We start from the raw sequence: 55531 nt of genomic DNA, 5'->3' as shown, positions 1-55531 counted from the left end.
GGATGCGCTGGATCGGCAGGTTCTGCTTGCGCATGGCCCGCGCGATGGCGTCCTTGCCCTGTTCGATGGCCTCGTCGCGGCGCTCCTTGGAGAACCACGCGCGGATCTTGTTCCTGGCCCGCGGCGACTTGACGAACCCCAGCCAGTCCCGCGAGGGACCTGCCCCGGTCGCCTTGGAGGTGAAGACCTCCACGAGGTCGCCGTTGTCGAGCGTCGATTCGAGCGGTACGAGCCGTCCGTTGACCCGCGCCCCTATGGTGCGGTGGCCGACCTCGGTGTGGACGGCGTACGCGAAGTCGACGGGGGTGGCCCCGGCCGGCAGCGCTATGACATCGCCCTTGGGTGTGAAGACGAAGACCTCGTTGCGGGACAGGTCGAAGCGGAGCGACTCCAGGAATTCGCTGGGGTCCTCGGTCTCCTTCTGCCAGTCCAGCAGCTGGCGCAGCCACGCCATGTCATTGACGGTGTCCTGGCCGGCGCCCTTGCCCACGTTCTTCGGCACATCGGTACGCACCTTGGAGGCGCCCGCCACGGCCTCCTGCTTGTACTTCCAGTGCGCGGCGATGCCGTACTCGGCGCGGCGGTGCATGTCGAACGTACGGATCTGCAGCTCGACGGGCTTGCCGTTGGGCCCGATGACCGTCGTGTGCAGCGACTGGTACATGTTGAACTTGGGCATCGCGATGTAGTCCTTGAACCGTCCGGGGACCGGATTCCACCGGGCGTGGACGGTGCCGAGCGCCGCGTAACAGTCACGGACGGTGTCGACGAGGACACGGATACCCACCAGGTCGTAGATCTCCGCGAAGTCACGGCCGCGGACGATCATCTTCTGGTAGACGCTGTAGTAGTGCTTCGGCCGGCCGGTGACGGTGGCCTTGATCCGGGCGGCGCGCAGATCCGACTGGACCTCGTCGGTCACTATGGCCAGATATTCGTCGCGCTTGGGAGCCCGCTCGGCGACGAGGCGGACGATCTCGTCGTACATCTTCGGGTAGAGGATCGCGAAGGCGAGGTCCTCCAGCTCCCACTTGATGGTGTTCATGCCCAGCCGGTGGGCCAGGGGCGCGTAGATCTCCAGCGTCTCGCGGGCCTTCTTCTCCTGCTTCTCCCGCTTGAGATAGCGCATGGTGCGCATGTTGTGCAGCCGGTCGGCGAGCTTGATGACCAGGACGCGTGGGTCCTTGGCCATGGCGACGACCATTTTGCGTACGGTCTCGGCCTGCGCGGCCTCGCCGAACTTGACCTTGTCCAGCTTGGTGACGCCGTCGACGAGCAGCGCGACCTGGTCGCCGAAGTCGCGGCGCAGGGTGTCCAGGCCGTATTCGGTGTCCTCGACGGTGTCGTGCAGCAGGCCCGCCATCAGGGTGGCCGGGTCCATACCCAGCTCGGCGAGGATCGTGGTCACCGCGAGGGGGTGGGTGATGTACGGATCGCCGCTCTTGCGCTTCTGGCCACGGTGCCAGCGTTCGGCCACCTGGTAGGCGCTCTCGATCTGGCGGAGCGTCGAGCTCTCGATCTTCGGGTCGTTGCCGCGCACGGTCCGCAGAAGCGGCTCCAGGACCGGGTTGTACGGCGAGGAGCGCTGCACACCGAGCCGGGCGAGGCGGGCCCTTACCCGGTTGGAGGAGCCGCCGGAACGGGACGGGGTGGCGGGTCCGGGCTTGGGTGCGGTGACCGGCGTCGGGGGGCGCTCGGACGCGGGCTTCGCCGGGGGCTGTGCGGCGGGAGTCTGCGCGGGCCGTGCGTCAGAGGTCTCCGATGGCGTCCGCGCAGACTTCTCCGCGGCCGCGACCGCGGCCTTGTCCTGCGGTGTGGCCGGCGCCGCCGCGGCCTGGTCGGCGTGGTGATCGGGCGTTGCGGCGGCCAGTGGCTGGACCTCTTCTGGCAAGGGCGCTCCTCGTGCGGATCCAGGTCCCCCGGTCAGGCCCGGAGGTTCCATGGTATCGACCCCGGGCGTCCCTCTCGCCCCGGGACCGTGGGCACCGCACAACGCGGGACGGGCACCCGGTTGTTCCCGGGTGCCCGTCCGCGCGTATCGAAAGGCCGCTCAGAGCGTGATCAGGGCCTCCAGCGGGGCCCCGCGCAGCGCCGGTTCCAGCCGGGCCCGGCCGCCCAGGAAGCCGAGCTCCATCAGGACCGCGACGCCCACGACCTCGGCTCCGGCTCGCCGGACGAGCTCCAGCGACGCCTCGGCCGTACCGCCGGTGGCGAGGACATCGTCGATGACGATGACGCGGTCGCCCTGGTCCAGGTCCTCGGCATGGACCTCGATCTCGGCGGAGCCGTACTCCAGCTCGTACGCCTGCGACAGCGTCGCGCCGGGCAGCTTGCCCGCCTTGCGTACGGGGATGAAGCCGAGCCCCGCCCTGATCGCCACGGGGGCGGCCAGGATGAAGCCCCGCGCCTCCAGGCCGACGACCTTCGTCGCGCCGAGCCGGGTAGTGAGCTCGGCGAGCGCGTCGGTCAGCGCCGTGAATGCCTTCGGGTCCGCGAGCAGCGGAGTGATGTCCTTGAAGACCACACCGGGCTTGGGATGGTCGGCGACATCACGGATGCGGCTGAGCAGCAGCTCGCGGGTGCTGGCGTCCGTCATCGGCGCCTGCTCGACGGGCGGCCGCGGCCACCGCGGCCACGCGGGCCGGCGACAGCGGCGGCGGGCGCCGCGTCATCGACGAGTCCGTCCTCCGGGCCGTCCTCGAAGCCGGCATCGCTGTCGGTGTCGAAGTCGGCCGCTTCACCCTTGGCGGCAGCGGCGGCCCGCTTGGCGAGTACCCGCTTCTTCAGCGCCTTGATCTGCGGGTCGCGTTCCTTGAGGTCGGCGACGAGCGGGGTGGCGATGAAGATCGAGGAGTACGCGCCGGCGGCGAGGCCGACGAAGAGCGAGAGCGAGATGTCGTTCAGCATGCCGGCGCCGAGGAAACCGCCGCCGATGAAGAGCAGACCGGCGACCGGCAGCAGCGCGACCACGGTGGTGTTGATGGAGCGCACCAAGGTCCCGTTGATGGAGCGGTTGGCGATCTCGCTGTAGGTCCAGCGGGTCTGTTTCGTGATGCCCGCCGACCCCTCCTTGAGACTGTCGAAGACGACGACGGTGTCGTAGAGGGAGTAACCGAGGATGGTGAGCAGACCGATCACCGTGCCCGGGGTGACCTCGAAGCCGACGAGTGCGTACACACCGACGGTGATCGTGAGGTCGTGGATCAGGGCGATCAGCGCCGCGACCGCCATACGCCATTCGAAGGCGATGGCGAGATAGATCACCACCAGGATCATGAAGATCGCGAGACCGGTCCAGGCCTTGTTGGCGATCGTCTCGCCCCAGCTCGGCCCGACCAGGTCGGCGTTGATCTTCTCCTCGTCGACCTTCAGGTCCTGGGCGAGCTCGGTCTTCACGACGCCGGCCTGCTTGGTGCCCAGTTCGGTGACCTGGATCCGCAGCCCGCCGTTGCCGAGCTTCTGGACGATCGCGTCGTGTCCCGACGCTTCCTGGGCGGCCGTCCTGGCCTGGGTCACGGAGACGCTCGTGCTCGGGGTGGTGAAGACCGCACCGCCCTTGAACTCGATGCCCATGTTGAGGCCGCGCACCGCCAGGCCGACGATGGCCGTGATGGTGATCAGGATCGAGATCGCGTACCAGAACTTGCGCTTCCCGACGAAGTCGTAGCCGACTTCGCCGCGGTAGAGCCGGGCGCCGAGTGCGCCGAGTCGCGACATCTCACGCCTCCTTCGGGTCGGTGGGGGCGCTGACACGGCGGGTGCGGCGCAGCGGCGGCTTGGCGCCGAGCCGCTTCGGGTCCAGTCCGGACCAGGGGTGACCGCTGGAGAAGAACTTCTTGCGGGCCAGGATCGTCATCACCGGCTTGGTGAAGAAGAACACCACGACCACATCGAGGAGCGTGGTGAGGCCGAGGGTGAAGGCGAAGCCCTGGACCTTGCCGACCGTGACGACGAAGAGCACCGCGGCGGCGAGGAACGACACGAAGTCGGAGACCAGGATGGTGCGCCGGGCGCGCGGCCAGGCCCGCTCGACGGCCGGGCGGAGCGTACGGCCCTCGCGGATCTCGTCCCGGATCCGTTCGAAGTAGACGATGAACGAGTCCGCGGTGATACCGATGGCGACGATCGCGCCACAGACCGCGGGCAGGTTCAGCGCGAAGCCGATACCGGGTCCGAGCAGGGACATGATCGTGTACGTCATGACCGCCGAGGCGCCGAGGCTGAGGATCGCGATCAGCGAGAGGCCGCGGTAGTACGACACCAGGTAGATGATCACCAGGGCGAGGCCGATGGCGCCGGCGATCAGGCCCGCGTCGAGCTGCTCACCGCCGAGCGCGGCGGTGACCGTGGTGACGCTCTGCTCCTCGAAGCTGAGGGGCAGCGCACCGTAGGACAGGATGTTGGCCAGGTCCTGGGCCGACTGCTGGGTGAAGCTGCCGGAGATCTCGGCGCTGCCGCCGAGGGTCTGGCTCACCGAGGGCGCCGAGACGACGTTGCCGTCGAGCACGATGGCGAACTGGTTCATCGGCGCCTGCTGCTGCGACAGCTTGCCGGTGATGGACTGGAACTTCTTCGTGCCACCGCCGGTGAAGTCCATCGTGACGATCCACATGCCGCGCTGCGGGTCGAGAACGCCCTTGGCCTCGTCGACGTCCGTGCCCTGCAGCTCGGAGGGGCCGAGGACGTACTTCTCCCACTGGCCGCCGGAGTTCTTGCCGCAGGCCACGATCGTGTCCTTGGGCGTCGAGTCCTGGTTGACCGTGGTGCGCTGGCCCTGCTTCGTGCAGTCCAGATCGGTGAACTTCTTCTCCAGGGCGGCGGCGGCCGGGTCGCTGGAGGGGGTGCCCGAGGGCTTGGGGCTCGGCGAGGTGCTGGGCTTGTCCGAACCGGAGGCGCTGGGAGTGGGTGTCGCGTCCTTCTTCAGAGCGTCCGTGACGGCCCGGCCCTGGGTGGTCGCGCTCGCGGAGGGCGTCGTCGACGCGGCCGGCTTGTCGGCCGTGTCCGGCGAGGCGCTCGACGAGGGACTGGGAGAGCCGCTCGGTGAACCACTCGGGGGAGGCGGGGCGGTCGGGCCGCCTGCCGCGACCGTCAGCACGGGCCGGAAGTACAGCTGCGCGGTCGTACCGACCTGGTCGCGCGCCTGCTTCTCGTTCGTGCCCCGGGGGATGTTGACGATGATGTTCTCGGCGCCCTGGGTCTGAACCTCGGCCTCCGAGACACCAAGACCGTTGACACGGCGGTCGATGATGCTGACCGCGGTGTCCATGTTGGTCTTGTTGATCGCGTTCGGCTTGCCCGGCGTGTTCTTCGCCTGGAGCGTGATGCTCGTGCCGCCCGCCAGGTCGATCCCCAGACGTGGCGTGACATGACCGGACCAGAACATCCCGCCGGTGAGGGCGACCATGGCAATCAGGAACAGTGCCAGGGTGCGCCCCGGCCTGCCTGGGGACCCCGCTTGCCTTCGGCCCTTATTAGGTGCTGCCACCTTCTCGTTTCTCCCTGTCCAACCGCCCCACGCCGGGTGTGCGCCGGAGCGGCCACGAAGTGTTGTGGGGACCTGCCCCCGCAGAAATCAGCACCGGCCGTAGCCGCGGAGGGCCGCTGGGCGGCCCTCCGTCACGGTCGTGACTACTTCGCGCCGGCCTCGCCGTCAGCCTTGCCGTCCTTGGGCTCGGCCTCCTCGGCCTCGGGCTTCTTGCCCAGGTCGATCTTGGCCGTGTCCGGGGTGTCGTCGGTCTCGGTCAGTGAGGAAGCGTCGTCCGGCACGACCGCGTCGTCGGTCTTGAAGGCGTCGTCGTCGCCGTGCACGATCCGGTTGTACTCGTCGTCGTCCAGCACCGCACCAATGGCGTTCTTGGCGTAGACGGCGTGGATGCCGGGAGCGACCTCCAGGAGGACCATGTCGTCGTGCACCTCCTTGACGGTGGCGTACATGCCGCCGATCGTCCGGACGCCGGTGCCCGGCTGCATGTCGTTGCGCATCTGCGCAGCCGCCTGCTGCTTCTTCTTGGCGGACCGGGTCATCAGGAACATGGCCCCGATGAGCACGATGAAGGGGAGGAGGGTGACGAGACTCACGGGAGGGAACTTCCTTCACACGACCGCGCTGTCGAGCGGCCTGATATACGGGGGTGGGCATGCCGACCTGGAAGGGCGGCATCGGCGGAGTCTAAGCGAGTCCGCATCGTTGGAACAACGCCCAGCATCGCACCGGGGTTCCTGAGTGCACCCGTGTCCTTGCCGTCACGTCCCGAACAGGCCCTGTTGTCCGCTTGTGCCGGGGCCCTGCTGCGGGGGGACGAGTCCGAGGTGTGCCCAGGCCGCGGGGGTGGCGACCCGGCCGCGCGGCGTGCGGGCGAGCAGTCCCTCCCGTACGAGGAAGGGCTCCGCGACCTCCTCGACCGTCTCGCGCTCCTCCCCCACGGCCACCGCCAGGGTCGACAGGCCCACGGGCCCGCCGCCGAAGAGCTTGAGCAGCGCCCGGAGCACGGCCCGGTCGAGCCGGTCGAGTCCGCGGGCGTCAACCTCGTACACCCCGAGGGCCACCTCGGCCACCGCACGGGTGATGTGTCCGTCCGCCTTGACCTGGGCGTAGTCGCGTACGCGCCGCAGCAGGCGGTTGGCGATCCGGGGCGTGCCACGGGAGCGGCCGGCGATCTCGGCAGCGCCGTCGGCGTCGATCTCCAGATCGAGGAGCTGCGCGGAGCGGTGGATCACGCGCTCCAGCTCGGCGCTCTCGTAGAACTCCATATGGCCGGTGAACCCGAAGCGGTCGCGCAGCGGGGGCGGCAGCAGTCCGGCCCGGGTGGTGGCCCCCACCAGCGTGAACGGCGGCAACTCCAGGGGGATCGCGGTGGCGCCGGGGCCCTTGCCGACGATCACGTCGACCCGGAAGTCCTCCATCGCCATGTACAGCATCTCCTCGGCGGGCCGGGACATCCGGTGGATCTCGTCGAGGAAGAGGACCTCCCCCTCCTGGAGGGAGGAGAGAATCGCGGCGAGATCGCCCGCGTGCTGGATGGCGGGGCCCGAGGTGATGCGGATCGGGGCGTTCATCTCGGCCGCGATGATCATGGAGAGGGTGGTCTTGCCGAGTCCGGGCGCCCCGGAGAGCAGCACATGGTCGGCGGTGGCGCCGCGCGCCAGCGCCGCCTTGAGCACCAGGTCCAGCTGTTCACGGACGCGCTCCTGCCCCACGAACTCGTCCAGTGACTTGGGCCGCAGGGCCGCCTCGACGGCCTGGTCCTCGCCGTCCGCGGACGCGCCGACGAGCCGCTCGGCCGCGTCGGCCGCCGCCTCGGTCTCGCTGGTGGTGTCGTCCCAGTTCACTCTGTTTCACCTCGGGGAGTCGGCGCGTCCCAGGACGGCCCCATGGAGTACGGCACGGATGCCGGCCGGTGTCGGCTCAACGCGTTCTGTTCAGGCTCTGCAGCGCCGCGCGCAGCAGCCGCGGCACGGGGGGCTGATCCCCCGCGGCCACCGCGGCCTCGGCCTGGGGTGTGACCAGGGCGACCGCGTCGTCCGCCTCGCGGGTGGCGTAGCCGAGGCCGATCAGGGCGGCGTGCAGCTGATCGCTCCAGGAGGCGGCGGCCGCGGCGCCGATGCCCTGTCGTCCTGCGGCCGCGCCGACCGGCTCGCCGAGCCGGTCCTTCAACTCCAGCAGCAGCTTCTGGGCGCCCTTCTTGCCGATACCGGGGACAGCCGTCAGGGCCTTCTCATCCCCGGTGGCGACGGCGATACGCAGGGTGTCCGGGGCGTGCACGGCGAGCATCGCCTGAGCCAGCCGGGGCCCGACCCCGCTGGCGGTCTGCAACAGCTCGAACACCTGGCGTTCGTCGTCGTCCGCGAAGCCGTACAGGGTGAGCGAGTCCTCCCGTACGACGAGGGAGGTGGCGAGCTTGGCCTGCTGGCCGATCCGCAGCGCGGCGAGTGTGCCCGGGCTGCACTGGACGGCCATGCCGATGCCACCGACCTCGATCACGGCGGTGGTCGGGGCGAGGGCGGCGACCGGGCCGCTGACGAAGGCGATCATCGCGTGACCTTCCGGACGGGTGCGGTGGTGGGGATACGGGAGGGGCGGGCCGCCGCGTGTGCCTGCTGCAGGCGGTTCATGGCGGGGGCACGCCAGATGTGGCAGATGGCGAGCGCGAGGGCGTCCGCGGCGTCGGCCGGCTTGGGCGGGGCGGCCAGCCGCAGCAGCCGGGTCACCATCGCGCCGACCTGCGCCTTGTCCGCCCGGCCGCTGCCGGTGACGGCGGCCTTCACCTCACTGGGGGTGTGCAGGGCGACGGGGATCCCGCGGCGCGAGGCGCAGAGCATGGCGACCGCGCTGGCCTGGGCGGTGCCCATCACCGTACGGACATTGTGCTGGGCGAACACCCGCTCCACCGCGACGAGTTCGGGCCGGTGCTCGTCGAGCCAGGTCTCTATGCCCTGCTCGATGGCGACCAGACGCATGCCGATCTCCGCGTCCGGGGACGTGCGGACCACGCCGACGCCGAGCATCGTCAACGGACGACCCGCGACGCCCTCGACGACGCCCACACCGCACCGGGTCAGTCCGGGGTCAACACCCAGAACCCGCATCTCGCCACTCCCCCCACTCTTCGGCCCCGCTTCTCGGCCCCGCTTCTGGGCCCAGTCTTTCGGCCACGCGTTCTACTTATGCGGCAGAACCCCTGATCAGCAACGTCCGGTCAGCACAGTATCGGGCACCACTGACAACGCGACGGGCCGACGGAGGTGTGTCCCCGTCGGCCCGTCAGGTGAAGCCATGTCAGACGCGGCTCAGGCGTCGACCTTCTCCATCACTTCGTCCGAGACGTCGAAGTTGGCGAAGACGTTCTGCACGTCGTCGCTGTCCTCGAGCGCGTCGATCAGCTTGAAGATCCTGCGAGCGCCTTCCTCGTCCAGTTCGACCTGCATGGTCGGGACGAAGTTGGCGTCGGCGGAGTCGTAGTCGATGCCGGCCTCCTGGAGCGCACTGCGCACCGCGACCAGGTCGGTGGCCTCGCTGAGCACCTCGAAGGACTCACCGAGGTCGTTGACCTCCTCGGCGCCCGCGTCCAGGACGGCGCCCAGGACATCGTCCTCGCCCAGCTCACCCTTGGGGACGATCACGACGCCCTTGCGGTTGAAGAGGTACGAGACGGAGCCCGGGTCGGCCATCGAACCGCCGTTGCGGGTCATCGCGACGCGCACGTCCGAGGCCGCGCGGTTGCGGTTGTCGGTGAGGCACTCGATGAGCACCGCGACGCCGTTCGGACCGTAACCCTCGTACATGATCGTCTCGTAGTCGGCGCCACCGGCCTCCAGGCCGGCGCCGCGCTTGACGGCCGAGTCGATGTTCTTGTTCGGCACCGAGCTCTTCTTCGCCTTCTGGATGGCGTCGAAGAGGGTCGGGTTGCCTTCGACGTCGGCGCCGCCGGTACGGGCGGCGACCTCGACGTTCTTGATCAGCTTCGCGAAGAGCTTGCCGCGCTTGGCATCGATCACGGCCTTCTTGTGCTTCGTCGTAGCCCATTTAGAGTGGCCGGACATCTGCCTGTCTCCTTCGCGTAACCGGTTCTGCTCCGTTCGGCAGAGATCCTACCGGGACGGGGTCACCCCGCGGTGCGCACCATGTCGGTGAAGAACCGGTGCAGACGGTGGTCGCCGGTGAGCTCCGGGTGGAACGACGTCGCGAGGGCGTTGCCCTGGCGTACGGCGACGACATGGCCCCCGTACTCGGCGAGGACCCGCACTTCGGCGCCCACGGACTCGACCCAGGGGGCGCGGATGAAGACGCCCTCCACGGGGCCGCCCTCGATGCCCGCGACCTCCACGGCCGCCTCGAAGGACTCGTTCTGGCGGCCGAAGGCGTTCCGGCGGACGATCATGTCGATGCCGCCGATGGTCTCCTGGCCGGAACGGGGATCGAGGATCTTCTCGGCCAGCATGATCAGCCCGGCGCAGGTGCCGTACACCGGCATCCCGGCCCGTACGCGCGTACGCAGCGGCTCCAGCATCCCGAAGAGCGCGGCCAGCTTGGACATGGTGGTGGACTCGCCGCCCGGGATCACCAGCCCGTCGACCTCGGCGAGCTCCTCGGGGCGCCTGACGGTCCTGGCCACGGCGTCCGCCGCGGCCAGGGCGGCCAGATGCTCCCGGACGTCGCCCTGGAGGGCCAGGACTCCGATCACAGGGGTGCTCATGAGTCGTTACCAGCCACGGTTCGCGTAGCGCTCGGTCTCGGGGAGGGTGTCGCAGTTGATGCCGACCATCGCCTCGCCCAGGTTGCGGGACGCCTCCGCGATGATCTTCGGGTCGTCGTAGAAGGTGGTGGCCTTCACGATGGCGGCGGCGCGCTTGGCCGGGTCGCCCGACTTGAAGATGCCGGAGCCGACGAAGACGCCCTCGGCGCCGAGCTGGCGCATCAGCGCGGCGTCGGCCGGGGTGGCGACACCGCCGGCGGAGAACAGCACCACCGGCAGCTTGCCGAGCGCGGCGACCTCCTTGACGATCTCGTACGGGGCGCGCAGCTCCTTGGCCGCGGCGTACAGCTCGTTGTTGTCGAAGCCGCGGAGCTTGGCGATCTCGTTCTTGATCTGGCGCAGATGCCGGACCGCCTCGACGACATTGCCGGTGCCGGCCTCGCCCTTGGAGCGGATCATGGCCGCGCCCTCGGCGATCCGGCGCAGGGCCTCACCCAGGTTGGTGGCGCCACAGACGAAGGGCGTGGTGAAGGCCCACTTGTCGGCGTGGTTGACCTCGTCGGCCGGGGTCAGCACCTCGGACTCGTCGATGTAGTCGACGCCGAGGGACTGGAGGACCTGGGCCTCGACGAAGTGGCCGATCCTGGACTTGGCCATGACCGGGATCGAGACGGCGTCGATGATGCCCTCGATCATGTCCGGGTCGGACATCCGGGCGACGCCGCCGTCCTTGCGGATGTCGGCGGGGACCCGCTCCAGGGCCATCACGGCGACCGCGCCGGCGTCTTCGGCGATCTTCGCCTGCTCCGGCGTGACGACGTCCATGATCACGCCGCCCTTGAGCTGCTCGGCCATGCCGCGCTTGACGCGTGCGGTGCCGGTCGCGGAGTTCTCGGCGGGCTGGGGGGTGGTGGGGAGCGTGGTGGACACGGATCGACCTCACTGGCTGAAAGTGATGGAGTACGGCACCGCCAGAAAACGCCTCGGGAGCGGTCCACAGCAAGGGCCAATGGCAGGCCGGTGGATCGTTCTCTACGAACCGGGGCGGTCGGCCAGCGCCACGGGCGGCTCGTCGTCCATCTCGAAGGCGAGCGGAAACGGCGCGTGCCCGGCGAGCCGGAACCAGCGGACCTTGCGGTGCCGGCGCAGGGCGCGGGCCGCGCGTACGGCGTCGTTGTGGAACCGCCGGGCCATCGGTACGCGCCGTACGGAAGCGGCGAGTTCACCCGCGGCGTCCTCGCCCCCGGGAGCGGCCTGTACGGCCTCGACCTGCGCGGTCTCCCCGAACACGGCCCGCAGTGACTGGCTCAGCTCGCTCTCGGCGACCTCCCGCTGCTCCTCCTCGGCCTGCCGGGCGGCGTGCGCGGCCTGGTACAGCACGAGGGACGCGGCCGGATCGAGCACACCGGAGGTGGCCAGCTCCTGCGTGACCGAGGCGCGTCGCAGCAGCTGCGCGTCGAGAGCGGCGCGGGCGGCGTCGATACGGGTGTGCAGCCGGTCGAGCCGTCCGGCGGTCCAGCTGAGGTAGAGCCCGATCGCGAAGACGCCGACGACGATCCAGATAAGGGTTTCGGTCACGGACGGCAAGGCTACCGGGGCCGCCCACGAGATGCCCCCGCCACCGGCGCGCGGCCTCAGTCCCGCGCCAGGCGGACAGGACCTAGTCCCGTGCCAGGCCGAATCTCGCCCACAACCCGGACCGTTCGTCCGTCGCCACCGACGCCGCGCCGTCCGTCACCGTCTCGTACACCGCCAGGATGTCCGCGCCCACCGTCGACCAGTCGAAGCGCCGCACATGCGCGCTCCCCCGCTCGCGCAGTTCCGCGCGCCGCTCGCCGTCGCCCAGCAGCCGGACCGCCGCCCCCGCCAGCGCGTCCGCGTCCTCGTTCGTGAAGAGTTCGCCCGCCGCCCCGTGCGCCAGGACCTGCGCGAACGCGTCCAGGTCGCTCGCCAGCACCGCCGCGCCCGCCGACATCGCCTCCACGAGGATGATGCCGAAGCTCTCGCCGCCCGTGTTGGGCGCGACGTACAGGTCGACGCTGCGCAGCAGCCGTGCCTTGTCCTCGTCGCTCACCATCCCGAGGAACTCGACCCGGGCCCGCATCGCCTTCGGAAGGGTCTCGACCGCTTCCTTCTCGTCCCCCCGCCCCGCCACCAGCAGCCGGGTCTCCGGGTACGCGGCGAGGATCTTCGGCAGGGCCTTCATCAGCACCGGCAGCCCCTTGCGCGGCTCGTCGATCCGCCCGATGAAGCCGATCGTGCCGCCCTGCCACGCCGGATTGACCTCGGCCTTCGCGAAGAAGTCGACGTCGACCCCGTTCGGAATGACCACGGCGTCACCGCCCAGATGCTCCACGAGCGTCCGCCGCGCGTACTCGCTCACCGCGATCCGCGCGCTGATCTTCTCCAGCGCGGGCTGCAGGATCGGATAGGCCGCGATCATCGCCCGCGACCGCGGGTTCGAGGTGTGGAACGTCGCGACGATCGGCCCCTGCGCGGCCCAGCAGGCGAGCAGCCCCAGCGACGGTGAGGTCGGCTCATGGATGTGGATCACGTCGAACGTGCCGTCGTGCAGCCACCGCCGCACCCGCGCCGCCGACAGGAAGCCGAAGTTCAGCCGGGCGACCGACCCGTTGTACGGGACGGGCACGGCGCGGCCCGCCGAGACGACGTACGGCGGCAGCGGTGTCTCGTCGTCCGCCGGCGCCAGTACGGACACCTCGTGTCCCAGCCGGATCAGATGCTCCGCCAGGTCCCTGATGTGGAACTGGACGCCGCCCGGCACATCCCACGAGTACGGGCAGACGATGCCGATCTTCACTGAGGACTCCCGCCGGGGCTCGTCCGCCCACGTTCGCGCTCAGGTTCGAGATCCGCGAGCCAGAGCCGCTGCAGCATGTGCCAGTCCTCCGGGTGCTCCGCGATTCCGGTGGCGAAGACATCGGCCACCGCCTGTGCCATGACAGACGTCTTTTCGGCGCGGCTGCCTGTCTGCGGCACCTCGACGGGCGGATACACCCGCCCGCGCATCAGCGGCGCGTCCTCGTACCACAGCGTCACCGGCAGCAGCAGCGCCCCGGTCTGCTGGGCCAGCAGCGCAGGCCCTGCGGGCATCCGGGCCGTGGCCCCGAAGAAGTCGACCTCGACACCGGACGACGAGAGATCGCGGTCGGCGACCAGACAGACCAGCCCGCCCGCCCGCAGCCGCCGTGCCAGCGTGCCGAAGGCGGAACCGCCGGTGTGCGGCAGCACCTCCATGCCCAGGCTCTCGCGGTAGGCGACGAAACGGTCGTACAGCGTCTCCGGCTTCAGCCGCTCGGCGACCGTCGTGAACGGCACGCCGAGCGCCCGGGTGGCCCAGACCCCGGCCAGGTCCCAGTTGGCCAGATGCGGCAGCGCCAGCACGACGCCCCGCCCCGACGCGAGGCCGTTCTGCAGATGGTGGATGTCCTTGATCTCGACCGAGGCGCGCACGCGCTCCGCGCTCCAGGAGGGCAGCCGGAACGATTCCATCCAGTAGCGCATGTACGAGCGCATCCCGGCCCTGGACAGCGCGGCCAGCCGCTCGGGTCCGGCATCGGGCACGACGCGCGCCAGATTGGACTCCAGGCGCAGGACGCTCTTGCCCCGCCGCTTCCAGGTGGTGTCCGCGATGGTCCGGCCGAGGGCGGCGGCCACCGGCTCGGGGAGCGTCTTGACCGTGCTCCAGCCGAGCCCGTACAGCGCGTCGGTCACCCGCTCGCTCGCCCCGCTCATGACGTGGCCCCACTCCCCCGCCCGGCGTCCGCCCGCGCGTCGGCGGCGTCCGCCTCCGCGGATTCCCGCCGTACCGTGACGACCCGCTGGCCCAGCGTCACCACACTGCCCGCGGCCACGATCCACAGCGCGATCGGCAGCAGGATGTCGATCCCGGGGACTCCGAAGGCGTGCAGCCCGGCGAGACCGGCCGCGACGAGCGAGATGACCAGCCGCTCCGCGCGCTCGACCAGCCCGTTGACGGCCACCGGCAGCCCGATGGACTCGCCACGCGCCTTGGTGTACGAGACGACCTGGCCGCTGGCCAGACAGAAGATCGCGACGGCGCAGAGCCCATTGTTGTCGCCCGTGCCCGCGTACCAGAGCGCGAAGCCGGCGAAGATCGCGCCGTCCGCGACCCGGTCGAGGGTCGAGTCGAGGAAGGCGCCCCAGCGGCTGGAGATCCCCGCCTGCCGCGCCATATTGCCGTCGACGAGATCGGAGAAGACGAAGACCGTGATCACGATGGTGCCCCAGAAGAACTCCCCGCGAGGGAAGAAGACCAGCGCACCCGCCATCACTCCGGCCGTACCGATGAGCGTGACCGCATCCGGGCTGACTCCCCGCCGGAGCAGAAATGCGGCGAACGGTGTGAGGACACGCGTGAAGAATGCACGCGCGTACTTGTTCAGCATGGCCTTCCCGAGGTTCGGTTGGCCGAGCGGCCCCTACGGCCACCGGCTGGCCCATCGTAGTCACGACCTCCGCGCCGCACCGCCGGGCACCCGGACCAGGCCCTCGCGTACGACGTATGGACGCGCCGTGAGCGGAGTGCGAAGCTCGAAAGACCACCGCGGGCATCGCCGGAGCTGCCCCGCGGCTCCCCCGGCCCGCTCCTGACTCCTCTCCTCACCGTGAGATCGATCGGGAGGCATGAACCATGGGCGACAAAGCGCGTACCCACCCCGGGGCCGCCGGCAGGGCAGCGACGGCCGACCGGCCCGCGTCCGTACGGAACGTGGTGCTGGTCGGCCACAGCGGCTCGGGAAAGACCACCCTCGTCGAGGCTCTCGCGCTCACCGCGGGAGCCGTCAACCGGGCGGGCCGGGTCGAGGACGGCGGGACGGTCTCCGACTACGACGTGATCGAGCACCGCCAGCAGCGTTCCGTACAGCTCTCCCTCGTCCCCCTGGAATGGGGCGGATACAAGATCAATGTGCTGGACACCCCCGGCTATGCCGATTTCGTCGGGGAGCTGAGGGCCGGTCTGCGGGCAGCGGACGCGGCCCTCTTCGTTGTGTCGGCCGCCCAGGAGGCGGAGGCCGTGGCCGGCGCGACCCGCACGGTGTGGGACGAGTGCGCGGCGGTCGGCATGCCGCGCGCGATCGTCGTCACGCACCTGGACACGGCACGGACCGGTTTCGACGAGATGACCCGGGTCTGCGCGCGGATCTTCGGCGCGGACGACCCCGACGCCGTACTGCCGCTGTATCTGCCGGTGCACGGCCCGGAGGGCCCCGACGGGCACGCCCCGGCCACCGGTCTGGTCGGACTGCTCACCCAGAAGATCTTCGACTACTCCTCCGGGGAGCGCCGGGAGAATCCGCCCGACCCCGGCCAGCTGCCACTGATCGAGGAGGCCCGCAACCGGCTGATCGAGGGGATCATCTCCGAGAGCGAGGACGAGACCCTCATGGACCACTATCTCGGCGGCGGCGGGATCGAGCTCGAGACGCTGATCGAGGACCTGGAGAAGGCGGTCACGCGCGGCGTCTTCCATCCGGTGCTGGCGGCCGCGCCCGCGCCTCCCGGCGCCCGGCACGGCCTGGGGACCGTCGAGCTGCTCGACCTGATCATCCGCGGTTTCCCCAGCCCGCTGGAGCGCCCGGCCCCCGCGGTCACCACCCCGCAGGGCACCCCGCGCCCGGGAATCAGCTGTGATCCGCGGGGTCCGCTCGTCGCCGAGGTCGTCAAGACCGCCTCCGACCCCTATGTCGGAAGGATCTCTCTCGTACGGGTCTTCTCGGGCACGCTGCGACCGGACGAGACCGTGCATGTGTCGGGCCACGGCCTCACCGACCGTGGGCACGAGGACCACGACGTCGACGAACGGATCGGCTCGCTCTCCTCCCCCTTCGGCAAACAGCAGCGCGTCCTCGCGCACTGCATCGCCGGAGATCTCGCCTGCGTCGGGAAGCTGTCGCGCGCCGAGACCGGGGACACCCTGTCCGCCATGGACGATCCGCTCCTGATCGAGCCCTGGACCATGCCCGACCCGCTGCTGCCGCTCGCCGTCGAGGCGCACAGCAAGGCGGACGAGGACAAGCTGTCCCAGGGGCTCGCCCGGCTGGTGGCCGAGGATCCGACGATGCGTCTGGAACAGAATCCGGACACGCATCAGGTGGTGCTCTGGTGCCTGGGCGAGGCCCATATGGACGTCGCGCTGGACCGGCTGCGCAGCCGGTACGGCGTCCAGCTGGACGCCGTACCGTACCGGGTCGCCCTGCGGGAGACCTTCGGCGAGAGGTCGGCGGGGCGCGGCCGGCATGTGAAGCAGTCCGGCGGCCACGGCCAGTTCGCGATCTGCGAGATCGAGGTGGATCCGCTGCCGCCCGGGTCCGGTGTCGAGTTCGTCGACAAGGTGGTGGGCGGGGCGGTGCCACGCCAGTTCATCCCCTCCGTCGAGAAGGGCATACGGGCGCAAGCGGCGCGGGGGGTCGCGGCGGGCCATCCCCTCGTGGACATCAGGATCACCCTGCTCGACGGAAAGGCCCACTCGGTGGACTCCTCCGACGCGGCGTTCCAGACGGCGGGCGCCCTGGCGCTGCGGGAGGCGGCCGGCGAGGCACCCATCCATCTGCTGGAGCCGGTCGCGCAGGTGGAGGTCCTGGTCCCCGACGAGTACGTGGGGCCGGTGATGAGCGATCTGTCGGGACGGCGCGGCCGGGTGGTCGGCACCGAACAGGCGGGGCCTGGAAGGACCTTGGTCAGGGCCGAGGTGCCGGAGCTGGAGATCGGACGGTACGCGGTGGACCTGCGCTCGGTCTCGCACGGCACCGGGCGGTTCAGCCGCTCGTACGCCCGCCACGAGGCCATGCCACCGGGCCTGGCGGACAGGCTCCGCGAACAGGAGGGGGCCGGGGTCTAGTTGAGGGGGCGGGCCGCCCGGAGTCCTTGCTGCGGGCGGTTCTTGGGGACCATGCGGGCGGTTCTTGGCGATCACGCAGGCGTTCTCGGAAATCAATTGTCCGCGAGTGGCGAAAGAGCGCCAGGTCCCATGACGCGGACGGCGCACCCCGGTTACTCTGTGGTGCCCAGCCCAGCGAGTGTGCGGGGCCCGCGGAACGGGAACAGACCGCGGCAGCGGAACTTGCGGCGAGGGGGCGGCAGTGGCGAGCGACGGATTCGACTTCAGCCCGGGGGCACAGATCCCGCTCCAGGGTTCGGCCGGGCAGACCGCGGCGACGCAGGCCCTCGCCTCGGCGGCGTACCGGGACAGCCCGGTCGAGGAAATCCTCAAGGCCGACAACGACTGGCACAAGTCCCAAGTGAAGAAGGGCAGATTCTCGCTCTTCGAGCCGAATCTGGGCGAGGCATTCTCCCGCGCCGTGCAGCTCCGGACACTCGGTGGCGGCCGTGGCGCGCTCATCCAGTCCTTCGGCATGGAACCGCGGTCCGTGGTGGAGCACTGCCTCGCCGCGAATCACATCCGCAAGGAGCGGGACGTCAAGCTCACCGCGGTGACCGTGCTGTCCGGGCTGGTCTTCCTGCCCGGACTGCTGGTCTGGCTGGGCGTGTTCCAGCTGCGCCGCACCCTGGCGGGAGCGAAGGACCGGCGTACCGGCGCCATGGGCACCGCCCTGCTGCTCGCCGTGGCCGTCCTCGCCGTGATCTTCCTGATCCGGCTGCCGTTCAACGGCGTGCTGGGCTGGTATCTGCGCGGCATGATCATCGCCCCGGTCATCGGCTGGTGGCTGGCCAAGCGGATCTGCGAGTCGACCGCGAAGGATCTGCGCGGCCGCTGGGAGGGGATCCTGTCCGGCGGCGGCACCGGCGCCAAGATCCCCGAGGCGGTGCCCGGGAACCCCGGCGACGGCCCCCGGGAGGAGCTGCGCCACAACCTGGAGAAGCTCACCGCCGAGCAGCGGTCCAACGTCGTCTTCTACGCGGGGCCCAAGGGGATATTGGGCATGGGCACCCGCTGGGGCAGCTGGCAGCTCGCCGAGGAGCTGGTCCCCAAGGACTCGGCCAAGGAGATCCACCAGTTCCGCAGCTATGACGTCATACGCGCGATCCACGACCAGCTGAAGATGCTGGAGCGCGGCCCGCTCAACTCCGGTGGTTTCCCGACCCCTTCGGTCAAGCACTGGATCGTGTCGCCGGTCGGTGAGGGCGCCGGCTCGGTGTCCAGGCCCGACGGCCAGGACGTGGAAGCCTTCCAGGTCAAGAGTCACGAGATACAGCGGATCTGCAATCACCAGCAGTTCGGCAGCGGCAACCGCCACTATCTCGGGGTGCAGTTCACGCTCTGGGACGGCCAGTTGGTCATCACCATGATGATCACGGTCACCGTCCTCCATGAGACGCTGCGCATCGAGGTCTCCGGCTACGCGCTGGGTCCGGTGCACTCCCTCTTCTCCTCGAAGCCCTCGCCCAAGACCGTCACGGTCGCCAAGACGGTCCGGTTCTGGGAGACGACCAAGCGGAGCCTGCCCCTGGTCGAGCCGCGCGAGGCGGTCCGTCTCGCGGTGCGCGCCCCCTTCACCTGGTATCCGCCGATCCTCGACTACCTCGGCGGCAGTCTGGGCCTCCCGGAGCCCTTCGGTCTGCGGCACGCCTGGGCCGATCAGCCCTGGCGCCACCGCTTCATGGCCGACGACGCGATGCGGGCGGCCACCCCGGTCCTGCGGGTGGCGCACAACGCCGCGATGCGGGTCCTGGCCGAGCACGGCGTGGACACCGAGCGCTTCGGCAGCCGCTCGTCCTCCCTCATCGGCGCGGTGCAGGACCCGTCGCCCAAGAAGGTCGACGCGTACGACGCGTAACAGCCATGAGCCCCCGGGCGCCGTCACAGCGCCCGGGGGCTCGTAAAGCGTCTTACGACCTGGTGCACGATAGCCAGCGGGCTCCCGACGCCCTGCGACTCCGCCTCCGACGTTGTCGTCAGTCGACGACGCTCCGCGTCGCCTCCCTCCTCCGCCTTGGATGCGAAGCCGCATGACGCCGCTCGCTGATCCACTGGCTATCGTGCACCAGGTCGTTACGGCTGTATGGGCCAGGCGTCCGCGAGCATCGTGCGGGTGTCGGCGAGCAGCTGCGGGAGCACCTTCGTATGGCCGACGACCGGCATGAAGTTGGTGTCGCCGCCCCAGCGCGGCACCACATGCTGGTGCAGATGGGCGGCGATCCCGGCGCCGGCGGCCGCGCCCTGGTTCATCCCGATGTTGAAGCCGTGCGCACCGGAGGCCGTACGGAGCGCGGTCATCGCGCGCTTGGTGAACAGGCCCAGCTCGGCGGTCTCGGCCTCGTCCAGTTCCGTGTAGTCGGCGACATGCCGGAAGGGCACCACCATCAGATGGCCGCCGTTGTACGGGTAGAGGTTCAGCACCGCGTACACCCGCTCGCCGCGGGCGATGACCAGCCCGTCCTCGTCGGACTTGGCCGGGATGGAGCAGAAGGGACAGCCGTCGTCGGCGCCCGGTCCGGTGGGCTTGTTCTCACCCTGGATGTAGGCCATCCGATGGGGCGTCCACAGGCGCTGGAACGCGTCCTGGGTACCCACTCCGATCTGCTGCTCCGGCTCACTCGTCATGCTGTGCAGCATATGACTTCGGCCCCGCGAAGCGTGTCGCCGGGCTCGGCCGGGCAGCCCCCGGCGATGCTGGGACGATGCATGTCCGAAATGGGCCCGGCCGGCAGCGCGGCTGGGAGCGGCGCACGGAGTTGCCGCTGCTCCTGGCCTCGCCGCTGTTCCTGGCCTGCTACGCGGTACGCGTCCTGAACGGAAGCGCCGACCCGCTCTGGCGCGACCTCACCCTGGCCCTCGCCCTGCTGATCTGGGCGGTCTTCGTGGTGGACTACGCGGTGCGGCTGGTGCTCAGCGGCGAGGGCGTGCGGTTCGTGCGGACGCACTGGCTGGACACGGTGGTCCTGGTACTGCCTCTGCTGCGTCCGCTGCGGATCGTGAACACGTATTCGACGGTCCAGCGGCGGCGGGACCGCCCCCGGCTCAGTCTGTACGGCCGGGTGATGGCGTACGCCGCGCTGACCGCCGGCCTGCTCAGCTTCGCCGCCGCGCTCGCCGTCTACCAGCAGGAACACGGGGCGCCTGGGGCCACGATCGTGACCTTCGGCGACGCCGTGTGGTGGGCCTGCTCGGCGATCACCACCGTCGGCTACGGCGATGTCACACCGGTGACGCCGCTCGGCCGGCTGTTCGCGGTGTGCCTGATGGCCTGCGGGGTGGCCCTACTGGGCGCGGTGACCGGTTCGTTCTCCTCCTGGCTGATCCAGGTCTTCGCCCGGGAGGACAAGGAGAAGCCCCCGGGGAGCTGACGCCTCCCGGGGGCCGTCCCCGCTTGCGCGGGGAGCAGTCGTCATACAGGCGTCACACCTGTACGCGATACAGGCGTCACACCTGTACTCGACGCTCCACCACATCGACGAGCTTGGCCAGCGCCTCATCGCGCGGAACGCCGTTCTCCTGCGAACCGTCGCGGTAGCGGAACGACACCGTGCCCGCGTTCATGTCGTCGTCACCGACGATGATCATGAAAGGAACCTTGCTGCGCTGGGCATTGCGGATCTTCTTCTGCATGCGGTCGGACGACGAGTCCACCTCGACCCGCAGCCCCTTCTTCTTCGCCTCGGCGGCGAACTCCTGGAGGTACGGGATGTGTGCGTCGCCGATCGGGATACCCGTCGCCTGCACCGGCGCCAGCCAGGCCGGGAACGCGCCCGCGTAGTGCTCCAGGAGCACCGCGAAGAACCGTTCGATGCTCCCGAACAGCGCGCGGTGGATCATGACCGGCTGCTGCTTGGAGCCGTCCGGCGAGGTGTACTCGAGATCGAACCTGGCCGGCAGGTTGAAGTCCAGCTGGATGGTGGACATCTGCCACGTACGCCCGATGGCGTCCCGCGCCTGGACCGAGATCTTCGGGCCGTAGAACGCGGCGCCGCCCGGGTCGGGGGTCAGTGGCAGGCCCTGCTTCTCGGCAACCTTGCGCAGCGTCTCCGTCGCTTCTTCCCAGGCCTCGTCCGACCCCACGAACTTCTCGGGGTCCTTGGTGGAGAGCTCCAGATAGAAGTCGGTCAGACCGTAGTCGCGCAGCAGGTTCAGTACGAAGGTCAGCGTCGAGTCGAGCTCGTCCGCCATCTGCTCGCGGGTGCAGTAGATGTGCGCGTCGTCCTGGGTGAAGCCGCGGGCCCGGGTCAGGCCGTGCACGACGCCCGACTTCTCGTACCGGTACACGGTCCCGAACTCGAAGAGCCGCAGGGGCAGTTCACGGTAGGACCGGCCCCGCGCGTCGAAGATCAGGTTGTGCATCGGGCAGTTCATGGGCTTGAGGTAGTAGTCCACGCCCTCGTCGAGCTGCATGGGCGGGTACATGCCGTCCGCGTACCAGTCCAGGTGACCGGACTTCTCGAAGAGCTTCCCCTTGGTGGCGTGGGGCGTGTAGACGAACTCGTACCCCTCCTCCTCGTGCCGGCGGCGCGAGTAGTCCTCCATGGCGCGGCGGATGACGCCGCCCTTGGGGTGGAAGACCGCGAGCCCCGAGCCGACCTCGTCGGGGAAGGAGAAGAGGTCCAGCTCGCTGCCGAGCTTGCGGTGGTCGCGCTTCTCGGCCTCGGCCAGGAACTCCAGGTGCGCCTTCAGCTCTTCCTTCGACGGCCACGCGGTGCCGTAGATGCGCTGGAGCATCGGGTTCTTCTCGCTGCCCCGCCAGTACGCGGCGGCATTGCGCATCAGCTTGAACGCCGGGATGTTCCGGGTGGTGGGCAGATGCGGGCCGCGGCAGAGGTCGCGCCAGCACAGCTCGCCGGTCTTGGGGTCCAGGTTGTCGTAGATGGTCAGCTCGCCGCCGCCCACCTCGACATTCGCGCCGTCGTCGGTCGAGGCGGCGCCCTTGATGCCGATGAGCTCCAGCTTGTACGGCTCGGCGGCCAGCTCCTCGCGGGCGGCCTCGTCGGTGACCACACGGCGGGAGAAGCGCTGCCCCCGCTTCTGGATCTCCTGCATCTTCTTCTCGATGGCCTTGAGGTCATCGGGGGTGAACGGCTTCTCGACGTCGAAGTCGTAGTAGAAGCCGTCCTTGACCGGCGGGCCGATGCCGAGCTTGGCCTCGGGGTGCAGCTCCTGCACGGCCTGTGCCATGACATGCGCGGTGGAGTGGCGCAGGATGTTGAGGCCGTCCTCGGAGGAGATCTCGACGGGCTCGACGACCTCGCCCTCGCCCAGCTCGTAGCTGAGGTCCTTCAGCTCGCCGGCCACGCGCGCGGCGACGATGGTGCGCTCACCGGGGAAGAGCTCGGCAGCCGTAGTGCCCGTCGTCACCACGCGCTCTTCCCGCTCGGAATCGCGTTGGATGATCACACGGACGTCTGACACCGGTCTCTCCTGACTCACGGGGCGCGACAGCGGACGCTGCGCGCCTGAATCGTACCGAGCCCGGGGGGTCGGCCGCGAAACGCTTTACCCGGGCAGCGGTCCCCCGCCGCCGTCAGTCGCCCCCGCCGCACGCCTCTTCGAAGAAGTCCAGGTTCTCCTGGAGCGACTTCATCAGCCGGTCCCGCTCGGCCTCGTCGACCTGGACGGGCGCCACGCCGCTCGCGTCGGTGAGCCTGCGGAACCCGCCGCGGCTCTCCAGCCGGCCCGCCACCCGGATCGGCAGGCCGAGCAGATGCGCGTGTCCTGCGATGCGGTACGACTCCTCGTCGAGCGCCACCCGGATATGCGGGATCTCCGCCCCGGCCAGGACCCGCAGCCGTACGGAACCGTCGCCGCGCGGCCCCGCCCGGCGCATCCTGATCACCGCCCCGGTGATCCGTACCGGCACGGACGGCTCCTCCCGCAGATAGCGCTTGCCCGCCTCGCGCAGGGCGGGCAGATCGCCGGGCGAGAACTCCACCGGCTCAGGACGCGCCGCGCACCCTTCGGGGACGCCCGCGCCCGGCGCCCAGGCCAGGGCGATCCGGGCGCCTTCGGTGCCGCGTACGAGCGCCACGACCGCTTCCGTGAGCTCCCGGCTCACACCGGCCGCCACGGCCGCGTCGAACGCCTCCATGCCGCCGGTGGCCCGCCGGTAGTCGGTGGCCTCGCGGGCGGCGTACAGCGCGTGGTGGAGCCGCACCGCGACGGCCCGGCCCGAGGTCACCGGCAGGAAGGCGGTCAGCTCGCGTCCGCCGGGCGCGGGTCCTGTCAGCACCCCGTCCAGCGAGGCCAGGGCCTGTCTGCGGTGACGCGCTCCGTAGTACCCGGCCCGGCCTCGCTGCGCGAGCGCACCGGCGAGCAGCAGCTGCCTGGCCGCCGTGCGGAGCTGTTCCTGTACGGTCCAGGCCGCCGCGCCCGAGGGCCCCGGCGGTACGTCGCGCCACCAGCGGATCTCGTCGCTGGGCACGGCGAGCCCGATCAGTACCTCTCGCGCCGTCGGGGCCCCGCTGCGGGCGAGCGCGGTCAGGGCCTCGGCGAGCAGGTCCTCGCAGTCCGGGAAGGCGCGGCTCTCCGGGACGAGCAGGCTGGTCCCGCCGCCGGCCGGTCCCGGCGGTGTCCAGCGGGCGTAGCGCCCGGGGACTCCGCCGCGCCGCCGCCAGCCGTGCCGGGCGAGCAGCGCGCCGAGGACTGCGGGGTCGGTGCGGGCGGGATCGGGGTCCATTGCCGGTCCGCCGGTCCAGGGGGCGGGAAGGTCGATCGCCGGGTGGGGGCGGGCGCCTGACGGTGTGACGTCGTGGACGGGCTCGTCGGACGGCGGGTGCATCACGGTCTTCCTCCCGAGCCGACCCGGGTCATGATCTCGCAGAGCGCCCGGTCGTCGAAGATCCGCGCGGTAGGGATCCGCACGGTGGTCCTGTGCCGGCCGGTCACCGGATGCCCGGCCAGATTGATCCAGTAGCAGCAGTGTCTGAGGTCGAGCCGGTCGTGTCCGGCGCGCAGCCATTCGTCCTGGGTACGGGGCACCAGCATCACGACCAGGATCTTGTGCACCGAGACCGGGGTGCGGGCGAGTTTCACCAGATGCGCGTTGTCGAGGGTGAAGGAGAAGGCGGGGCCCGGCGGGTGCGGGGCGAGCTGATAGGTCGATTTGAGCTGCACCTTGATGGTGACTTCGTCGTCGACGACATGTCCTGGCGCGCTGTGACTGAGGTGCCAGTCGATGCCGTTGTCGGGAAAGGGCTGGCTGAGGGAGCAGCCCGCGGCGGCCGCTACGGCGTGGAGATAGCCCACCTGGAGTGTCTCCATGCAGGCGGTGGTGGCGAGTGCTCCGCGCAGCGGTGCTATCCGCTCCGGCAACAGCCCGCCCGGTTCGGGCTGCGCGAGCGCCATGGCTCTGGGTGCCTTCCGGGCCGTACCGATTCAGTTGCGGCGACGGGCCGTCAAGTTCCGTACCCGTCCCCTGTGTTGTCACCGTGCCGCGCCCGTCGTAAACGGCGCGTACCGCACGACCTGTCCGGGTATCACCGATTCGGGCAGTGGATGAGCGCCATCTGCCGCGTATGCGCGAGGAGTTCGGCAATGACGTGTTGGTACGAGGGTCCGCTGGCCGCATTCGACACCGAGACGACGGGGGTGGACGTCGAGGAGGACCGGATAGTCTCGGCCGCCCTGGTCGTCCAGGACGTGCCCGGTGGGCGGCCGCGGGTGACCAGGTGGCTGATAGATCCCGGGGTGCCGGTGCCCGCCGCCGCCACCGAGGTGCACGGTCTCACCGACGACTTCCTGCACCGCAACGGCCGCTGGCCGGCGCCGGCGGTGGAGGAGATGGCCAGAGCGCTGGCCGAGCAGTCCGCGGCGGGCCGGCCGCTCGTGGTGATGAACGCGCCGTTCGATCTGACGATCCTGGACCGTGAACTGCGCCGCCACCGGGCGTCGTCCCTCGCCGTTTCCCTGGAGGGCGCCCCGCTGTGCGTGCTGGACCCCCGGGTCCTCGACAAGCACCTGGACCGCTACCGCAAGGGCCGCCGCACGCTGACCGATCTGTGTGCCCACTACGAGGTCGAGCTGGACGGGGCGCACGACGCGGCCGTCGACGCGGTGGCGGCGCTGGAGGTGGTGCGCGCGGTCGGCCGCCGCTTCGCGGCACGGATGGAGCGGCTCACCGCCGCGGAGCTGCATACGCTCCAGTCCGTCTGGCACGCGGCGCAGGCCCGCGGCCTGCAGGCCTGGTTCGCGCGCAACGGCGCGGAGGAGTCGGTGAGTACGGCATGGCCCCTGCGCCCCGGCCTCCCCGCCGCCGCCTGACCACCCGCGCGTCCCACCGGGCCGGAAGCTCACGGAGCGGGGAAGAACCGCCCGGAACGCACGGAAGCCGGTCCGTCGCTGACGGACCGGCCTCTCCCGGTGGGCGATACTGGGTTCGAACCAGTGACCTCTTCGGTGTGAACGAAGCGCTCTCCCACTGAGCTAATCGCCCGGGAACGGACTGAACCATACAGGTTTCCGCGGGCTTCCTTCAAACCGAATGCGGCGTACTCACTCCTGGATCTGAGTACGGGAGCCGATGGCGGGACGGGTGGCGCCGACCACACTCACCTTCCATGGAGAACGTTCCGCACCCCGCTCAGGAACTGGCGGTCCTCGACCAGGAGCTGGCCGGACTCGACGCGCGCAGGGCCAGGTTGCTGGCGCGCAGGGCCTATCTGGTGAGTCTGCTGAGCCGGCCCGTCCCACCACCGGCACGACCGGTTCCGCCCTTCGCCCACGCCGTCGCCCGGCCTTTCGCGCCCGTCGCGGAGACCTCGCCGCCCAGTGCGCAGAATGTCCTGCTCACGCTCGGCGGGATCCTGTTGACGATCGCCGCGGTCGCTTTCACGCTGGTCAGCTGGGGCGAGCTGGGCATCGGCGGCCGCTCGGCGGTGCTGACCACCGTGACCCTGCTGGCGCTGACCGCCCCCGCGCTGCTCCTGCGCCGGGGCCTCGCGTCGACCGCGGAGACGGTCGCCGCGTTCGGGCTGGTGCTGATGGTGCTCGATGCCTACGCGGTGTACCAGGTGGCGCTGCCGGGGACGGACAGCGTGGCCTATACGGCGGCTGCCGCAGCCGTGCTCGCCGCGCTCTGGGCCGGGTACGGCTCGGTGCTCGGCCGGCTGCGTATTCCGCTGCCTGCGGCGGTGGTGACGGCCCAACTCCCGCTGCCGCTCTGGGCGCTGTCCGCCGGGGCGTCGGCCCTGACGACGGCGTGGGCGCTGCTGCTGACCGCCGCGCTGGACACGGCGCTCGTGCTGTGGACCAAGCCGGGCGCCGTACGGACCGTCGGGGTGGCCGCCGCGTGGGCGACCGCGGGCGGGGCGCTGCTGACGGGAGGCCGGCTGTCCGTGGCAGCCGAGACGCCGCTCGCCGCCGCCGGGCCCGCCGCTCTGCTGCTCGCGGCGGCGGCACTCGGCCTCTTCGCGGCGTGGCACGCGACCGATACGGCCGACGCGGCCACCGTCTGCGCGGCGGTGGCCGGACTGGCGGCGGTCACGGCGGCCGGCGGTGTGGTGCGCGCGGACGTGCCGGACGGCTGGGCCGTCGCCGGGTATCTGCTCTGCGGTGTCGCGCTGTTGACGGTGGTACGGGCACCCTGGCCTCGCCCGGCCGTGCGGGGTCTGTCCCGCGCGGCAGGGGCGGCGGTGGCCCTGTCGGTCCTCTGGGCGCTGCCGGCGGTGCTCGTCGTCCTGCTGGGCGCCGTGACACGGGTCGCCGGGATCTGGACGGGTGCGCCGAGCGGCGCACGCGAGGCGCTCGGTCAGGATCTGCCGTGGGCGGAGCAGACGGCCGCGCCGCTGGTGCTGCTGACGGCGGCCGGGGCCGCGGTGATGGCGTACCGCGAGCTGTCCGGTACACCGGAGGCCCGTACGCCCGCCGCCGGCGCGCGGTCCTGGCGCGTCGCCGCGCTCTGCGCGGCCGTCGCCCTCGGCTGGGCCGCTGTCCTGGTGCTGCCGCCCATGCTGGATCTGGGCTATCCGGCCGCGGTGGCGCTGCCGCTGCTCCTGACGGCGGGGGTCCTGGCACTCGCCGTGCGGCCGCGCGGTCCCGCGGGCCCGGCGGTGGCGGTCACCGCACTGGTCTGCGCCCTCACGGGCTCGGCCGGTGTCTCGCTGCTGTCCCTCGCCACGCGGACCACGACGGTGACGGTGCTCGCGGCGCTGTCGGCCCTGTTCGCCGCTGCGGCCGTCATCGCGGAGACGGTATGGGCCCGGAGCGCGACGGCGCCCGGGCGCCCCGCCCCGGAGCCGGTGCGGACGATTCTCGCCTGTACCGCCGTCGGGTACGCGACCGCTCTGGCGGCGGCCGCGGGCGCGGCGGCCGGGCTGTCCGCCGGGGGTACGGCCCTGGCCGTCCTCGCCGTCCCCGCGGCCGTGGCGCTGCTCGGCGCCCGGCTGCGCAATCACCCGGTGGCCCCGCCGGTCGAGATCACCGCCGCCGGCGCGGGTCTGCTCGCGGTGGTCCTGGCCGCCTCGGGCGGGGCGTCCGTGCTGGCGCTGGCGCTCGCGCTGTGCGGGGTGATCGCGGCGGGTACCGCGGTCCGCGCCGAGCGGCGTCCGGTGGCCGGATACGCCGCGACGGCGCTCTTCGTCCTGGCCACCTGGGTCCGGCTCGCCGCTTCCGATGTGTCGGCCCCGGAGGCGTACACGCTGCCGGTGACGGTCCCGGCGCTCGCCGTAGGGCTGCTGCGGCGCCGGCGCGACCCCGAGGCCTCGTCGTGGACGGCGTACGGCCCTGGTCTCGCCGCGACGCTGCTGCCGAGCCTGCTGGCGGCGTGGGGCGACGCGCACTGGCCGCGGCCGCTGCTGCTGGGGCTGGCCGCCCTCGCCGTCACCCTCGCCGGGGCCCGGCTGAGGCTCCAGGCACCGCTGGTGCTGGGCGGCGCGGTCCTCGCCCTGGACGCGCTGCACGAGCTGGCGCCGTATGTGGTGCAGGTCGCGGGCGCGCTGCCGCGCTGGCTGCCGCCGGCCCTCGCCGGACTGCTGCTCCTCGCGGTGGGCGCGACGTACGAACAGCGTCTGCGGGACGCCCGCAGGCTCCGCAGGACCCTGGGCCGGATGCGCTGAGCGCGGGAGACGGGCCGGGAACGGCCGAGGCCCCGAAGACCTGTGCGGTCTTCGGGGCCTCGGCTCCGGGTGGGCGATACTGGGTTCGAACCAGTGACCTCTTCGGTGTGAACGAAGCGCTCTCCCACTGAGCTAATCGCCCGGGCGCACCGCACACATTACCCCAAGTCAGCGGCGTCCCCCGCCGCGTACCGGGTCACTGATCGATCTTCCAGGGCATGACGATCCCGAACTTCCAGACGTAGATCCCGACCAGCACGGCGATGATCACCAGGCCGATGGTGGTGAGGATGATGTTGCGTCGCCGGACCTTGGGATCGAGGGCCGCGTGGGCCGCTTCCGTGACCTTGCGCCTGGTCCAGCGCAGCACCAGCTGGGCCCAGACGAACTCGGTCGCCCAGATCGCCATCCCCCCGAAGATCACAAACCAGCCGGGCCCCGGCAGCGGGAGCATGATGATGCCCGCGACCACCACGGCGAGGCCCACGACGAAGATGCCGACCTGCCAGCTCAGATGGAGCGTCCGCGACGCCTTGATGAATTTCGGCGCGCGCGAGCCGAGCTCCCGCTCCGGCGCCGCCGGCACGTCTCCCGTCACGTCCCCCGTCGCCGGCTCCATGGCCACCGGGACGACGACGTGCCCCCGCTCGTCACTCTCCGCATGCATGAGGCCCAACCTACCGGAATCACCCGCGTCACTGGAATGGCCGTATGACCCGAAGTCACACACCGCCGTACGAGCTACCTGAAGACGCACAAAACAGACAGAGGGGTTTACAACGGCACCGTAGGTGGCATGTCGATTTCGCCGACGTGCGAATCCCCGAGCGCACACTGAGCGAAAGGCCCTGGCGCTTATGAACACCACGGTCAGCTGCGAGCTGCACCTGCGCCTCGTTGTATCGAGCGAGTCCTCACTGCCTGTACCCGCGGGCCTCCGGTATGACACGGCCGATCCTTATGCCGTGCACGCCACCTTCCACACCGGAGCCGAAGAGACGGTCGAGTGGGTCTTCGCCCGCGACCTTCTCGCCGAGGGGCTGCATCGGCCCACCGGCACCGGCGACGTCCGTGTCTGGCCGTCCCGCAGTCACGGTCAGGGCGTCGTCTGCATCGCTCTGAGCTCCCCGGAGGGCGAGGCCCTGCTCGAGGCCCCGGCGCGGGCCCTGGAGTCGTTCCTCAAGCGGACCGACGCCGCGGTGCCACCCGGCACCGAGCATCGTCACTTCGATCTCGACACCGAACTCTCACACATCCTGGCCGAGAGCTGAGCCAGGCCGAGGGCTGCTCGGCGCCGTCCGACTCGGGGAGACGGCGCCGTGCGGACAACCGCATACGGAGGACACCGGCGCCGTCGCCGCGGAAACCACCGCGGAGACGGCGCCGTTGCGTTCCCCGCCACAGCCGCCGGAGGCAGCCGCTAAAGTCGGCGGGATTCGGCGGGCACCGGCCCGCAGCAGGCCAGGGAGCGGATCGTGCTGATTCCCCACGACACCCGGATCGCCCTCAACACCGTGGTCGATCTGGTCAACACCGAGCCGGAGGACGACGCGGGCAGCGGCGCCGCCGACGGGCTCGCGGACGTCGCGGCGCTGTACGACTTCGTACGGGGCCACAACGTCAGCGGAGTGGGCGACCTCGGCAGCCGGGATCTGCGGGCCGTCCTGGACGTACGGACGCGTTTCACGGAGGTGTTCGCGGCGCCGGACGCGAAGGCCGCCGCCGACCTGATCAATCAGCTGGTGGCCGCCGCGGGGACGACGCCGCAGCTGACCGACCATGACGGCTACGACTGGCACGTCCACTACTTCGCGCCCGGCGCCTCGGTCGCCGATCACCTCGCCGCCGACTGCGGTATGGCGCTGGCCTTCATGGTCGTGGCGGGCGAGCAGGAGCGGCTGCGGCGCTGCGAGGCCCCGGACTGCGGGCGCGCGTTCGTCGACCTGTCGCGCAACCGCTCCCGCCGCTACTGCGACAGCCGCACCTGCGGCAACCGGCTCCATGTGGCCGCGTACCGGGCACGCCGCAAGGAAGCGGCCCGCTGACCCTCACGGCAGAAACAAGTCATGCACCGCTGCCAGCAGAAACAGGACGCCGACCACCGCCAGGAAGATCATCAACGGCGGCTGGGAGAGCGCGTAAAGACAGCCGCGCCGCTCATCGGTGGGTGCGGGGGGTTCATCCCGGGAGGTATCGAGCATCTCGGGGCGATCATGACGTACGCCGCACCCGGCTGATGACCAACACGCATGATCGGCGAGGGAGTTCATCATATTCCGTGGAAACCGGTCCGGAATCCCGTCGCGACCCCGCTCACCTGCGATACCCGCCGGATCCCGTACGGGCGACTCCCGTGCGCACGCTCCCGTACGCGCGCCCCGGGCCGGACGCCGTGCCGCCTCGGGTCAGATGCCGTGTTTCTTGAGAATGGCCTCGATATCGCTGAAGTCGTCACCGGGCCGCGCCGCCGTGGGCGTGGCCTTGGGCCGGGCCGCGGGCTTGCTGCCGGGGCCGAGCGAGGGGACGGACGCGGCGGGCTCGACCGCCTCGCTCCGCGCCGCCCTGGCCGCCGCCCTGCGTTCCTTGCGGGTGCCGCCCCGGCGCCGCTCCACCGCGCGGGTCGTCATGAAGAGCAGCCACGCCACCGCGAGCACCCCGAAGCCCACCCAGGCCACCGGGCTGAAGGCCGTACTGGCGGCCCACTTCACCACGCCCGTCATCACCAGTGCGACCGGGACCAGCGCGTAGGCGAGGATCCGGGCCGCGGCGAGGAAGCGCTTGCGGTACGCCGTGATCGCGGCGACGCCCAGGCCCGCTGCTGACACCGCGGAACAAATGGTCTCGGCAATCATCAGGTCCTCCAGGCAGAGCGCATCATCGGTCGGGCACGTCCGTCCCTCCATCGTGCACCTGGCGGTGGGGTCGGGGCCACGGTCAGGGCCGACCTCAGGGAGATCTCCGGGACACCGTCCTCCCCAGGTCCCGGTCGGTCCGGACCCCCGCGTACTGGAAGACTGGCCCCATGAGCGACTCCACCACCGCCCGACCGGTCGTCCTCGACGTCTGGTGCGAGCTCCAGTGCCCCGACTGCCACAGCGCCCTGGAGGATCTGCGCGCGCTGCGCGCCCGCTACGGGAGCCGACTGGAGCCGCGGCTGCGGCACTTCCCCCTCGACAAGCACAAGCACGCGTACGCCGCCGCGCAGGCCGCCGAGGAGGCCGTCGAGCAGGGGCAGGGCTGGGCGTACGTGGAAGCGGTGCTGGCCCGTACCGAAGAGCTCGCGGCGAAGGGCGAGCCCCTTCTGCTGGAGGTCGCCCGCGACCTGGGCCTGGACGACGAGGAGTTCGACACCGCCCTGATCGACGGACGGCACCTCTTGATCGTCGACGCCGACCAGGCCGAGGGGAAGGCGATCGGGGTGACCGGGACGCCCACGTATGTCATCGACGGCGAGCGTCTCGACGGCGGCCAGAGCCAGGAAGGGCTGCGCGAGCGCATCGAGACGATCGCCGACCGGCTGCTGGCGGACGAGGCGTAGGCATTCTCAGACCAGCTGCTTGTAGAAGTTGCGGTCGGTCGTGACGTACTGGAGCGATTCGTACAGCCGGACCGCCGGGGTGTTGTCCGCGAAGACATGCAGTCCCAGCAGCGTCATCCCGGACTCCCGGGCGACGCGCTCGGCGAGCCGCATCAGCGCCCGGCCGTAGCCCTTGCCGCGCTGGTCCTCGGTGACGGCGATGTCGTACACGTACGCCCCCTCCTCACCGGGGCGAACCTCGCGCCGCCCGACCCAGAGATGCCCGACAACGTTTCCCTCATGGACCAGCACATTCAATGAGACGCCCGGGGTGGCGAGGCCCTCGGGCAGGGTCTCGCGGTGCGTGGTCACCGACTTGGCGCGGGCCTCGCGCGGCGGAGCGCCCCGGTCGATCCAGCTCTGGGCGTAGCCGTCGACCGACCGTGCCAGCCAGTCCTGGTACTCGGCCTCGTTCATGGGCCGGCCCTCGACGTCCGCCGGGAGCGCCGGTGGCTTGTCCGGCAGCTCCATGAGCATGTTGCGGCTGCGCTCGGTGTAGCCGAGGGAGGCCAGCATGCCCAGCGCGGGGGCGGCTTCCGGCGGTACGGAGGCCAGCACCTGGCCGCACCCCCAGCCGCGCAGCACCTCTTCCGCGGCGAGCACGGCGACCGTGCCCCGGCCGCGCCGCCGGTCGGGCTCATCTATCCGCAGCGAGCGCACGACCCCGGCCGCGTGGCCGAAGCCGGGGCTCGTACTGATCTCGATCGTTCCGACGGAACGGCTGTTCACGCACACCTCGTAGGAGCGTGACTTCCCGCCGTCGGCGGCCTGCTGGAGCGGCCCGGTAGGTCGCAGGGTGGTGGTCATCAGGGGAGTTGTACCCGCCGGGCGGCGCCGCGTCATCCTGTTTACGGTATGGACCCGTCGCTTTTACGGCACTGGCCGGTTTATGGCACTGGCCGGTTCAGGTGCTGGCCGGTTCAGGTGCTGGCCGGTTTACGGTGCCGGCCGGCCGCGCTACGGATCCATGTCGGCGCCGGACCGCTCCTCGAAGACGCGCATCGCCTTACTGGTCACCGGCCCAGGGGCGCCCGGCAGTTCACGGCCGTCGACGCGGTGGACGGCCTGCACATCGCGCAGCGACGAGGTCACGAAGATCTCGTCGGCACGCTCCAGGACGTCCAGCGGCAGGTCCGTCTCGCGGGCGCCGCTCCACTCGGCGGCCAGCGCGCGAGTGATGCCGGCGAGGCAGCCGGAGGCGAGGGGCGGGGTGTGCAGCTCACCGTCGAGGACGACGAAGACATTGGAGCCCGTGCCCTCGCAGAGCTGTCCGACCGTGTTGGCGAAGAGCGCCTCGGAGGCGCCCTGCTCGTGGGCGCGGGCCAGGGCGACGACGTTCTCCGCGTACGAGGTGGTCTTGAGCCCGGTCAGCGCGCCGCGTTCGTTCCGCGTCCAGGGGACGGTGATGACGGCGGTGGTGTCGGGGCGGCGCTTCGTCTCGCCGACGGCGACGATCAGGGTGGGGCCCTCGTCGCCGCGGTCGGAGCCGAGGGGGGAGAGTCCGCCGGTGTACGTGATCCGCAGCCGCCCCAGTTCCATCGGGTTGGCGTCGAGGACGGCCGTACAGGCGCGGCGCACCTCGTCGAGGTCGGGCTCCGGCAGGCCGAGGCCACGGGCCGAGCGGCTCAGCCGGTCGAGATGGCGGGTGAGGGCGAAGGGCCGTCCCTGGACGGTCTTGGCCGTCTCGAAGATGCCGTCGCCCACGGTCAGCCCGTGGTCGAACACGGACACCCGGGCGCCCTCGGCCGTTCGCAGCCCGCCGTTGACCCAGATCTTCATCACACGGTCCTTCCGCTCGCCTCGTACGCACCCGACGCTATCGCGAGCAGCCGGGAGGCTTTGAGCTCGGTCTCCTCCCACTCGCGCTCCGGGTCGGAGCCCCAGGTGATCCCGGCACCTGAGCCGAACCGGAGCACCGGGCGCGGCGTGGCGGTCCTGTCGATCCAGAAGGTGCGGATTCCGACGGCCAGCGCGGCGGTACCGCGGTCGGCGTCGACCCAGCCGATGCCTCCGCAGTAGGGGCCGCGCGGGGCCGTCTCCAGCTCCTCGATGATCTTCAGCGCGCTGGACTTGGGGGCGCCGCTGACCGAGCCGGGCGGGAAGGTGGCGGGCAGCAGTTCGGGCCAGCCCGCCTTCTCGGTGAGTTCGCCCCGTACCGTCGAGACGAGATGGACCAGTCCGGGGTGGGGTTCGATCGCGCAGAGCGCCGGGACGGTCACGGTTCCGGTGGCGCAGACGCGGCCCAGGTCGTTACGGACGAGGTCCACGATCATCACGTTCTCGGCGTGGTCCTTCTCCAGCAGGTCGGCGGCGGTGCGGCCGGTGCCCTTGATCGGGCCGGACTCCACGACGCGGTCGGCACGGCTCAGAAACAGCTCGGGCGAGGCGGTGGCGATCTCCACGCCGTGCGCGGGCAGCCGGATGGTCCCGGCGTACGGGGCCGGATTGTCGCGCGCGAGCAGGGACGTCAGCGCGTCGACGTCGGCCGCGGCCGGATCGGGCAGCGGCGCGGACAGTACGCGGCAGAGGTTGACCTGATAGACGTCGCCGGCCGCGATGTGCTCGCGGATGCGGCGTACCCCGGCGGTGTACGTGGCACGGTCGAGCGACGACGTCCAGTCACCGGCGGCGGGGCCACGCCACCCGCCCGGTACCGGCATGGGTACCGCTTCGGCCCGCACGTCGCCGAAGCGGGCGCAGGTGAGGCGGCCTTCGAAGTCCGCGGCGACGGCCCAGAAGCCGGCGGAGTCGAGCGCCTCGGGATCATGGGTGACATCTCGTAGATCGGAGGCGACAAGGGCGCCGAAGCGGGCCAAAGGAGCGAGGTCGTGCACGGTTGCGAGTCTAGAACAGGCTCTGTTGGCCCGCTCCGGCCTGAACGCACGGCGAACGCACCGCAGCACGCTGCGGAAACGCGTTTTTGTGCTGGCTCCGGAATCCGCTAGAGTTCAACACGTCGCCGGGCCGTGCAGACGGGCCGGGAAACGGCACGCGGACGTAGCTCAGTTGGTAGAGCGCAACCTTGCCAAGGTTGAGGTCGCCAGTTCGAACCTGGTCGTCCGCTCGACTGTGGGGGATTTTTCCCGAACCCCCACACTCCTGGTGGAGTGGCCGAGAGGCGAGGCAACGGCCTGCAAAGCCGTCTACACGGGTTCAAATCCCGTCTCCACCTCCAAGGACGATTAGCTCAGCGGGAGAGCGCTTCCCTGACACGGAAGAGGTCACTGGTTCAATCCCAGTATCGTCCACTGGATCCGCAAGGATTCCCGCGCGATTAGCTCAGCGGGAGAGCGCTTCCCTGACACGGAAGAGGTCACTGGTTCAATCCCAGTATCGCGCACGCAGTACGCACAGCAGCACACGCAGGGTCACCTGCGCGATTAGCTCAGCGGGAGAGCGCTTCCCTGACACGGAAGAGGTCACTGGTTCAATCCCAGTATCGCGCACCGCCAGAAGCCCCCGGTCGTCACCACGACCGGGGGCTTCGTCGTCGGCGCGGCCGCCGGAAGGCCCTCTGCGGCTGTCAGGAAGAGAAGAGCATCCGTCCGAAGCTCTGGCGGTGCTGCTTGCCGTGGTGGCCACCATGATGGCCACCGTGCTGACCGCCGTGCTGCGGGGCGCCCCAGGCGGGGGCGGCCGGGTATGCCTGCGGGGCAGGCGGCACGGGCGGGGCCTGCTGCCCCCACTGCGACTCCAGGCGGGTCAGGGACTCCAGCTCGCCGTAGTCGAGGAAGATCCCCCGGCAGCCGCTGCACTGTTCTATCTGGACGCCATTGCGGTTGTACGTATGCATCGCTGCATGGCACTTGGGACACTGCATGATCGGCTCAGCTCCTCGCCGTTCGTCTGGCATCACCGGAATGCGTACCCGGCGACAGTCCGTTCACCCTACGACGACGTCCCCGACGGCAACTCGGTTGCGCCGACCGTCATTCGGGCGCAGGCGTCGATCATCAACCGCTCGGCCTCGTCGAGATCACGGCCCTCGGCGGCGGATTTGGCGATGGCGAGCGCGGCGGTCTGCACGGTGAGGGCGCGGGCGGCGACGTCCAGTTGGGGCCAGGGATCGCCGTCGGCGGGCACGGCGGGGCCCTGTGCGGAGCGGTAGGCGCCCAGGAAACGCTGCCAGGCCTCCGGCGGCAGCAGTCCCGCGGCGTACCAGGCAGCTGGGCGGGCCAAGTCCCAGGCGGGATCGCCGGTTCCGAGGTCGTCCACGTCGATGAGCAGCCAGGGGCCGTCGGGCGCGGGGTGGCGCACGAGCTGGCCGAGGTGCAGGTCGCCGTGGCACAGGGCGCGCGGCCCCGGCGAGCGCGCCTCGTCGCGGGCCCAGGCGGGCAGCAGCTCCCAGGCGCGCCGCACGGGAACGGCGGCGGAACGGTGTCCGACGGCGCGCATCCGGGCGACGGCGCGAGCGGCCTTGGCCGGGCCTCGCATGGGCGGCAGGGTGCCGATGGCGGTGGTGAGGGCGGTGAGAGGGACGGCGTGCAGCCGTGCGACGAGCGCCCCGGCTTCCTCCCAGGGGGCGGCGTCCGGGTCGGCGGGATCGACGGGCACGCCGTAGGGCCAGGTGGTGACGGGCCGCCCCTGCAGATGCTCACCGGCCGTCGGAAGCGGCGGCAGCAGGATCCCGGCGAGACACGCATGCCCGGCGACGGCCAGCCTGGCACGGTGCCCGGCGGCGTCCGTACCGTCAGCATGAGCCTTGGCGACGGCCCCGCCGTGCCGTACGACAACCCCATCGACCCGGTCCGCCAACACGGCCTCCCCCTCCCCGCAGGCGGAACAGCCCCGCGAGCCCGAGGAGGGATGAGCGGCCTCCCGCGCGACGAGGCCGAGCGCGCGTATGACGGATACGGCCATGCTGACCCCCCGGGATGCGACGTGTCCCCCGGAGCCTACGGGCCACCCGCGGCCGCACGCGCATCATGCACGTCAACGAGTAGCCGCTCCATAAGCGCCCTGTCCGAGCTGACGTACGCCGCAGTAATTCCAGTAGCCATTGCACGCTGTACGCGCTTTGGGAGTGGAATAATTTCGGGAGCGGCGATGGATGGCACTTTCATCGCATTGGTCAGCCATAGTTCGGCCCAGACAATTTTCCCGCCACTCTCCGGCCGGTAAACGCCCCACCGGTTACTGAGCATTTCCACCAGTAGCAAGCCGCGTCCGGACTCTTCCTCCGAACTGCTGGGCCGCATGACCGGCCGCTGTGAGCTGCTGTCCCATACTTCGATGTAAAGCCGGTCACCATCGATTCTGATTTGCACGCCGATGATCGCCACAGCGCCGAGGTCGGCACAGCTGGGTTCCGGGTCGAGAACACCGGTGGCCTTTACGGCGTTGGTGACAAGCTCCGAGGCGATAAGCTGCACATCATCGATGAGCTGGGCGAGATGCCACGAATCCAAGACATGGCCGGCGAACATTCGCGCACAGCTCACCGCGGTCACCGTGGCTGCAAACGTAATACGGCTGACGGTCTGCGGCGGCTTAGGCATCGCGGCTCGCCACCTCGTTTGCGTGCCGATGCGCCACCCAGACCGTGCCATTAATGGCGTTTGCGAGTTCGCCTCGCATGAATTCGGCCAATTCGAGGGTGTGGTGAAAGTGATCCGACGACGGAACGACGACGTCACGTACGTCTCCCGACCGGCAATCAGAAATCAACGCACTCCAGACGCCGAGGCGTTGTCCAGGGCCGTCCTCGATATACACGTCATCCAGTTCAAATCCTGCATGCTCGGCGAAGGCAAACAGCGACCTCCGTAGCCCGATTGCGCCTTCAACATCCATCCCCGTACATAGACGGATGTAGCCGAGTAGGGGTGGCCGGTTGTTCGAGATGGTCATACAGCTGCTCCTTGGCGTGCTCGGGGGTGAGGCACGGCCTGAGCCTGGTTGGTGTCCGCCGTCGGATGTCATGGCGGTGCCGCATGAGCGGATATGCATCAGACGCATAGACGGGCGGACGGCAGGGGCCTACGTTCTCTAGGCTTGGCACACGGCAAGCGGGAACCGGGTGGTCGGAGTACGGCATATGGCACAACAGGTTCGCCACTGCTCTTGCGGTACTCGGCTGGCCCACGACAACCAGAGCCGGCTCTGCACCGCCTGCCAGCGGCAGACACAGTCGCGTGCCCTCACCCGGGCCCCGACAGTGCCGGATGAGTTCTGGCGAGCCGAGCGGATGCGCGAAGCCCTGGCGAGCTGGCACATGGGCAAGGTCTTCTATGCCTACCGGACGCATCCTCACCACGGCCGCGCCCTCTCGCAGGAATCCGTAGCCGGATGGCTCGGCTTGAATCAGGCCCAACTGAGCCGCATTGAGAACGGCGCTCCACCTCAAGACCTCGGCAAACTCATGAGCTGGGCGCACAGCTTGGGCATTCTGGCTGACTTACTGTGGTTCAAGCTGCCGCACAGTAAATCCTCCACCACCGCATCAGTTCATGAGTCCGTGGAAACACTCCAATCGGCGCCGGATACGCCTGCGGCCGGCATGCTTTTGCCGGTTGTCATCAATGGCCGCTCCGTATTTCTGCCGTTGGATGCTCGTACGGTGGAAGCAAACGGTCTTGGCGGACTTCTTGACCCATGGGCAGAGTCGGCTGATGCCCGAAGCGCCACGGAACGAGACACCATGAGTCCGCTGAATCGTCGCACTGTCCTCAAGAGCGGAATCGCCGCCGCAGCCCTGCCAGGACTCGGTTTGGACGACCTACATCATATTGCCGCCGCACTGCAAGACGCCCGCCGTTACCTTGACGGGCCGGTCATCGCATACTTCCGCACACAGCTGGAACAGGCAAAGCGCGCGGACGGTGCACGCGGACCCAAGAAAACACTGCCTGCGATGCTCGGTCTCCTCGGTGCCATTGAACAGAGCGCTCGAGATGTGAAGCCGGCCGTGCGGCAGGAACTGCTGTCTGTCGGTGCCGATGGCGCAGAGTTCGTTGGTTGGCTGTACCGGGATATACACCAGCCGACCATCGCCGGTTTCTGGTACGACCGCGCCATGGAGTGGGCACAGGAAGCCAACGACCCCGCCATGCAGGGCTATGTGCTCCTCAAGAAGTCCCAGATGGCCTACGACGAACGCGACGCGTTGCGGCTTCTTACGCTGGCTCAAGCTGCCCGGCATGACCGCTGGAACCTACCGGTCCGTGTACAGGCCGAAGCCACGCAGCAGGAAGCACTCGGGTACGCGATGCTCGGCGAACCGCTGCATGCCGTACAACAAAAACTCGATGACGCGCACAGCATGCTGACCGGTCTCCCGGACGGACAACCGGACACGCTTGGCTCGTACTTCGCTGTGAACACGCTACTTCTCCGCAATGCGGTGACGTACACCGAGGCCGGCAAGCCGAGCCTTGCCTCTGATCTGTTCAGCGATGTGATCGCCTCCGGTTCACTGTCCAACCGCGACGCCGGTTTTTTCAATGCTCGGCGTGCGGCCGCATTGGCGCTCAGTGGTGAACCGGATGAAGCGGCGAGGGTCGGAAAATCGTCGGCGGACGTCGCGCTCGAAATGAAATCAGAACGGACCATACGGGTTTTGAGCGAGGTATTGCACACGCTGAGCCGTTGGAGCGGCCGACCCGCGGTGCGCGCATTCCGAAAGTCTCTCTGTGTGGCGTAAGCTCTATACGCTGCTCAGCCAGTCGGCCACGACACGAATGACGAAGGCTTGCCACTCCCGACTTTGGGGCTCTCGGTATTGCGGATCGTCGTGTACCGCAAAGCCGTGCTGAGAGCCCTCGATCTCCACCAATTTACAGGGACCGGCAAATTGCTCGACGGCGGACCGCGATGATTCGATAGGCACGAATGTGTCTTTCGTGCCATGCACGATGAGTGTCGGCGTCCGCACTTCACCGAGCGCTTCGTGAGGTTTGAGCCAGAAGACCTCGTTGAAGATGGGGCGACCGTGCTTGAGCGTCGGTGTGAACTGGATAAAACCTTGTTCCGAGAGTTGCTGCGCCGCCTCGTCGTCCAGACGGTCGCTCGTCCAGTACGAACGGCTGTCAATGGTGCGCTTTTTGTAGTCGAATTGCGGGTTGAACAGCACCAGGCGCGTGAGCTCGTCGGGGTGCTTGGCGGCATAGTAGGCACAGATACCGCCGCCGAAGCTGGCGCCGAGCAAGGTGACATTCCGTGCACCGGTTCGCTCTCGGACCTCCTCAATGCTCACGCGAATGTCATTGAGGACAGCCGACAGCGTCAATTCCTCCTGTCGGCCTTCACTCTCACCGTGGCCGCGCAGATCGAAGCGCAAGGACGCCACGCCGGCCTCCGCCAGACCGTCGGCGAGACGTGCGAAGAAGCCGCCTTCCTCACGGGTGACCCCTCCGCCATGAACGAGTACGACGGATTGCGAGCTGGGCGCCGAGGGCGTTACGAGCGTGGCCGCCAGGGACAGACCGTCGAGGGTACGAACCGTCACGTTGTCAGGAGACATGCCCGGAGCCTAGGCCCTGTCCGGTCGATCTTCGCGGGCCCGCGACGCCCGGCACGGCACCTCGCCGCGTTGTCGGAGTCGTCCAAGTACGTCCAGTACGAGGACGATCCTCCGCCTTGCGATGCACCGCACCGGACGCCGCGGGCTGACCCACGAAGATCGACCGGACAGGCCCTAGTGCCGTCGCAGGAGCACGAGCCCGGAGCTCACGCCCCCGACCCCGACGATCGTGGGCAGCGCGATGGCCGGTCAGCTCCCCAGCTGACCGGCCAAACGCTGCCGTCCGCCGCACCCCCGTCCCCACGGGGTTGTTGGTCGGATGTCCCCGACCCGGGCCGCTCTCCCGGGTCTGGGGCGCCGCTCAGCGCCCCAGCATCACTCCCACGGACGACGCTTGTGTGACCACCGCTTCCCAGCCGCCGAAGACGACCACGAGCAGTGTCGCCAGAGGAAGGACCATGGCCGTCGCCACCAACGGGTGACGCGTGCCGGACCGGCGTCCGCCGAACGCGGCGAACGCCCTGCGTCCCTGCGTGCGGATCATTGCCCGCGATGCCGTGTCCGCCATGGTCCCTCTCCTGTTCTGCCGACAGCGGCGAGTGTCTTACCTCGGGGGACGAGTGCCGCACTCGCCGCTTGACTTCAACATTAGGGACGCGACAGGACCCGGGCGTCATGCCCGCGTACCGATTGCCGGGCCTCCCGGAGGATGAGCCGCGTACCGGTGGTGTACTCCCCTGGGTGGAGAGGCGGGCCTACGCCTTGGGGTCTTCCCTGAGGGGACGCTCCGAGGAGTCCTCCCGGGGCACCGGCTGCTCGACCAGCGCGAGCACCCGGGTGGCCATGAAACGCGCCGTCCGCACCACTGATCCATTGCGGGTGACTTCGCTCACTTCCACCACGCCCCGGCGCACCGCCGTCTCCACCCGGCGGCCTGCCCGGCTTGCCACTACTTCGTACGTCCGAGTCGTGTCTCCCGCGTCCACGACTATCTCCACACGGTCACCCTTCACGATCCAATCCCCCTTCTGCGACGGACCATTGAGATCTCGCACGGGCCTGAGGACGTGGAATCCGCCATCCCCCGGCCACTCTTCAAGTTTCCCACCCGGCACTGACAATCGGACGGCCCGCGAGGGCGCGGCCTATGAGCACACCGGGGCGCGGGTACGTAAGCTGTGCCACGTCACACGGACGACCGGGCAGCGGGGATGGACATGGCGATGATGCGGCTCCGGCGCGAGGACCCGCGTGTCGTCGGTTCGTTCAGGCTCCACCGGCGGCTGGGCGCAGGCGGCATGGGTGTCGTCTATCTGGGTTCCGACCGGCGCGGCCAGCGGGTCGCGCTGAAGGTGATCCGGCCCGATCTGGCCGAGGACCAGGAATTCCGGTCGCGGTTCGCCCGCGAGGTCTCCGCCGCGCGGCGGATCCGGGGCGGCTGTACGGCCCGGCTGGTGGCCGCGGATCTCGACGCGGACCGGCCGTGGTTCGCCACCCAGTACGTGCCGGGGCCCTCACTGCACGACAAGGTCGCCGAGGACGGTCCTCTCTCCGCGGCCGAGGTGGCCTCGGTGGGTGCGGCGCTGTCCGAGGGCCTGGTGGCCGTGCACGAGGCCGGGGTCGTCCATCGCGATCTCAAGCCTTCGAACATTCTTCTGTCCCCCAAGGGCCCGCGCATCATCGACTTCGGCATCGCCTGGGCCACCGGCGCGAGCACGCTGACGCATGTCGGTACGGCGGTCGGGTCGCCCGGCTTCCTCGCCCCCGAGCAGGTGCGGGGCGCGGCGGTGACCCCGGCCACGGACGTGTTCTCGCTGGGGGCGACGCTCGCCTATGCCGCGACCGCCGATTCCCCCTTCGGGCACGGCAGTTCCGAGGTCATGCTCTACCGGGTGGTGCATGAGGAGGCACAGCTGTACGGGATGCCCGACGCCCTCGCGCCGCTGGTGCGGGCGTGTCTCGCCAAGGATCCGGAGGAGCGCCCCAGCACGCTCCAACTGTCGATGCGGCTCAAGGAGATCGCGGCCAGGGAGGCCCAGGGGCTCTCGGAGGGCCGGCCGCCCGTGCAGCGGGAGCGCGGCGCGGAGGTGCCGACGGGGCGGCTGACGGAGCGGTACACGGAGCGCGTCGTCGAGCGCGGCGCCCAGGGCCGTACGCCGGGCGCGTCCGGCACCCACTCGTCTCGTCCTTCCGCCCCCCGGGGCGCCGGCTCGTCGTCGCGCACCGGCTCGTCGCCCCGTACCGGCGGCTCGCGCCCCCCGCGCCCCCGCGGCGCCTCGCGTACGGGCAGCGCGGGCACTACGGGCCGTCAGGGCACCGGCCCACGCACGACATCGGCCGGACGGCGGCCCGCCAACCCCCGTCTGCTGCGGCAGCGGCTGATCGTCTTCGTCGTCGTGACGCTGATCGTCGCCCTGGGGATCGCGGCGGCCCAGCAGCTCTGAGCGGGAACCGTATGCCGCCGGGTCAGTTCTCGGGCCGGCCCGTGGTGACCGCGTAGAAGGCGACCGCCGCGGCGGCGCCGACATTCAGTGAGTCCACGCCGTGCGCCATGGGGATACGGACCCACTCGTCGGCGGCGTCGAGCGCCCGCCGTGACAGTCCGTCACCCTCCGCGCCGAGCATCAGCGCGACGCGCTCCAGCCGGTGCGGGGCGGCCGCGTCCATGGGGGAGGCCTTCTCGTCGGGCGTGAGCGCGAGCAGCCTGAAGCCCGCTTCCCGTACGGCGTCCAGCGCCGTGGGCCAGCCGTCGAGCCGGGCGTACGGAACGGAGAACACCGCGCCCATGGAGACCTTCACCGAGCGGCGGTAGAGCGGGTCGGCGCAGTCCGGGGAGAGCAGGACGGCGTCCATCCCGAGGGCCGCCGCGCTACGGAAGATCGCGCCGATGTTGGTGTGGTCGTTGACCGCCTCCATGACGGCGACGCGGCGGGCCGTACGGAGCACCTCAGCGGTCGTCGGCAGCGGTTTGCGCTGCATGGAGGCGAGGGCGCCGCGGTGCACGTGGTAGCCGGTGACCCGCTCGGCCAGCTCGGGGCTCACCGCGTACACCGGGGCCGGGACCTCGTCGATGATGTCCCGCATGGTGTCGACCCACTTGGCCGAGAGCAGCATCGACCGCATCGCGTAGCCGGCCTGCCCGGCCCGCCGGATGACCTTCTCGCCCTCGGCGATGAACAGGCCTTCCGCGGGCTCGCGCCTGCGCCGCAACTCGACGTCGGTCAAGCCGGTGTAGTCGCGAAGGCGCGGGTCGTCGGGGTCGTTGACGGTGATGAGTTCAGCCACAGGGTGATACTGCCTTGTCCGGGATGGCGCGCCCACGCGGGGGCGGAAGATTGGTTACTGCCCGTCACCGAGGGCATGGTTACTGCCCGTCACCGAGGGCGACGACATCGCCGATGACGATGACGGCCGGGGGCCGTACCCGCTCGGTGCGTACGGTCTCCCCCACGGTCGCGAGCGTGGCGTCCACCCGCCGCTGGGCGGCGGTGGTGCCCTCCTGGACGAGGGCGACGGGCGTCTCGGGGGCCTTGCCGTGTTCTATCAGCGCCTGGGCGATGGCGCCGATCTTGTCGACGGCCATCAGCAGGACGAGCGTGCCGCGCAGGCGCGCGAGCGCGGCCCAGTCGACGAGTGAGCGGTCGTCGTCGGGGGTGACATGGCCGCTGACCACGGTGAACTCATGGGCGACGCCCCGGTGGGTGACGGGGATTCCGGCGGCGCCCGGCACGCTGATGGAGCTGGAGATACCGGGCACCACCGTGCAGGGGATGCCGGCCGCGGCGAGGGCGTGCGCCTCCTCCATACCGCGTCCGAAGACGAAGGGGTCACCGCCCTTGAGACGGACCACGGCCTTGCCCGCCTTGGCGTGCTCGATCAGCGCGTCGTTGATCGCCTCCTGGGCCATGGCGCGGCCGTACGGGATCTTCGCGGCGTCGATCACCTCGACGTGCGGCGGCAGCTCGGCGAGCAGGTCGCGCGGGCCGAGGCGGTCCGCGATGACGACATCCGCCTCGGCGAGGAGCCGCCGGCCGCGCACGGTGATCAGGTCCGGGTCGCCGGGGCCGCCCCCGACCAGGGCCACACCGGGGGTACGGGTGCGATGGTGGGGCGCGGCGAGGGTGCCGTCGCGCAGGCCCTCGACGATGGCGTCCCGCACGGCGGCGGAGCGGCGCGGGTCACGCCCGGTGAGCACGGCGACAGTGACGCCCTCACTGCGGCCGGTGGCGGGGGTCCAGGCGGTGGCGGCCTCCGCGTCGTCGCTGCGTACGCACCAGATCCGGTTCCGCTCGGCCTCGGCGGAGGCGGTGTGGTTGGCGGCGGGGTCGCTGGACGCGATCAGGGCGTACCAGGCGTCGGTGAGGTCGCCCTCGGCGTACCGCCGGCGCTCCCAGCGGATCTCGCCGGCCTCCGCCATGGCCTCGACGGAGGGCTTCGCGGACGGCGAGACGAGCACGATGTCGGCACCGGCCGCGATGAGCGCGGGAAGCCTGCGCTGCGCGACCTGACCGCCGCCGACGACGACAACACGCCGCCCGGACAGGCGGAGTCCGACGGGGTAGGCGGGGTGCTCGGCGTGCTCGGCCATGTCGCTACGGGCTCCTCGGGGGCGGCGATCGGTGCGGGGCCGCTGCGAGGGCGAAGCGGCTGGTGGGGGCGGGGGACGGCCCCGGCGCCCAGCTTACGTTGCGCGGTGTGGGCGGGGTCCGGGCGTGGGCGGGCGTGGGTGGGTGAGCGGGGCTCGGGCATGGGCGGGCGGGTGCGAACGCCGGCGCGGTACGGGTACGGGCGCCGGCGCCGGCACACGGCCGGGGGCTCCGCAGGCGCGTGCCCGGACGGCGTGATGTACAGCGCGTGCAGGCCGGTGGGCCCGCCGCGTACGGCCTACTTCTCCGTCACTCCCGCCGAGTCGAACGTCGCCACGTCGTGCATCGCCCTGGCCGCGCTCTGGATCACCGGGAGGGCCAGCAGCGCGCCCGTGCCCTCGCCGAGTCGCAGGTCCAGGTCGACCAGGGGGCGCAGGCCCAGTTTGTTCAGGGCTGCCACATGGCCCGGCTCCGCGCTGCGGTGGCCCGCGATGCAGGCCGCCAGCGCCTCCGGCGCGATGGCCCGCGCGACCAGCGCCGCAGCTCCCGCGCTCACGCCGTCCAGAATCACCGGCGTACGCATCGACGCGCCGCCCAGCAGGAATCCGACCAGCGCCGCGTGCTCCAGGCCGCCGACCGCCGCCAGGACGCCCACCGGGTCGGCCGGGTCCGGCCGGTGCAGTTCCAGGCCGCGCCGGACGACATCGACCTTGCGTGCGTGCATCTCGTCGTTGATCCCGGTGCCGCGCCCGGTGACCTCCGCCGGGTCCTGGCCCGTGTAGACGCAGATCAGGGCGGCCGACACCGTTGTGTTGGCGATGCCCATCTCACCGGTGAGCAGCGCCTTGTTACCGGCGGACACCAGGTCGCGGGCCGTCTCGATACCGACCTCGATCGCCGAAAGGACCTCCTCGCGGCTCAGCGCGGGGCCCGTCGTGAAGTCGGCCGTACCGGCGCGGACCTTACGGGGCAGCAGCCCCGGCGAGGCCGGAAGCTCACCCGCGACGCCCACGTCCACGACACAGACCTCCGCCCCCACCTGGGTCGCGAACGCGTTGCACACCGCGCCGCCGCTCAGGAAGTTGGCGACCATCTGGCCCGTGACCTCCTGCGGCCACGGGGTCACGCCCTGGGCATGCACGCCGTGGTCACCCGCGAAGATCGCGACAGCGGCTGGCTCCGGAATCGGCGGCGGGCAGAGCCGGGACAACCCGCTCAGCTGCGCCGAGATGATCTCCAGCATGCCGAGCGCGCCGGCCGGCTTCGTCATCCGCTTCTGCCGGTCCCACGCCTCCCCCAGCGCCTTGGCGTCCAGCGGGCGGATCCCGGCGATGGTCTCCTGGAGCAGATCGTGCGGTTCCTCGCCGGGCAGGGCGCGGCGGCCGTACGTCTCCTCGTGGACGACCCACGACAGCGGCCGGCGCTTGGACCAGCCCGCCTGCATCAGCTCGGGCTCCTCGGGGAACTCGTCGACGTATCCGACGCACAGATACGCCACGACTTCGAGGTGCTCGGGAAGGCCCAGCGCACGGACCATCTCGCGCTCATCGAAGAAGCTGACCCAGCCGACGCCGAGACCCTCGGCGCGGGAGGCGAGCCAGAGGTTCTCCACCGCGAGGGCGGAGGAGTACGGGGCCATCTGCGGCTGGGTGTGCCGGCCGAGGGTGTGCCGGCCACCGCGCGTCGGGTCGGCGGTGACGACGATGTTCACCGGGGTGTCGAGGATGGCCTCGATCTTCAGTTCCTTGAACTGCTTGGCCCTGCCCTTGGGCAGCGACTTGGCGTACGCGTCACGCTGACGCTGCGCCAGCTCGTGCATGGACCGCCGGGTCTCGGCAGAGCGGATGACGACGAAGTCCCAGGGCTGGGAGTGGCCCACGCTGGGCGCGGTGTGCGCGGCCTCCAGGACGCGCAGCAGCACCTCGTGCGGGATGGGGTCGGAACGGAAGCCGTTACGGATGTCACGGCGCTCGCGCATCACCCGGAGCACGGCCTCGCGGTCGGCGTCGTCGTACCCGGACGCGGCGGGGGAGCCTTCTTCGACGGTCTGGACGGCTTGGACGGCCGGTACGGGCTGGACTTCCGGGAGTTCCGGGGCTTCCGGAAGGCCGGGCTCGGGCTCGGGCTCACCGAGGAGTTCCGGTGCCGGTGCGGGCTCCGGTGCGGCCTCGTACACGGGCTCGGGTGCGTATACCGGCTCGGACTCGTATACGGGCTCGGGCTCGGGTACGGGCTCCGATTCGGGCGCGGGCTCTTCCGCTGCCTGGGCGATCGGCTCCGGGGCCAGGACCGGGTCCGCGACCTGTTCGGCCGGCTCTTCGGGCGCGGGCAACTCCACGGCGGGGGTGGGTACTTCCTCGGCGGCCTGCTCGGCGGCGACCGGCTCGGGGGTAAGCAACTCGGGGGTAAGCGGCTCGGGGGTAAGCGGCTCGGCGGCGACCGGCTCGGGGACAACCGGAATCTCGACCTCCGCTTCTGCTGCGATCTCTTCGGCCGCTTCGGCCTCGGGCTCCGGCGGCGCCTCCGCGACGACGGGCTCGGCCGGCGGAGCAGGCTCGACCGGCTCCGGGGCGACCGGCACGAACTCGGCCGCGGCGGCCGGGTCCTGTGCGGCGTCCTGTACGGGGACCGGCTCGGGCTCCTGCGCGGCTTCAGGGGTGGGCTCGGGCAGCTCCGCGACCTCCTGGACCGGTACCGGCTCCGGGACGACCGTTTCTGCCGCCACCTCCGCCTCCACCGGCGCGGGCCCGGCCTCGGACTGCGGCGGCTCGGCCACCCAAGGGGCCCCGGCCTGCGGCAGAGCCTCGCTGAGCTGCGGTCCTGGCAGTACGTCCGGGTCCTCACGGGGGACGTCGAGGTACTCAGGTCCCGTGGTGGGCGGCCCCTGGGTCTTCGCCCGTACGCGGACGGCGTGCGCCGACGTGCCCGCCGGTCCGCGGTCGGCGAGCGAACGGACCACACCGCCGGTCGGGTCGGGCACCGAAGGGCCCAGGTGCAGCGGGCGGCGCACGGGGGGCGGGGTGGGGTTCGAGACGGTCGACGGGAAGCGCACGCCCCTGAGGTCCACCGAACCGGAATCCCGGCCACCGGCTTCATGCGCGCCGGGCCGGTGCAGGTTCTGTCCCCGCCCGATGGATCCCTGCGCGGCGGCCTCGTGCGCGGGCTGAGCGACGGCCTCTTCGGGCTCCGCGGGAGCGGTCGCCTGAGCCGGCGCCTCGGCCACGGCCACCGCCACCGGCGCCTGCCCCATCTGCGCCTGATACTCGGCCTGGGCCTGGTACTCGGGCTGCTCCTGGTACTGAGCCTGGGCCTGGTACTCGGGCTGGGCCTGGAACTGCTGCTCGGCGGTAAATTCCTGCTGCGTCCGGTACGCGTCCTGCGCCTGTGTCTGCGTCTGCGTCTGCGTCTGTGACACCGGCTCCGCCTGTTCTATGGGCGGCACCTGCTGCTGGATCTGCGTCTGCTCGGGGACCGGGTACCCCTCAGGCGTGGCGTATCCCTCGGCGACCGCGTACCCCTCGGCGACGGCATAGCCTTCGGGAGCCACGTACCCCTCCGGAGCCGCGTACCCCTCGGGGGCCGCATACCCCTCGACCGCGTACCCCTCGGGGACGGCATAGTCGGCGGGCACCACCTGGGGGTCGTTCCACCCCCCCTGCGCGCTCGGCATCAGCAGCAGGTCTTCGTCCTCGGTGGCGGGGGCGGAGGGGTCGAGGTAGGTGTACGCGCCATGAGCGGGGATGCCCGGCTGCTCCACCATGCCTGCGTTCTCCGGCAGTCCCTCGCCCGGGACCTGGCCGGTGTCAGTCATGCGTACCCCTCGCCCATTGGTTGTGCTCCTTCAGCCCTTCACCGGGGCGCCCGATCTTCGGCGCTCCCGGCCCCCGTCCACTACAACGAGCGTGGGCGCCGCGCGGCACGAACAGCGCGCGGTCATCCAGCATTCTCGCGGCCATTCACAGCCGTGACAGGAGTTCCGCCACGGTCCGCTGTGGGCTGCGCCACGTCGCGCGTCCCCCGGTTGCCGCCGTACCACATGAGAGTCCAAAACGGGCCCCTTTTCCGGACATTGACCAACGAAGTGACGAACGCCCGGCAGCGGTACAACGATCGGCCAGCCTACCTCGCGCCGTCCGGCAACAGGGTCAGGGGGCGCTGTCGGGGCGCTGCCCGGAGAGCAGGAAGACGACGGATCGCTCGCGCTCGGACCAGGCGCCGGTGTCCAGGTCGACGGACTGGAGCAGGGCGCACTCCACCTCATATCCGCCTTCCCGCAAGGCCGTTCCGACCGCCTCGGCCTCGTCGCGCGTGGCCGCGTGAGTGACGATCCGCTCGGGCCTGCGGTCGGCGCAGGCGATGACCACGTCGATGCCACCGCCGCCGATCCGTACGACATCGGGCTCGGGCAGCCGCTCCAGCACGTGCGGCGCTCGCCCCTGGACGACCTGGAGCTGAACGCCCGCACGCCGGGCGGCCGCTGTCGTGCTGGCACAGGCTCCGGGCTCGTCGTCGACGGCGATCACGGCCGCGCCGAAGCGGGCCGCCTCGGCGGCGAGCGCGCCGCTGCCCGAGCCGATGTCCCAGATCAGGTCGCCGGTCCTGGCGCCGAGGCGGGACAGCTGGGCGGCGCGCAGCCAGGTCGACTCGCCCTCGTCGAGGTCGATGCCGTACTCCTCGGTGGGCAGCGCCCAGCCCCGCACAGCCGGCGGATATCCGGGGTCACGGCCGGCGATCCAACCGCCGGACGGCGAGGCCGCGGTGCCGGTCCCACCGACGACGATCACGACATTGGGGTCGCGCCAGACATGGTCGGCGGCCTTCTCGGAGGTGAGGACGGTGACCTGTTCCCGCTCGGTGCCGAGTTCCTCGCAGATGACGAAGGTGCGGTGGACCCCTTCGAGGAGCAGCGCGAGTTCGGCGGGTCCTGCGCCCGGGGAGGTGAGGACGGCGACCTTGGTGTGCGCCCGGCAGACGTTGATGGCGCGGCGCAGCGTACGGCGGTGGGCGACGACGATCTGGGCGTCGTCCCAGGCCATCCCGGCGCGGGCGAAGGCGCTGGCCACGGCGGAGACCGCGGGGACGACTTCGACCTCCAGGCCGTGTTCGGGCGCGCGCAGGGTGCGTACGACTCCGAAGAAGCCGGGGTCGCCGTCGGCGAGGACCACCGCGCTGCCGCGGTGCCCGGCGATACGGCGGGCCGCCAGTTCGATGCTGCCGAGCCGGATGCGCTCGGCGTCGGCCGGCACCTCGGGGAGTGCCAAATGGTGGGCGGCCCCGGCCACCAGCGTGGCAGCGGAGAGGGCGGACGTGGCCGCGGCGGTGAGGGGCGAACCGTCCCAGCCGATCACCGTGACGCGGTCGGCCATCGTCGTCAGTCTCCCGAAGTCGTCACAGCTGGCAGGGTGAGCACGGTGAGAGTACCTGGCCCGGGACGAGGGCGGCCGGGCGGTGGGGGTCCGGCCGTCAGTTCCAGTCGGTGAAGGACGCGTAGCCGCCCGCGTCGGCCATCTGTTCGGCGACGCCTTCGAGGTCCTCGGGCAGCAGGCTCCAGACGATCAGATCGGTGCGGATGTCGGTCCAGCCGCCGTCCTCGGTCTGCGTACGCGCTATCCAGGCGTTGCGCAGGACGCCTTCGCTGATACAGCCGATCTTCTGCGCGACCTGCTGGGAGGCGGTGTTGTCGGCGGCCGTGCGCACCTCGATGCGCTCGAACTTCTGGTCGCGGAAGAGCCACTGGGCTGCCGCGAGCACCGATTCGGTGGCGTATCCCTCGCCGCGGGCCCAGGGGGCGGTGACATAGGCCGCCTCGGTGGCGAGGATGTGCCAGTTGGTGCTGTGGAAATGAACGAGGCCGACGAGGCGCTGGGTGAGGAACTCGTTGACGGCGAAGACGATGCCGCGCCCCTCGGTGCGTTCGGCGGGGGCGATCCGGCTGACCCATTCCTCGGCGTCCGCCGCGGTGTACGGGTGCGGCACGGAGGTCCACGCGGTGACCATTTCGTCGTTCATCATCTCGATGTGCGCCGGAATGTCCGACGGCTCGAAGGGGCGGAGCACCAATCGCTCCGTGCTGATGGAGACGTCCGGAAAGGTGGTAGTCATGCGCAGCTCCATGCCTCAGTCCGTCGTAAATGCACAGCATGCAGCATCCGGTCGGGGACGCGCATGGCCGGGTCCGTACGGCTGCGTGGGCCCCGCGCACGACCGGCGTGTGCGGGGCCCTCGCTGACAAGAACGTTACTGCTGCGCCTACTTGCGGGGTTGCCCGACGGGGTTAGCCGGCCGCGCCGAACGCGGGCACGATCGAGCCGTCGTAGGTGTCCTCGATGTACTCCTTGACCTCGGGCGAGTTGAGGAGCTTCGCGAGCTTCAGCACGCGCGGGTCGCTCTCGTTGCCCTTCTTGACGGCGAGGAAGTTGGCGTACGGGTTGCCGTCGGCCTTCTCCAGGGCCAGGGCGTCCTGGGCGGGCTTGAGGTCGGCCTCGATGGCGTAGTTGCCGTTGATGACGGCGGCGTCGACGTCGTTCAGGGCGCGCGGCAGCGTGGCGGCCTCCAGCTCCTTGAACGTGAGGCCCTTCGCGTCCTTGATGTCGGAGAGGTTGGCGTCGGTGCCGGCGCCGTCCTTCAGCGTGATCAGACCGTTGTCCGCGAGCAGCTTGAGCGCACGGCCCTCGTTGGTGGTGTCGTTCGGGATCGCGATGCTCTGGCCGGACCTGATGTCCTTGAGGTCCTTGGCCTTCGAGGAGTACAGGCCGAGGGGCTCCAGCTCGACGTTGACGACGGGCACGATGTGGGTGCCCTTCTTCTTGTTGAAGTCGTCCAGGTACGGCTTGTGCTGGAAGAAGTTGGCGCCGACCTCACCGCTCTCGGTGGCGGTGTTCGGCAGGACGTAGTCGGTGAATTCCTTGACCTCCAGATTGAGGCCGGCCTTCTCCGCCAGGTTCTTCTTCACGAAGTTCAGGATGTCGGCGTGCGGCGTCGGGGACGCGGCGACGACCAGCGGCTTTGACGTGTCGGCGGCGCCGGACGCAGAGGTGGCGCCCGGGTCGGAGGCGGTGCCGCAGGCGCTGAGGCCGAGGGCAGCGGTGGCGGCGGCAGCCGCGGTGAGCTTGACGGTGGTGCGCACGAAGAGTGCCTCTTTCCGGTGGTGCGGTGGTGATAGCCCGGACAAGGAGTGCGGGCCGTAGGGGGAAACTCAGGGGTTCAGGAAGTGGGGTTCAGGAAGTGGTACGGCCGCGACGCGCCAGCAGCCGTACGGCGCCGTCACCGAGCAGCTGGATCACCGTGACGATGGCGATCAGGATCACGACCGTGGCGATCATGAAGCCGTTCTCGAAGCGCTGGAAGCCATAGGTGACGGCCTTGGATCCCAGGCCCTCGCCGCCCACCGCTCCCGCCATGGCCGAGTAGCCGATGAGCACGATGACGGTGGTGGTGACGGCGGAGACCAGTGAGGGCAGCGCCTGCGGCAGCAGCACCTTGCGGACGATGGTGGGGATCGAGCCGCCCATCGCCTGGACGGCCTCGACCAGCCCGTGGTCGACCTCGCGGATCGCCGTCTCGACGAGACGCGCGAAGAACGGGATGGCGCCGATCGCCAGCGGCACGATCATCGCGGTGGGGCCGATGAAGGTGCCGATGACCAGGGTGGTGAACGGGATCAGCGCGATCAGCAGGATCATGAACGGCAGCGAGCGGCCGATGTTCACGACCACGCCGACGGCCTTGTTCACCGGGGCGTTCTGCAGCAGTCCGCCCTGGTCGGTGAGGACGAGCAGGATGCCGAGCGGCAGTCCGCCGGCGAGGGTGACGAGCGCGGACCACAGCACCATGTAGAGGGTGTCGATGGTCCCCTGGGACAGCAGCGGCTGCATTTCCGACCAGGTCACGTGGCACTTTCCTTCACCAGTTCGGAATGGGGTTCGTCGACGGTCTCGACCTGGAGTCCCTGCTCGCGCAGGAAGCCGACCGGCACGACGTTGTCCTCGTAGCGGCCGGGCAGTTCGATCCGCATCCGGCCGATCTGGCGTCCGCCGACGGTGTCCATCGCGGCGCCCAGGATCGATATGTCGATGTTGTACGTCCGGGAGAGCTGCGAGATCACCGGCTGGGTGGCGGCCTCGCCGTGGAAGGTGACATCGACGACCGTACGGTCAGGTCCCGTCGGGGCCCCGCCCACCGGGAACAGCTCCTGGGCCAGCCGCGAGCCGGGGGTGGCGAGCAGTTCGCCGACCGTGCCGGACTCGACGATCCTGCCCTTCTCCATCAGCGCGGCCGAGTCGCAGATCGTCTTCACGACCTCCATCTCGTGCGTGATGAGCAGGACCGTCAGACCGAGCTGCTGGTTGAGGTCGCGCAGCAGCTGGAGGATCGAGCGGGTGGTCTCGGGGTCGAGGGCGCTGGTCGCCTCGTCGGAGAGCAGCACCTTGGGGTCGCCGGCCAGCGCGCGGGCGATACCGACGCGCTGCTTCTGGCCGCCGGAGAGCTGGGCGGGGTAGACCTTGGCCTTGTCGGCGAGACCGACGAGGTCCAGCAGCTCCAGCGCGCGGCGTGCCCGCTCCTGGCCGGAGACGCCGAGGATCTCCAGCGGCAGTTCGACGTTGTCCTTGACCGTGCGCGAGGACAGCAGATTGAAGTGCTGGAAGACCATGCCGATCGAACTGCGCGCCCGGCGCAGCTCCTTGCCGGCCCGCCGGCCGCGGCCGGCGAGTGCGGTGAGGTCCTGGCCGTCGACGCGCACGCTGCCGGCGGTGGGGCGTTCGAGGAGGTTGACGCAGCGGATGAGCGAGGACTTTCCGGCGCCGCTCTGTCCGACGACTCCGAAGACCTCGCCCTCGCGGACATGCAGGTCGACGCCGTCGAGAGCGGTGACTTCACGGCCTCGCGACCGGGCGGGCCGGTAGATCTTCGTCAGGCCCGTAGTAGTGATCACAGGGGTATCCGTCACTGTCGAGTGCGCGGCGAAATGTCCGCCGGGCACGGGGCATTCGTCATTCCGTCGCGGCACGGCCGAGTCGGTGGGTGACCGGGGGGCGGCGTGCGCGAGGGGCGGGCGGGCACAGTCCGGCTCTACGGCCCTGAGGGCAGGGCTGTCATGGCGTACGGACTCGGCGCGGCCGCGTGGACTTTGTCGGGTCTCGCTTCGGGGCGCGAGACTCAGGCAGGGGCCCTCAGTTGGCGCACATTCGACACAGACAACGAGCACCGGGCGTCGTGATCGCCTCGGTCGCGGGGGCGCGGTTGCTCGTCGTGGTCATGCGGTAAGTAAAACAGACGTCCTTATTGACGAAGGAGGCGCGTCCGCATAGCGGACAGACCTGTCGCACCGTTCCGGCCTCCGCTCTCCGGGCTGTGACCTGCGCCGACACGGCGGGAAGAGGGATCACGGCCGCCTGCGCGATCAGCTCCGTACGGCCCCGCCGTGTGGTCAACGCCACGGTTCGCATGCCCGGCCGTCGCTGCCGCGCCCTTCGGCTGACGCGGGGGCGCGCGTGTCGGGCCTTTTGCGCCGTAATACTCTCGGGCCCATGCTTGTCGCCCTGACGGTCACGGTCTCCGTGGCCGCGCTCGCCCTCGCCGCCTGGTGCGGTTTCGCCGCCTACCGCGACCAGCCCACCAAGGACTGGCACTTCATCGGCATGGCCGTGGTGTCGGTGCTGGCGCTGGCCCAGCTGGTGGTGGGGATCGTGCAGCTGGCGCGCGGTGAGAAGGCCGACCAGGGCTCGGTGATCTTCATCTCGTATCTGCTCGGTGCCCTGCTCGCGGTGCCCGCGGCCGGTTTTCTGTCGCTGAGCGAGCGGACCCGCTGGGGCTCGGTGACGGTCTCGGCGGGGGCGGTCGTCCTGGCCGTGCTGGAAGTACGGCTCCACGACATCTGGGGAGGCTGACGATGGACGGGTCCAGCGGCGCCGCGAAGACGCACAAGAAGACGGGGAACGAGACGGGGAACGGGGCAGCCGAGGGGGCGTCCCGGGCCAGGCTGGTCCAGGGGCCCGGTCTGCTGCTGGTCTGGCTGTACGGCGTGATGTCGGTCGGCGCCGTGTCCCGGTCGGTCTACCAGATCGCCACCGAGTTCGACCGGGCGCCGCTGGCCTACGCTCTCTCCGCGGTCGCCGCCGTGGTGTACGCGTTCATCACGTACACCCTCGTACGCGGCGGGGAGGCGGCGCGGAAGGCGGCGCTGGTGTGCTGCGCCGCCGAGCTCGCGGGCGTACTGACCGTCGGGACCTGGACGCTGGCCGAGGCCGCCGCCTTCCCGGACGCCACGGTCTGGTCGGACTACGGCATGGGGTATCTGTTCATCCCCGTACTGCTGCCGGTCACCGGCATCCTGTGGCTGCGCCGCTCACGGCGGTGAGGAGCGGAATCCCCCTCGTGCCGGGGAGGATTCCACCGCTCACCGAACGGGCGGCGCGGTCCGCGAGGTCCGGCCGGATCAGGCACTGGCCACGTACGCCCCGGCCGACGCCTGCTTCTCCAGGGTGACGAGTCGCAGCCGGGGACCGGTCTGCTCCGTCGACACGGGCGCGTAGCCGCGACTGCGGTAGAGCCGCAGATTGCCCTCGCTGCGATGGCCGGTGAAGAGCTGGAAGCGCTGGGCGGCCGGCTCTCCCGCGAAATGCACCTCGATGGCGTCGAGCAGTCGGCCGCCGAGACCGTGGCGCCGCATCCGCGGGTGGACGATGAGTTTGGCGATCCGGGCGGTGCCGGTCGCGTCGATACTGCCCCGTAC

At 70.5% G+C, this 55531-nt stretch carries 53 protein-coding genes and 7 tRNA genes (2 of these 60 only partly in view); 17 read left to right on the top strand and 43 right to left on the bottom strand.

Going from position 1 to position 55531, the window contains the following annotated elements:
* The 15 genes from ACFVWW_RS22745 to pgsA form a co-directional block, all read right to left on the bottom strand.
* Nucleotides 1-1891, bottom strand: partial view of a RelA/SpoT family protein gene (locus ACFVWW_RS22745; protein ID WP_384190038.1) — the 5' portion only. 668 nt of this gene lie to the left of the window's left edge; 1891 of the gene's 2559 nt are visible here — the first part of the coding sequence; its start codon is at nt 1889-1891; its stop codon lies off the left edge, out of view.
* A gap of 159 nt (nt 1892-2050) precedes the next feature.
* Nucleotides 2051-2596: an adenine phosphoribosyltransferase gene (locus tag ACFVWW_RS22740; protein ID WP_384330187.1), complete on the bottom strand. Its 546-nt coding sequence runs from the start codon at nt 2594-2596 to the stop codon at nt 2051-2053.
* Nucleotides 2593-3717 carry a protein translocase subunit SecF gene (gene secF, locus ACFVWW_RS22735; protein WP_384190043.1) on the bottom strand — a complete coding sequence of 375 codons (1125 nt, stop codon included), beginning with the start codon at nt 3715-3717 and terminating at the stop codon, nt 2593-2595. Before secF ends, ACFVWW_RS22740 begins: the two co-directional genes overlap by 4 nt.
* 1 nt (nt 3718) lies before the next feature.
* Nucleotides 3719-5485: a protein translocase subunit SecD gene (secD, locus tag ACFVWW_RS22730; protein ID WP_384330185.1), complete on the bottom strand. Its 1767-nt coding sequence runs from the start codon at nt 5483-5485 to the stop codon at nt 3719-3721.
* A gap of 143 nt (nt 5486-5628) precedes the next feature.
* The gene (yajC, locus tag ACFVWW_RS22725) at nt 5629-6078 is read right to left on the bottom strand and encodes a preprotein translocase subunit YajC (RefSeq protein ID WP_384190049.1); all 450 of its coding nucleotides are present in this window, start codon (nt 6076-6078) and stop codon (nt 5629-5631) included.
* A gap of 165 nt (nt 6079-6243) precedes the next feature.
* Complete coding sequence (ruvB, locus tag ACFVWW_RS22720) at nt 6244-7329, bottom strand: Holliday junction branch migration DNA helicase RuvB (protein WP_384190052.1); 1086 nt, start codon at nt 7327-7329, stop codon at nt 6244-6246.
* 76 nt (nt 7330-7405) lie between these two features.
* Nucleotides 7406-8032: a Holliday junction branch migration protein RuvA gene (gene ruvA, locus ACFVWW_RS22715; protein WP_384190055.1), complete on the bottom strand. Its 627-nt coding sequence runs from the start codon at nt 8030-8032 to the stop codon at nt 7406-7408.
* Complete coding sequence (gene ruvC / locus ACFVWW_RS22710) at nt 8029-8586, bottom strand: crossover junction endodeoxyribonuclease RuvC (protein ID WP_384330179.1); 558 nt, start codon at nt 8584-8586, stop codon at nt 8029-8031. Before ruvC ends, ruvA begins: the two co-directional genes overlap by 4 nt.
* 201 nt (nt 8587-8787) lie before the next feature.
* Nucleotides 8788-9540: a YebC/PmpR family DNA-binding transcriptional regulator gene (locus ACFVWW_RS22705; protein WP_384190061.1), complete on the bottom strand. Its 753-nt coding sequence runs from the start codon at nt 9538-9540 to the stop codon at nt 8788-8790.
* A 62-nt stretch (nt 9541-9602) separates the two neighbouring features.
* Nucleotides 9603-10193, bottom strand: a complete 591-nt coding sequence (pdxT, locus tag ACFVWW_RS22700) for a pyridoxal 5'-phosphate synthase glutaminase subunit PdxT (protein ID WP_384190063.1) — start codon at nt 10191-10193, stop codon at nt 9603-9605.
* A 6-nt stretch (nt 10194-10199) separates the two neighbouring features.
* Nucleotides 10200-11123 carry a pyridoxal 5'-phosphate synthase lyase subunit PdxS gene (gene pdxS / locus ACFVWW_RS22695; protein ID WP_386878776.1) on the bottom strand — a complete coding sequence of 308 codons (924 nt, stop codon included), beginning with the start codon at nt 11121-11123 and terminating at the stop codon, nt 10200-10202.
* 102 nt (nt 11124-11225) lie between these two features.
* Nucleotides 11226-11771: a hypothetical protein gene (locus ACFVWW_RS22690; protein WP_384190069.1), complete on the bottom strand. Its 546-nt coding sequence runs from the start codon at nt 11769-11771 to the stop codon at nt 11226-11228.
* Between the two features lie 82 nt (nt 11772-11853).
* Nucleotides 11854-13014, bottom strand: a complete 1161-nt coding sequence (locus tag ACFVWW_RS22685; RefSeq protein ID WP_386878775.1) for a glycosyltransferase family 4 protein — start codon at nt 13012-13014, stop codon at nt 11854-11856.
* Entirely contained in the window at nt 13011-13949 is a 939-nt protein-coding gene (locus ACFVWW_RS22680; protein WP_384190073.1) for a phosphatidylinositol mannoside acyltransferase, read from the bottom strand. The genes ACFVWW_RS22685 and ACFVWW_RS22680 overlap by 4 nt, the downstream gene beginning before the upstream one ends.
* Nucleotides 13946-14623 (bottom strand): phosphatidylinositol phosphate synthase, encoded by a 678-nt coding sequence (gene pgsA, locus ACFVWW_RS22675; protein ID WP_384190076.1) that lies wholly within the window; start codon nt 14621-14623, stop codon nt 13946-13948. The genes ACFVWW_RS22680 and pgsA overlap by 4 nt, the downstream gene beginning before the upstream one ends.
* 245 nt (nt 14624-14868) lie before the next feature.
* Between pgsA and ACFVWW_RS22670 the strand changes: the two genes are divergently transcribed.
* Together ACFVWW_RS22670 and ACFVWW_RS22665 are read left to right on the top strand one after the other, a co-directional pair.
* Nucleotides 14869-17076: an elongation factor G-like protein EF-G2 gene (locus tag ACFVWW_RS22670; RefSeq protein WP_384330173.1), complete on the top strand. Its 2208-nt coding sequence runs from the start codon at nt 14869-14871 to the stop codon at nt 17074-17076.
* Nucleotides 17077-17317: 241 nt separating this feature from the next.
* Nucleotides 17318-18973: a hypothetical protein gene (locus ACFVWW_RS22665; protein WP_386878774.1), complete on the top strand. Its 1656-nt coding sequence runs from the start codon at nt 17318-17320 to the stop codon at nt 18971-18973.
* 215 nt (nt 18974-19188) lie between these two features.
* Here the strand turns inward: ACFVWW_RS22665 and ACFVWW_RS22660 are convergent, their stop codons facing one another.
* Complete coding sequence (locus tag ACFVWW_RS22660) at nt 19189-19752, bottom strand: HIT family protein (RefSeq protein WP_384193729.1); 564 nt, start codon at nt 19750-19752, stop codon at nt 19189-19191.
* A gap of 65 nt (nt 19753-19817) precedes the next feature.
* Between ACFVWW_RS22660 and ACFVWW_RS22655 the strand changes: the two genes are divergently transcribed.
* Complete coding sequence (locus ACFVWW_RS22655; protein WP_386878773.1) at nt 19818-20483, top strand: potassium channel family protein; 666 nt, start codon at nt 19818-19820, stop codon at nt 20481-20483.
* Between the two features lie 76 nt (nt 20484-20559).
* Here ACFVWW_RS22655 and thrS read toward each other — a convergent pair whose 3' ends face one another.
* The 3 genes from thrS to ACFVWW_RS22640 form a co-directional block, all read right to left on the bottom strand.
* Nucleotides 20560-22536, bottom strand: a complete 1977-nt coding sequence (gene thrS, locus ACFVWW_RS22650; RefSeq protein WP_384193735.1) for a threonine--tRNA ligase — start codon at nt 22534-22536, stop codon at nt 20560-20562.
* Between the two features lie 112 nt (nt 22537-22648).
* The gene (locus ACFVWW_RS22645; RefSeq protein ID WP_384193738.1) at nt 22649-23902 is read right to left on the bottom strand and encodes a hypothetical protein; all 1254 of its coding nucleotides are present in this window, start codon (nt 23900-23902) and stop codon (nt 22649-22651) included.
* A complete protein-coding gene (locus ACFVWW_RS22640; RefSeq protein WP_384193741.1) occupies nt 23902-24468 on the bottom strand; it encodes a DUF4365 domain-containing protein in 567 nt (188 codons plus the stop codon). Before ACFVWW_RS22640 ends, ACFVWW_RS22645 begins: the two co-directional genes overlap by 1 nt.
* A gap of 189 nt (nt 24469-24657) precedes the next feature.
* Here ACFVWW_RS22640 and ACFVWW_RS22635 point away from each other — a divergent pair, with 189 nt between their 5' ends.
* Nucleotides 24658-25383, top strand: a complete 726-nt coding sequence (locus ACFVWW_RS22635) for a 3'-5' exonuclease (RefSeq protein ID WP_386878772.1) — start codon at nt 24658-24660, stop codon at nt 25381-25383.
* Between the two features lie 100 nt (nt 25384-25483).
* Here the strand turns inward: ACFVWW_RS22635 and ACFVWW_RS22630 are convergent.
* A tRNA-Val gene (locus ACFVWW_RS22630) sits at nt 25484-25555 on the bottom strand.
* 124 nt (nt 25556-25679) lie between these two features.
* On the opposite strand from ACFVWW_RS22630, the gene ACFVWW_RS22625 reads away from it, so the two are divergent.
* Nucleotides 25680-28175, top strand: a complete 2496-nt coding sequence (locus ACFVWW_RS22625; RefSeq protein ID WP_386878771.1) for an SCO7613 C-terminal domain-containing membrane protein — start codon at nt 25680-25682, stop codon at nt 28173-28175.
* Nucleotides 28176-28245: 70 nt separating this feature from the next.
* On the opposite strand, the gene ACFVWW_RS22620 is transcribed toward ACFVWW_RS22625, so the two are convergent.
* Nucleotides 28246-28317, bottom strand: a tRNA-Val gene (locus tag ACFVWW_RS22620).
* 54 nt (nt 28318-28371) lie between these two features.
* Entirely contained in the window at nt 28372-28842 is a 471-nt protein-coding gene (locus tag ACFVWW_RS22615) for a TIGR02611 family protein (protein WP_384185586.1), read from the bottom strand.
* A gap of 190 nt (nt 28843-29032) precedes the next feature.
* Here ACFVWW_RS22615 and ACFVWW_RS22610 point away from each other — a divergent pair, with 190 nt between their 5' ends.
* A complete protein-coding gene (locus tag ACFVWW_RS22610) occupies nt 29033-29446 on the top strand; it encodes an SsgA family sporulation/cell division regulator (protein WP_003959770.1) in 414 nt (137 codons plus the stop codon).
* 204 nt (nt 29447-29650) lie between these two features.
* Nucleotides 29651-30220, top strand: a complete 570-nt coding sequence (locus tag ACFVWW_RS22605; protein WP_384185583.1) for a CGNR zinc finger domain-containing protein — start codon at nt 29651-29653, stop codon at nt 30218-30220.
* 3 nt (nt 30221-30223) lie between these two features.
* Here the strand turns inward: ACFVWW_RS22605 and ACFVWW_RS22600 are convergent, their stop codons facing one another.
* Together ACFVWW_RS22600 and ACFVWW_RS22595 are read right to left on the bottom strand one after the other, a co-directional pair.
* Complete coding sequence (locus ACFVWW_RS22600; protein WP_384185581.1) at nt 30224-30376, bottom strand: hypothetical protein; 153 nt, start codon at nt 30374-30376, stop codon at nt 30224-30226.
* Between the two features lie 204 nt (nt 30377-30580).
* On the bottom strand, nt 30581-31027 hold the full coding sequence (locus ACFVWW_RS22595) for a hypothetical protein (protein WP_386878770.1): 447 nt from the start codon (nt 31025-31027) through the stop codon (nt 30581-30583).
* A 170-nt stretch (nt 31028-31197) separates the two neighbouring features.
* Between ACFVWW_RS22595 and ACFVWW_RS22590 the strand changes: the two genes are divergently transcribed.
* The gene (locus ACFVWW_RS22590; protein ID WP_384185576.1) at nt 31198-31713 is read left to right on the top strand and encodes a DsbA family protein; all 516 of its coding nucleotides are present in this window, start codon (nt 31198-31200) and stop codon (nt 31711-31713) included.
* 6 nt (nt 31714-31719) lie between these two features.
* Here the strand turns inward: ACFVWW_RS22590 and ACFVWW_RS22585 are convergent, their stop codons facing one another.
* The 3 genes from ACFVWW_RS22585 to ACFVWW_RS22575 form a co-directional block, all read right to left on the bottom strand.
* Nucleotides 31720-32559, bottom strand: coding sequence for a GNAT family N-acetyltransferase (locus tag ACFVWW_RS22585; protein ID WP_386878769.1), 840 nt, complete (start codon nt 32557-32559; stop codon nt 31720-31722).
* A gap of 150 nt (nt 32560-32709) precedes the next feature.
* On the bottom strand, nt 32710-33531 hold the full coding sequence (locus ACFVWW_RS22580) for an aminotransferase class IV (RefSeq protein ID WP_384185571.1): 822 nt from the start codon (nt 33529-33531) through the stop codon (nt 32710-32712).
* Entirely contained in the window at nt 33531-34586 is a 1056-nt protein-coding gene (locus ACFVWW_RS22575; RefSeq protein ID WP_384185568.1) for a chorismate-binding protein, read from the bottom strand. The genes ACFVWW_RS22580 and ACFVWW_RS22575 overlap by 1 nt, the downstream gene beginning before the upstream one ends.
* Nucleotides 34587-34743: 157 nt before the next feature.
* Between ACFVWW_RS22575 and ACFVWW_RS22570 the strand changes: the two genes are divergently transcribed.
* The 5 genes from ACFVWW_RS22570 (at nt 34744) to ACFVWW_RS22550 (ending at nt 35198) form a co-directional block, all read left to right on the top strand.
* Nucleotides 34744-34816, top strand: a tRNA-Gly gene (locus tag ACFVWW_RS22570).
* A 37-nt stretch (nt 34817-34853) separates the two neighbouring features.
* Nucleotides 34854-34927: transfer RNA gene (locus ACFVWW_RS22565), tRNA-Cys, on the top strand.
* A 1-nt stretch (nt 34928) separates the two neighbouring features.
* Nucleotides 34929-35000, top strand: a tRNA-Val gene (locus tag ACFVWW_RS22560).
* Nucleotides 35001-35020: 20 nt separating this feature from the next.
* Nucleotides 35021-35092 (top strand) — tRNA-Val (locus tag ACFVWW_RS22555).
* 34 nt (nt 35093-35126) lie between these two features.
* Nucleotides 35127-35198: transfer RNA gene (locus ACFVWW_RS22550), tRNA-Val, on the top strand.
* 77 nt (nt 35199-35275) lie between these two features.
* Here the strand turns inward: ACFVWW_RS22550 and ACFVWW_RS22545 are convergent.
* The 4 genes from ACFVWW_RS22545 to ACFVWW_RS22530 form a co-directional block, all read right to left on the bottom strand.
* Nucleotides 35276-35572: a zf-TFIIB domain-containing protein gene (locus ACFVWW_RS22545; RefSeq protein ID WP_386878768.1), complete on the bottom strand. Its 297-nt coding sequence runs from the start codon at nt 35570-35572 to the stop codon at nt 35276-35278.
* Between the two features lie 68 nt (nt 35573-35640).
* Complete coding sequence (locus ACFVWW_RS22540; RefSeq protein WP_386878767.1) at nt 35641-36612, bottom strand: phosphotransferase; 972 nt, start codon at nt 36610-36612, stop codon at nt 35641-35643.
* Between the two features lie 35 nt (nt 36613-36647).
* Nucleotides 36648-37250 (bottom strand): ATP-binding protein, encoded by a 603-nt coding sequence (locus ACFVWW_RS22535; protein ID WP_386878766.1) that lies wholly within the window; start codon nt 37248-37250, stop codon nt 36648-36650.
* Nucleotides 37243-37602, bottom strand: coding sequence for a recombinase family protein (locus tag ACFVWW_RS22530; protein ID WP_386878765.1), 360 nt, complete (start codon nt 37600-37602; stop codon nt 37243-37245). The genes ACFVWW_RS22535 and ACFVWW_RS22530 overlap by 8 nt, the downstream gene beginning before the upstream one ends.
* A 187-nt stretch (nt 37603-37789) precedes the next feature.
* On the opposite strand from ACFVWW_RS22530, the gene ACFVWW_RS22525 reads away from it, so the two are divergent.
* Nucleotides 37790-39394, top strand: coding sequence for an XRE family transcriptional regulator (locus ACFVWW_RS22525; protein ID WP_386878764.1), 1605 nt, complete (start codon nt 37790-37792; stop codon nt 39392-39394).
* 3 nt (nt 39395-39397) lie between these two features.
* Here the strand turns inward: ACFVWW_RS22525 and ACFVWW_RS22520 are convergent, their stop codons facing one another.
* From ACFVWW_RS22520 to ACFVWW_RS22510, 3 genes are all read right to left on the bottom strand, one after another.
* A complete protein-coding gene (locus tag ACFVWW_RS22520; RefSeq protein WP_386878763.1) occupies nt 39398-40213 on the bottom strand; it encodes an alpha/beta hydrolase in 816 nt (271 codons plus the stop codon).
* A 361-nt stretch (nt 40214-40574) separates the two neighbouring features.
* Nucleotides 40575-40781 (bottom strand): hypothetical protein, encoded by a 207-nt coding sequence (locus ACFVWW_RS22515; protein ID WP_384185561.1) that lies wholly within the window; start codon nt 40779-40781, stop codon nt 40575-40577.
* A 187-nt stretch (nt 40782-40968) separates the two neighbouring features.
* Entirely contained in the window at nt 40969-41226 is a 258-nt protein-coding gene (locus ACFVWW_RS22510; RefSeq protein ID WP_384185558.1) for a hypothetical protein, read from the bottom strand.
* Nucleotides 41227-41430: 204 nt separating this feature from the next.
* Here ACFVWW_RS22510 and ACFVWW_RS22505 point away from each other — a divergent pair, with 204 nt between their 5' ends.
* Nucleotides 41431-42657, top strand: a complete 1227-nt coding sequence (locus ACFVWW_RS22505) for a protein kinase (protein WP_386878834.1) — start codon at nt 41431-41433, stop codon at nt 42655-42657.
* A gap of 22 nt (nt 42658-42679) precedes the next feature.
* Here ACFVWW_RS22505 and ACFVWW_RS22500 read toward each other — a convergent pair whose 3' ends face one another.
* The 8 genes from ACFVWW_RS22500 to ACFVWW_RS22465 all read right to left on the bottom strand — a co-directional run bounded on the left by ACFVWW_RS22500 (nt 42680) and on the right by ACFVWW_RS22465 (nt 53779).
* Nucleotides 42680-43498 carry a TrmH family RNA methyltransferase gene (locus ACFVWW_RS22500; RefSeq protein WP_386878762.1) on the bottom strand — a complete coding sequence of 273 codons (819 nt, stop codon included), beginning with the start codon at nt 43496-43498 and terminating at the stop codon, nt 42680-42682.
* Nucleotides 43499-43577: 79 nt separating this feature from the next.
* On the bottom strand, nt 43578-44801 hold the full coding sequence (gene cobA, locus ACFVWW_RS22495) for a uroporphyrinogen-III C-methyltransferase (protein WP_384330137.1): 1224 nt from the start codon (nt 44799-44801) through the stop codon (nt 43578-43580).
* 296 nt (nt 44802-45097) lie between these two features.
* A complete protein-coding gene (gene cobT / locus ACFVWW_RS22490) occupies nt 45098-48610 on the bottom strand; it encodes a nicotinate-nucleotide--dimethylbenzimidazole phosphoribosyltransferase (protein WP_386878761.1) in 3513 nt (1170 codons plus the stop codon).
* A gap of 334 nt (nt 48611-48944) precedes the next feature.
* On the bottom strand, nt 48945-50165 hold the full coding sequence (cbiE, locus tag ACFVWW_RS22485) for a precorrin-6y C5,15-methyltransferase (decarboxylating) subunit CbiE (protein ID WP_386878760.1): 1221 nt from the start codon (nt 50163-50165) through the stop codon (nt 48945-48947).
* 97 nt (nt 50166-50262) lie between these two features.
* Nucleotides 50263-50901 carry a GNAT family N-acetyltransferase gene (locus ACFVWW_RS22480; protein ID WP_384185544.1) on the bottom strand — a complete coding sequence of 213 codons (639 nt, stop codon included), beginning with the start codon at nt 50899-50901 and terminating at the stop codon, nt 50263-50265.
* 172 nt (nt 50902-51073) lie between these two features.
* A complete protein-coding gene (locus ACFVWW_RS22475; protein ID WP_386878759.1) occupies nt 51074-51925 on the bottom strand; it encodes a MetQ/NlpA family ABC transporter substrate-binding protein in 852 nt (283 codons plus the stop codon).
* 91 nt (nt 51926-52016) lie between these two features.
* Nucleotides 52017-52688 carry a methionine ABC transporter permease gene (locus ACFVWW_RS22470; RefSeq protein ID WP_384185538.1) on the bottom strand — a complete coding sequence of 224 codons (672 nt, stop codon included), beginning with the start codon at nt 52686-52688 and terminating at the stop codon, nt 52017-52019.
* A complete protein-coding gene (locus ACFVWW_RS22465; protein ID WP_384185536.1) occupies nt 52685-53779 on the bottom strand; it encodes a methionine ABC transporter ATP-binding protein in 1095 nt (364 codons plus the stop codon). Before ACFVWW_RS22465 ends, ACFVWW_RS22470 begins: the two co-directional genes overlap by 4 nt.
* A 547-nt stretch (nt 53780-54326) precedes the next feature.
* Here ACFVWW_RS22465 and ACFVWW_RS22460 point away from each other — a divergent pair.
* A complete protein-coding gene (locus ACFVWW_RS22460) occupies nt 54327-54686 on the top strand; it encodes a hypothetical protein (protein WP_384185533.1) in 360 nt (119 codons plus the stop codon).
* Nucleotides 54687-54688: 2 nt separating this feature from the next.
* Nucleotides 54689-55156: a hypothetical protein gene (locus tag ACFVWW_RS22455; RefSeq protein WP_386878758.1), complete on the top strand. Its 468-nt coding sequence runs from the start codon at nt 54689-54691 to the stop codon at nt 55154-55156.
* Nucleotides 55157-55234: 78 nt separating this feature from the next.
* Here the strand turns inward: ACFVWW_RS22455 and ACFVWW_RS22450 are convergent, their stop codons facing one another.
* A protein-coding gene (locus ACFVWW_RS22450) for a GNAT family N-acetyltransferase (RefSeq protein WP_384185527.1) crosses the window boundary here: on the bottom strand, nt 55235-55531 show its 3' portion. Its footprint extends 207 nt past the window's final position; 297 of the gene's 504 nt are visible here — the last part of the coding sequence; its start codon lies beyond the right edge, outside the window; it ends in the stop codon at nt 55235-55237.

The organism is Streptomyces sp. NPDC058198 (assembly GCF_042882605.1).
Lineage (GTDB): Bacteria > Actinomycetota > Actinomycetes > Streptomycetales > Streptomycetaceae > Streptomyces.
The sequence above is the reverse complement of the archived record's forward strand: the minus strand, read 5'-3'. Positions and strand labels throughout refer to the sequence as shown.

Excerpts from the sequence above, each read along its gene's own strand:
- ACFVWW_RS22740 (WP_384330187.1), bottom strand. The coding sequence starts at position 2,596 with ATGACGGACGCCAGCACCCGCGAGCTGCTGCTCAGCCGCATCCGTGAT.
- secF (WP_384190043.1), bottom strand. The coding sequence starts at position 3,717 with ATGTCGCGACTCGGCGCACTCGGCGCCCGGCTCTACCGCGGCGAAGTC.
- ruvA (WP_384190055.1), bottom strand. The coding sequence starts at position 8,032 with ATGATCGCCTTCGTCAGCGGCCCGGTCGCCGCCCTCGCCCCGACCACC.
- ruvC (WP_384330179.1), bottom strand. The coding sequence starts at position 8,586 with ATGCGGGTTCTGGGTGTTGACCCCGGACTGACCCGGTGCGGTGTGGGC.
- ACFVWW_RS22705 (WP_384190061.1), bottom strand. The coding sequence starts at position 9,540 with ATGTCCGGCCACTCTAAATGGGCTACGACGAAGCACAAGAAGGCCGTG.
- pdxT (WP_384190063.1), bottom strand. The coding sequence starts at position 10,193 with ATGAGCACCCCTGTGATCGGAGTCCTGGCCCTCCAGGGCGACGTCCGG.
- ACFVWW_RS22680 (WP_384190073.1), bottom strand. The coding sequence starts at position 13,949 with ATGAGCGGGGCGAGCGAGCGGGTGACCGACGCGCTGTACGGGCTCGGC.
- pgsA (WP_384190076.1), bottom strand. The coding sequence starts at position 14,623 with ATGCTGAACAAGTACGCGCGTGCATTCTTCACGCGTGTCCTCACACCG.
- ACFVWW_RS22670 (WP_384330173.1), top strand. The coding sequence starts at position 14,869 with ATGGGCGACAAAGCGCGTACCCACCCCGGGGCCGCCGGCAGGGCAGCG.
- ACFVWW_RS22660 (WP_384193729.1), bottom strand. The coding sequence starts at position 19,752 with ATGCTGCACAGCATGACGAGTGAGCCGGAGCAGCAGATCGGAGTGGGT.
- ACFVWW_RS22655 (WP_386878773.1), top strand. The coding sequence starts at position 19,818 with ATGCATGTCCGAAATGGGCCCGGCCGGCAGCGCGGCTGGGAGCGGCGC.
- ACFVWW_RS22645 (WP_384193738.1), bottom strand. The coding sequence starts at position 23,902 with ATGCACCCGCCGTCCGACGAGCCCGTCCACGACGTCACACCGTCAGGC.
- ACFVWW_RS22640 (WP_384193741.1), bottom strand. The coding sequence starts at position 24,468 with ATGGCGCTCGCGCAGCCCGAACCGGGCGGGCTGTTGCCGGAGCGGATA.
- ACFVWW_RS22635 (WP_386878772.1), top strand. The coding sequence starts at position 24,658 with ATGACGTGTTGGTACGAGGGTCCGCTGGCCGCATTCGACACCGAGACG.
- ACFVWW_RS22625 (WP_386878771.1), top strand. The coding sequence starts at position 25,680 with ATGGAGAACGTTCCGCACCCCGCTCAGGAACTGGCGGTCCTCGACCAG.
- ACFVWW_RS22615 (WP_384185586.1), bottom strand. The coding sequence starts at position 28,842 with ATGCATGCGGAGAGTGACGAGCGGGGGCACGTCGTCGTCCCGGTGGCC.
- ACFVWW_RS22610 (WP_003959770.1), top strand. The coding sequence starts at position 29,033 with ATGAACACCACGGTCAGCTGCGAGCTGCACCTGCGCCTCGTTGTATCG.
- ACFVWW_RS22600 (WP_384185581.1), bottom strand. The coding sequence starts at position 30,376 with ATGCTCGATACCTCCCGGGATGAACCCCCCGCACCCACCGATGAGCGG.
- ACFVWW_RS22595 (WP_386878770.1), bottom strand. The coding sequence starts at position 31,027 with ATGATTGCCGAGACCATTTGTTCCGCGGTGTCAGCAGCGGGCCTGGGC.
- ACFVWW_RS22590 (WP_384185576.1), top strand. The coding sequence starts at position 31,198 with ATGAGCGACTCCACCACCGCCCGACCGGTCGTCCTCGACGTCTGGTGC.
- ACFVWW_RS22585 (WP_386878769.1), bottom strand. The coding sequence starts at position 32,559 with ATGACCACCACCCTGCGACCTACCGGGCCGCTCCAGCAGGCCGCCGAC.
- ACFVWW_RS22580 (WP_384185571.1), bottom strand. The coding sequence starts at position 33,531 with ATGAAGATCTGGGTCAACGGCGGGCTGCGAACGGCCGAGGGCGCCCGG.
- ACFVWW_RS22545 (WP_386878768.1), bottom strand. The coding sequence starts at position 35,572 with ATGCAGTGTCCCAAGTGCCATGCAGCGATGCATACGTACAACCGCAAT.
- ACFVWW_RS22540 (WP_386878767.1), bottom strand. The coding sequence starts at position 36,612 with ATGGCCGTATCCGTCATACGCGCGCTCGGCCTCGTCGCGCGGGAGGCC.
- ACFVWW_RS22535 (WP_386878766.1), bottom strand. The coding sequence starts at position 37,250 with ATGCCTAAGCCGCCGCAGACCGTCAGCCGTATTACGTTTGCAGCCACG.
- ACFVWW_RS22530 (WP_386878765.1), bottom strand. The coding sequence starts at position 37,602 with ATGACCATCTCGAACAACCGGCCACCCCTACTCGGCTACATCCGTCTA.
- ACFVWW_RS22525 (WP_386878764.1), top strand. The coding sequence starts at position 37,790 with ATGGCACAACAGGTTCGCCACTGCTCTTGCGGTACTCGGCTGGCCCAC.
- ACFVWW_RS22520 (WP_386878763.1), bottom strand. The coding sequence starts at position 40,213 with ATGTCTCCTGACAACGTGACGGTTCGTACCCTCGACGGTCTGTCCCTG.
- ACFVWW_RS22515 (WP_384185561.1), bottom strand. The coding sequence starts at position 40,781 with ATGGCGGACACGGCATCGCGGGCAATGATCCGCACGCAGGGACGCAGG.
- ACFVWW_RS22505 (WP_386878834.1), top strand. The coding sequence starts at position 41,431 with ATGGCGATGATGCGGCTCCGGCGCGAGGACCCGCGTGTCGTCGGTTCG.
- cobA (WP_384330137.1), bottom strand. The coding sequence starts at position 44,801 with ATGGCCGAGCACGCCGAGCACCCCGCCTACCCCGTCGGACTCCGCCTG.
- cobT (WP_386878761.1), bottom strand. The coding sequence starts at position 48,610 with ATGACTGACACCGGCCAGGTCCCGGGCGAGGGACTGCCGGAGAACGCA.
- cbiE (WP_386878760.1), bottom strand. The coding sequence starts at position 50,165 with ATGGCCGACCGCGTCACGGTGATCGGCTGGGACGGTTCGCCCCTCACC.
- ACFVWW_RS22480 (WP_384185544.1), bottom strand. The coding sequence starts at position 50,901 with ATGACTACCACCTTTCCGGACGTCTCCATCAGCACGGAGCGATTGGTG.
- ACFVWW_RS22460 (WP_384185533.1), top strand. The coding sequence starts at position 54,327 with ATGCTTGTCGCCCTGACGGTCACGGTCTCCGTGGCCGCGCTCGCCCTC.
- ACFVWW_RS22455 (WP_386878758.1), top strand. The coding sequence starts at position 54,689 with ATGGACGGGTCCAGCGGCGCCGCGAAGACGCACAAGAAGACGGGGAAC.